We start from the raw sequence: 54,382 nt of genomic DNA, 5'->3' as shown, positions 1-54,382 counted from the left end.
GGGCAGGGGCCCTCGGGGGCGCCGACCGGCTCGGTGGGTGAAGGAGTTCACTCCCAGTCCCAGCGCAGGCCGAGCAGGCAGGGCGGCAGGTCGGCGGCCACCAGGTGCGCGCAGTGGTGGCCGTCGAGGGTCAGCTCCTCGGTCTCCAGCGGGGACTGGCCGGGGGTGCGCTGGCGGAAGCGGTCGCAGCGGACCGGCAGCGCCGCCCGGTCGAAGGTGACCTGCAGGACGTACTGGCCGGCGCCCGCGTTGAAACCGCGCACGTACTCGTGGCTGGGCCCGTTGGACGGCGCCTCGTCGAAGCCGTAGCCGAGCAGGTGGGTGTCGCCGGTGCGCATCCGGCGGTCCAGCAGCAGTTCGGCGACCAGCAGGTTCGCGGCGCCGTCGCGGCGGATCCGGCCCGGCCGGCAGTTCTCCTCGGCCCGGACCCGGACGCGTTCGATGTCGCAGCCCGGATCGCCCTGGTAGATGGCCAGGTACCGGTCCACGCCGTCGCGGTGCGCGCGCAGCACGTGCTGGGAGTCGCGGCGCAGCAGCCGCCGGTCCGCGCCGACCCGGAGCCGCTCGATGTGGGTGATGGTGTGCAGCCCGGTGTCGGGCGGCCCGGACAGCACGGCGAGCAGCCCGTCCACGGCCTCGGCCGGACTGATCAGGTCCCGGTACGGGCGCACCGGCGGGCCGGCCGGCACCGGCTCGGGGGTGCTGCGCCGGGGGCCGAGCAGCCGGGTCAGCGAGTGCTCGGGGAGCTCCAGCACCTCCTCCAGCGCCGCGACGGCGCGCAGCGACTCGGCCCGCTCCGGCCGGCGCAGCCCCTGCTGCCAGTAGCTGAGGCTGGTCACCCCGACCCGCACGCCGCGCTGCGCCAGCCGCTCGCGCAGCCGGTGCAGGGCGAGGCCCCGGGCGGCGATCGCGGCCCGCAGGGCGAGGTGGAACGGCCCGGTGCGCAGGGCGAGGGCCAGTTCGGACGGTGCGGACGGCTGCTGCATGGCCAGCTCCTCGATCGGCCGGGGATCGACCGTGAATATTCACACCTCCGGGCCGCCCTGTCACCGGCCCGGACGATATCCGCGCTGCCCAGGGCCGCCGCGTTCACACCGCAGCCGGGCCCGTTCACACCCCGACCGCCGTACCGGGAACGGCCGTTGACCTGCGGACCGGCCCGGCCGGATGCTCTTCCCGCGCCGTCCGGACGTCGCCCCCCACATCCACTCCTCGCCCCTGCCAGGAGGACAACCCCCATGCCACACCTCCCGATCCGGCTGCGTCGGACGGTCGCCGCACTCGCCCTGGGCGTCCTCGCCCCGGCGCTGAGCGCGGCCGCCGCCACCCCCGCCCTGGCCGCCACCGCCCCCACGGCCGACGCCCCCGGCCTCGCCCAGGCCCCCGCCCCCGCCCAGGCCCCCGCGCTGGCCGGCACCTCGCGGATCCTCAACCTCACCATGCAGGCCCAGCAGCAGACCAACTGGTGCTGGGCGGCCGGCGGCAACACCATCGCCACCTACTACGGCTACACCTACAGCCAGAACCAGTTCTGCAACCTGGCGTTCGGCCGCTCCGTCAACTCCAGCTGCCCCAACAGCCAGGCCAGCCTGGCCGAGGTGCAGAACGCGCTGTACCGGATCGGCATCAGCACCGGCTCGTACGTCAACGGGTACCTGCGCTACGCCACCGTGCAGGGCGAGATCGACGCCGGCCGGCCGGTCGAGACCCGGATCCAGTGGAGCTCCGGCGGCGGCCACATGAACGTCCTCTACGGCTACGACACCGGGAGCAACTGGCTGTACTGGGGCGACCCGTGGCCGTCCGACTACCGCTACAACTGGGGCGACTACAACTACTACGTGAGCAACGGCTCCTTCTCCTGGACCCACTCCCTGTACCGGATCGGCGCGTGAGGAGACCCGTCATGAGCAACCACCGCGTCCACGCCACCCGCACCGCGACCGCCCTCGCGGCCGTCGCCCTCGCGGCCGTCGCCCTCGCCGCCGTCGTCCTCGTTCCGGCGGCGCACGCCGCCGACACCCCCGCCGCGCTCGGCTCCGGTGAGCTGGCCGCCGCCCGCAGCGCTACCCAACAGCCCGCCGTGCTCGACAAGTTGGGGCACTTCTTCGCCCGCAAGGGGGTGCCGCCCACCCAGCAGCTCGGGATCAGCGCCGCCGACGAGGCCAGGGCGGCCGTCGCCGCCGCGCCCCGGCTCACCGGCGACACCGTGCCCGTCTACACCCTCTCCGCCGCCTTCGTCGCGGGCCGGGCCGGCACCCCGGTCGCCGAGGCCGGGTTCACCGCGACGGCGGCCGTCGCCGCGGACGGACAGCGGGCCTCGGTCTGGACCGCCGAGCAGAACGGCGGCTGGCGGGTGGTCAACATCGCCTCCGGCAGCGACGAGACCGACTACGCGGCCCGGGCCGCGGCGGACGGCGGCACCGCCTTCCGCGAGCCGCAGATCGACGCCTGGTACGAGGTCAAGGGCGGCCGCGTGCTGCCGCTCGACGAGGACGCCCGCCGCTCGGTCGGTGACCGCGGCACCACCGTCGCCGCGTACCAGCAGCTCGTCCACCAGCGCTACGGGGACAAGCTGCCCGGCTCCGGGTACGACGCCTCCGGCAAGGCGGGCGGCTTCGAGGCGGCGGCGGACAGCGCGGGCAGCGCGGGCAGCATGACCGCTCCGGTGGTCGGCGGTGCGGCGGTCGGGCTCACCGCGCTGGCCGGCACCGCGTTCGGCCTGCGGCGGCGCAAGGTCCGCGTCAAGCACTACTAGCGGGGAAACAGGGCCCGGGGCGGCCGCAGGTGCGGGACGTGGCCTGCGGTCGCTTCGGGCTGCTGTGCTCCAACGGCACGTAGCGGCACGGACTCTCCGACGGGCTCCGGCCGGCAGCAGCTCGGACCGCCGTTCCCCGGGCCCCTGAAAGGGCCACCGCGCAGCATGGACGGGGTTTTCAGGAGCTGCCCGCGAAGGTGCGGCGGTAGGCGAGGGGGGAGACGCCGATCGCGCTGTGCAGGTGCTGGCGGAGCGAGACGGGGTTGGCGAAGCCGACCCGGGTGGCGATCTGGTCGACGGTCAGGTCGGTGGCCTCCAGCAGGTGGCGGGCCAGGGCGACGCGCTGCTGGGTGAGCCAGCGGCCGGGGCTCTGGCCGGTCTCCTCCTGGAAGCGGCGGGCGAAGGTGCGGGTGCTCATGGCGGCGTGGGCGGCGAGTTCGGCCAGGGTGAGCGGGTGGTGGAGCCGGGTGAGGGCCCAGTCCCGGGTGGCGGAGGTGCCGGTGCTGCCGGTGCTGGGGACGGGCCGGTCGATGTACTGGGCCTGGCCGCCGTCGCGCCAGGGCGGGACGACGCAGATCCGGGCGGCGCGGTTGGCGACGGCGGAGCCGTGGTCGCGGCGCAGGACGTGCAGGAAGAGGTCGACGCCGGCGGCCGCGCCCGCCGAGGTGAGGACGTCCCCGTCGTCGACGAACAGCACGTCCGGGTCGAGCCGGACCCGCGGGAAGAGGGTGCGGAAGTGGTCGGCGAGGGCCCAGTGGGTGGTGGCGGGGCGGTCGTCGAGCAGGCCGGCGGCGGCCAGCACGTAGGCACCGGTGCAGATCGAGATCAGCCGGGTGCCGGGCCGGACCAGGGCGAGCGCGGCGGTCACGGCGGGGTCGGGCGCGGGGCTGGTGGGGACGGGCGCGAACGGCGGGACCACCACGGTGTCGGCCTCGGCGAGGGCCTCGGGCCCGTGGTCGGGAGTGAGGCCGAAGTCGGCGTCGGTGCGGACGGGCCGTCCGTCCACGGTGCAGGTGGACAGCCGGTAGAGCCCGTCGGTGCTGCCGAACACCCTTCGGGGGATGCCCAGTTCGAACGGGTACACGCCGTCCAGGGCGAGCACGGCGACCCGGTGCGGGGCGGGCCCGGAACCGGAACCGGACGGCGGGGCGGACGGCGGGGCGCACAGCGGGTCGGTGGCCATGGCGGACCTCCTGGCAGGATCCCATCGGACGGTGACCATCTTGCCACTCGCGGCGGGCCGTCCGCGCCCAGCAGGCTGGGGCCATGACGAACGACACGACGAACCAGGTGCCCACCATGCGCGCGATCAGCCAGGACGTCCTCGGCGGCCCCGAGGTGCTGCGGGTGGTGGAGCGCCCCCGCCCGGAGCCGGGCCCGAGCCAGGTGCTGGTCCGGGTGCGGGCGGCCGGCCTGAACCCGACCGACTGGAAGCACCGGCAGTCGGGCCTCTTCCTCGGGCAGCCCCCGTTCGTGCTGGGCTGGGACGCGGCCGGCACGGTCGAGGCGGTCGGCCTCGGCGTGACCCTGTTCGCGCCGGGCGACGAGGTGTTCGGCATGCTGCCCTACCCGCACGGGGTCGGCTCGCACGCCGAGTACGTGGTCGGCCCGGCCCGGGCCTTCGTCCGCCGCCCCGCCTCGGTCGACCCGGAACAGGCGGGCGCGCTGCCGCTGGCCGCGCTGACGGCCTGGCAGGCGCTGGTGGACACCGCGCAGGTGCGGGCCGGGGACCGGGTGCTGGTGCACGCCGCGGCCGGCGGGGTCGGGCACCTGGCGGTGCAGATCGCCAAGGCCCGCGGCGCGTACGTGATCGGCACCGCCAGCGCGGGCAAGCACGACTTCCTGCGCCGGATCGGGGTGGACGAGCCGGTCGACTACCGGTCGGTCGACTTCGCCGAGGCGGTGCGCGACGTGGACGTCGTGCTGGACACCATCGGCGGCGACTACCAGCTGCGCTCGCTGCGCACGCTGCGCCGGGGCGGGCTGCTGGTGTCGATCCTGCCGTTCCCGGCCGAGGGCCTGGCCGAGGAGGCGGCCCGGCTCGGGGTGCGGACCTCGCTGCTGCTGGTGGAGGCCGACCACGCGGGCATGACGGCGGTCGCCGACCTCGCCGAGCGCGGCCTGCTGCGGGCCGAGATCGCCGGGACGTTCCCGCTGGCCGACGCCGCGAAGGCGCACGAGGTGGGCGACGGCGGGCGGGTGGCCGGCAAGCTGGTGCTGCTGGCGGACTGATCCCGGCCGCAGCCCCGCCGCATCCCCGACCCGGCCCCGGCCCCGGCTCGGGCCCCGGTGCCGACTCCGGTCAGCGGGCGCCGAGTTCCTGGAGGTGCTGGAGCGACCGGAGGGCCTGGTCGAGCAGGTCGGCGAGGTCGTCCCGGCCGCCGTGGTCGGCCCAGTACAGCGAGGTCTCGGTGAGCGCGGCGGAGATCGCGGCGGCGGTGACCCGCAGTTCGAGGGTGCCGGCGTCCAGGCCGGTCCGCTCGGCGAGCAGGTCGAGCAGCATGCCGCGCGGCTGGCCGGACCCCTCCAGCATCCGGACCCGGACGGACGGGACCGAGGAGGCCAGCCGCATCCGCTCGTACAGTTCGGTGCGCTCCTCCTCGGCGAGCATCCGCCGGACCAGCCCGACCAGCACCTCGCGGGCCGAGGTCAGGAAGGGCTCGTCCTTCGGGCGGGCCCGGATCGCGTCGGCCATCAGCGGGTCGTACTCGTCGGTGAGCAGCAGGTCCTCCTTGACCGGGAAGTACCGGAAGAAGGTGGACGGGGAGACCTCCGCCGCGGCCGCGATCTGGTCGACGGTGGTGGCCTCCCAGCCCTGCTCGGTGAAGAGCCGCAGCGCCTCCCGGCGCAGGGTCTGGCGGGTCTTCAGCTTCTTGCGTTCGCGCAGCGACAGCGGAGCCGCGGCCAGCTCCTCCAGCGAACCCGGCGCACCGGCAGCACTCGGCGTCCCGGTCGCACCGGGGGCGGAGTCGGACGGTCGGGGCCGGGCGCTGCGCGGGGTGGTCATGCGGACGATTCTCCGGGATCGCCCGCCACCGCGGCCACCGGCCGCACCGGAGAGCCGGGGCCCGGGGCGGCGGGGGCCGGTTCGGAGTCGGGCGCGGGGCCCGCGCCGGGGGTCGCGGCCGGGTCGGTGCCGGGCATCCGGGCCGCGACCAGGACGGCGGAGAGCGCCGCGAGGATCCCGGCGACCAGCATCACCAGGGTCATGCCGTGCAGGTAGGCGCCGTGCGCGGACGCGGCCAGCGCCGGGTCGCCGATCCGCTCGGCGACCGCGTCGGCGGCGGTCACCGAGCCGCGGGCCAGGTGCGCGGCGGGTTCGGGCACGGCGCCGGTGTCGAGCCGGTCGCGGTACCCGGCGGCGAGCAGGGCGCCGAAGACGGCGATCCCGACCGCGCCGCCGACCTGGCGGAGCGTCTGGACCAGACCGGAGCCGACCCCGGCCCGGGCGGGCGGCAGCAGGAGCAGCGCGGAGGCGGTCGCGGTGATCAGCACCAGGCCGAGCCCGGCGCCGAACAGCGGCAGCCACAGCGCCGTCCAGCCGTAGCCGTCGTCGGCCGTGGTGCGGCTGCCGAGCAGCAGGGCCAGGGCGGTCAGCAGCAGTCCGGCGCTGATCACCCCGCGCGGGGCGAAGCGGCGCACCAGCGGTTCGCCGAGCCGGGAGGCGACCAGCAGGCCGCCCATCATCGGCATCAGGCGCAGCCCGCTGCCGAGCGCGTCGGTGCCCAGCACGCTCTGGAAGTAGGCGGGCAGCACGAAGAAGCCGCCGAGCAGGACGACCGAGACCAGGGTGACGGCGGTGCTGCACCAGCGGAACACCGGTTCGGCGAGCAGGCGCAGGTCCAGCATCGGGTGCTCGCGGCGGCCGCTGCGCCGCACCAGCCAGGTCAGTGCGAGCAGGGCGCCGACCAGCGCGCCGAGCACCCGGCCGTCGCCCCAGCCGAGGTCGCCGCCCTCGATGACGCCCCAGGTCAGCGCGGACAGGCCGCCGGCGGCGAGGAGCGCGGCGAGCGGGTCGATCCGGGGTGCGGACGGGTCGGCGGACTCGGGGAGCAGCAGCAGGCAGGCGACGGTGCCCAGCAGCACCAGCGGCACGTTGACCAGGAAGATCGAGCCCCACCAGTAGTGGCGCAGCAGCAGCCCGCCGACGATCGGGCCGAGCGGGACGCCGATCGCGGTCATGGTGGTCAGCAGGGCGGTGGCGCGGCGCTGTTCGGCGGGCGGGAAGACGGCGGGGACGACCGCCATCGACATCGGCATCACGAACGCGGCGGCCAGGCCCATCACCGCCCGGGCGGCGATCAGTTCGCCGGGGCCGGAGGCGAGGGTGCCGAGCAGCGAGGCCGCGCCGAACAGGCCGAGGCCGAGGACCAGGGTGCGGCGGCGGCCGAAGCGGTCGCCGAGCAGTCCGGCGGGCAGCAGCGCGGCGGCGAACACCACCGTGTAGGCGTCGACGATCCACTGCTGCTGTCCGGTGCCGGCCGCCAACTGCCGCGCCAGGTCGGGCAGGGCGACGTTCAGCACGGTGGTGTCGAAGCCGATGACGAGCACGCTGAGCGCGACCGCGACCAGGGCGATCCAGCGGCGCGGGTGGGGCGGGGCGGGGGACGGTGCTTGGGGCGCGGGCATGCGGAGCCTCCATCCGGTAGTTTCTCTCAAGTGAGAGTAACTATCAAAAGATGGTTACCGTCAAGCGAAGAGTCTCCTGCGGGATCCCCGCCTCTGTTGTTGACGCGTTGTTGATCCCCCGTTCTCCCGCGGGGCGCGCTGAACATGTCACTGTAGGTGGGGAGTTCCCTGACGGAGTGTCAGGAGACCTGTCGGCCGGCGGGAGGTTTGCCGATGGAGTACGGAGCGGCGCGGTTCTGGAGCGGCGTGGTCGGTGTGCTGGCCGCGCTGGCGGTCATAGCCGGGTACCTGATCGGCGGGGCCCGCCTGGTGTGGGCGGTCTCCGCGGTCGAGGTGCTGGCGGTGATGGCCTGGGTCGGGTACCGGTTCCGGGGGCGGGCCCACCAGCGGGCGGCAGGCGAAGGGCCCGACGCGGCGCACTGCGAGCGCTGTCGTCGGGCCCGGGAGCGGCTGGAGGCCAAGGCCCAGCCGGTTCGCCACTGAGGGGGGTCAGGTGGTGGCGGCGTACGCCACCAGCGAGACCCCCACGTACTGCACGATGAACGCGCCCAGGGTGAAGGCGTGGAAGACCTCGTGGAAGCCGAACCAGCGCGGTGACGGGTTCGGGCGCTTGAGGCCGTAGACCACGCCTCCGACGGTGTAGAGCACGCCGCCGACGACGATCAGCGTCACCACGGCGGGGCCGCCCTTGTGCAGGAAGTCCGGCAGGAAGAACACCGCCGCCCAGCCGAGGGCGACGTAGCACGGGGTGTAGAGCCAGCGCGGCGCGCCGACCCAGAACACCCGGAACGCGATCCCGGCCAGCGCGCCGCCCCAGACCAGCCAGAGCAGCACCTGCTGCCGCGCGCCGTCCAGCAGCAGCATGGTGAACGGGGTGTACGTCCCGGCGATGATCAGGAAGATGTTGGCGTGGTCGAGCCGGCGCAGCACCGCCTCGCCGCGCGGACCCCAGGTGAAGCGGTGGTAGACCGCGCTCACCCCGAACAGCATCCAGGCGCTCACCGAGTAGACGACGCAGGCGACCCGCGCCGCCGTCGAGTCGGCCAGGCAGATCAACACGATTCCGGCGGCCAGGGCGGCCGGGAACATCCCGGCGTGCAGCCAGCCACGCCACTTGGGCTTCACGAGCTCCAGTGCATCCGCGGTCATGGGCAGCATCTTACGGAACCGTAGGTTACTCGCACGTAGTGAAGTGGGCACCCTCACTTTTATCCTGAGTGTACAAATGGCGCCGCGTGATCAAGGTCTCCTCGGGGCAGGCGCGGGATGCCCGGAGCCCTCTGAATCGGACACTGTGGAGTAAAAATCTCGTCAATGCCGCCAATTCGACGAAGAAGCAGTGCCGAACCGGGTCTACCGTGTAACCACCCTCAACCCCCGCGATGCCGTCTCCTGGCCGAGATGGTGTGAAACGGAGCGATCGTGCCGCCTCAGATCTCCGCACTCGCCGAGTCCGCGCCCACCCGCCACCAGCGCCTGGTGGACTGGGTCAACGAGATTGCCGACCTCACCCAGCCGGACCGCGTGGTCTGGTGCGACGGCTCGGAGGAGGAGTACCACCGCCTCGCCGAGCAGCTGGTCGCCCAGGGCACCTTCACCAGGCTCGACCCGGCCAAGCGTCCCAACTCCTACTACGCGGCCTCCGACCCGTCCGACGTCGCCCGCGTCGAGGACCGCACCTTCATCTGCTCCGAGCGCGAGCAGGACGCCGGCCCGACCAACCACTGGAAGGCCCCCGCCGAGATGCGCGAGGTCTTCAGCGGTGAGGACGGCCTGTTCCGCGGCGCGATGCGCGGCCGCACCATGTACGTGGTGCCGTTCTCGATGGGCCCGGTCGGCTCCCCGCTGGCCGCGTACGGCGTCGAGGTCACCGACTCCGCGTACGTGGCCGTCTCGATGCGCGTGATGACCCGGATGGGGCAGGCCGTGCTCGACCAGCTGGGCGAGGACGGCGAGTTCGTCAAGGCCGTGCACACGGTCGGCGCCCCGCTCGCCGAGGGCCAGGACGACGTGCCGTGGCCGTGCAACGGCACCAAGTACATCTCGCACTTCCCGGAGACCCGGGAGATCTGGTCCTACGGCTCCGGCTACGGCGGCAACGCCCTGCTCGGCAAGAAGTGCTACGCGCTGCGGATCGCCTCCACCATGGCCCGCGACGAGGGCTGGCTGGCCGAGCACATGCTGATCCTCAAGCTCACCCCGCCGTCCGGCGAGGTCAAGTACGTCGCCGCCGCCTTCCCGTCCGCCTGCGGCAAGACCAACCTGGCGATGCTCCAGCCGACGATCCCCGGCTGGAAGGTCGAGACGATCGGCGACGACATCGCCTGGATGCGCTTCGGCGCCGACGGCCGGCTCCACGCGATCAACCCGGAGGCCGGGTTCTTCGGCGTCGCCCCCGGCACCGGCGAGGACACCAACGCCAACGCGATCAAGACCCTCTGGGGCAACACCGTCTTCACCAACGTCGCGCTCACCGACGACGGCGACGTGTGGTGGGAGGGCCTCACCGAGCAGCCGCCCGCGCACCTCACCGACTGGCGCGGCGACGACTGGACGCCCGCCTCCGGCACCCCCGCCGCCCACCCGAACGCGCGGTTCGCCGTCCCCGCCGCGCAGTGCCCGACCATCGCCCCCGAGTGGGAGGACCCGGCCGGCGTCCCGATCTCGGCGATCCTGTTCGGCGGCCGCCGGGCCACCGCCGTCCCGCTGGTCACCGAGTCCTTCGACTGGCAGCACGGCGTCTTCCTCGGCGCCAACATCGCCTCCGAGAAGACCGCCGCCGCCGAGGGCACCGTCGGCGAGCTGCGCCGCGACCCGTTCGCGATGCTGCCGTTCTGCGGCTACAACATGGGCGACTACTTCGCGCACTGGCTGAAGGTCGGCGCCGACGCGGACGCCGCCAAGCTGCCGAAGATCTACTACGTCAACTGGTTCCGGAAGGACGCCGGCGGCCGGTTCGTCTGGCCCGGCTACGGCGAGAACAGCCGCGTCCTGAAGTGGATCGTCGAGCGCCTGGAGGGCACCGCGGCGGGCGTCGAGACGCCGATCGGCGTGCTGCCCGGGGCCGACGGCTTCGACCTGGACGGGCTGGAGCTCTCCGAGGCCGACCGCGAGCTGCTGTTCACCGTCGACCGGGAGATCTGGAAGCAGGAGGCCGCGCTCGTCCCGGCCCACCTGGAGCTGTTCGGCACGCACACGCCGCCGGAGCTGTGGGAGGAGTACCGGGCGCTGGTCAAGCGGCTGGGCGACTGACCCGGCAGTGGCGAAACGTTCGCCCCGCGTCCCGGAAGGGGCGCGGGGCGTCGTCGTGCGTGGCCGCGGCGACGGCTACGGCTGCGCGTAGCCGGACAGGAAGTCGCCGATCCGGGTGACCGCGTCCGTGATGTCCTCCGGGCGGGGCAGCGTGACCAGCCGGAAGTGGTCCGGGTCGGGCCAGTTGAAGCCGGTGCCCTGGACGATCAGGATCCGCTGCGAGCGCAGCAGGTCCAGCACCATCTGCGCGTCGTCCTTGATCTTGTAGACCTGCGGGTCGAGCCGCGGGAAGGCGTACAGCGCGCCCTTCGGCTTCACGCAGGAGACGCCGGGGATCTCGTTCAGCAGCTTGTACGCGGCGTCCCGGGAGGCGAGCAGCCGGCCGCCGGGCAGGATCAGGTCCCGGATCGACTGCCGGCCGCCGAGCGCCGCGGCGACCGCGTGCTGGGCGGGCATGTTGGCGCACAGCCGCATCGAGGCCAGCACGTTGAGGCCCTCGATGTAGGAGCGGGCCCGGTGCCGGTCGCCGGAGAGCACCATCCAGCCGGAGCGGAAGCCCGCCACCCGGTAGGACTTGGACATGCCGTTGAAGGTGACGCAGAACAGGTCCGGCGCCAGGGTGGCCAGCGGGGTGTGCTCCACGCCGTCGTAGAGGATCTTGTCGTAGATCTCGTCCGCGTAGATCACCAGCTTGTGGCGGCGGGCGAGCTCGGCGATCCCCTCCAGCAGCTCGCGCGGGTACACCGCGCCGGTGGGGTTGTTGGGGTTGATCACCACGATCGCCCGGGTCCGGTCGGTGACCTTCGCGGCGATGTCGGCCAGGTCCGGGTACCACTCGGCCTGCTCGTCGCAGCGGTAGTGCACCGCCGTGCCGCCGGCCAGCGACACCGAGGCGGTCCACAGCGGGTAGTCGGGCGCCGGGACGAGCACCTCGTCGCCGTCGTCGAGCAGCGCGGTCATGGCGAGCTGGATCAGCTCGGACACGCCGTTGCCCAGGTAGACGTCCTCGACCGACAGCCCGTGCAGGCCGCGCTCCTCGTAGTGCATGACCACGGCGCGGCGCGCCGACAGCAGGCCCTTCGAATCGCCGTAGCCGTGCGCGGAGTTGAGGTTGCGGAGGATGTCCTGGAGGATCTCGGGCGGCGCCTCGAAGCCGAACGCGGCGGGGTTGCCGGTGTTCAGCTTCAGGATGCGGTGGCCCTGCTCCTCCAGCCGCATCGCCTCGTCGAGCACCGGACCGCGGATGTCGTAGCAGACATTGGCGAGCTTGCTGGACTGGATGACCTGCATACCCGCTTACTTTACGGCCGCGTTACGCCGATCACCGAGTGCTGTTCGCCACCTGGACACGGACGGGCGAACGGCCGCCGGACGGTAGGGTCGCGACCGGGCGGCGGGGCTCGTCGGACGGGCCCCGGGGGGAGGGCCGGATGGTCGGGGCAGTGGTCGGAGCCGTGCTGGGACTGCTCGCGGGCGCACCGCTGCGGGCGGCGGTGACGCGCTTCGCGGTGCCGGCCGGCGAACCGCCGCGCAACTGCCTGCCCACCCCGCTGGGCCGGTGCCTGCGGCACGGCGAGCTGCTCGGCCCGCCGCCGCTGGCGGTCGAGGCCGCCGCCGCGGCGCTCGGCGCGGCCCTGGGCGCCTGGGCGCCCGCCCGCTGGCTGCCCGTACTGGTCTGGCTGGCCCTGTTCGGCACCGTGCTGGGCTTCGTGGACGCCGCGGTGAAGCGGCTGCCGGACGCGCTCACCCTGCCGCTGTTCCTGGGCACCGCCGTGCTGGTGCCGCTCACCGACCACCACCCGGCGGTCTGGCGGCGCTGCGCGCTGGCGGCCGTCGGCCTCGGACTGTGCTACCTGCTGCTGGCGCTGCTGGGCCCGATGGGCCTGGGCGACGTCAAACTGGCGCCGAGCCTGGGCGCCGTCCTCGGCCTGGCGGGCTGGCGGACGGTGTACGCGGGCCTCCTCTACACCTGGCTGCTCGCCGCGCTCTGGGCGGTGGCGCTGCTGGTGCTGCGCCGGGCCGGGCGGCGCAGCGAGCTGGCGTTCGGCCCGGCGATGCTGCTGGGCACCCTGGCGGCGGCGCTGGCGGCGGCCGGGAGTTGACCGGACCGGGGCCCGACTCCCTCGCGGCGCAGGGGAAATGGGCGGGGCCCGCCGTACCCCAGCGGTACGGCGGGCCCCTGTGCGTGCACCTACCCCACCCTCAAGGAGCGGTGCACTGGTCCTCGGTGGTTACTGCATGTTGTGCGCGAAGGCGCCGACGTTGTTGGAGAAGTCGTTGCCGTTGTTGGCGTCCCAGTTGGTCGACCAGGTCATCGCGCCGCGGATGGTCGGCCACTTGGCCGGCGGGACGAAGGAGCCGCAGTGGTTGCCGGTGGCCAGGCAGTCCAGCGCGTTGTTCACCACGGTGGAGTTGACGTAGCCGCCGCCCGCCGCCTTGGTGGAGGCCGGGACGCCGATGCCGACCTGGTCCGGACGCAGACCGCCCTGGATGTGGGTGCAGACCTGCGCGGTGATGAAGTCGATGGTGCCCTGGGTGTAGACCTTGCCGTCGCAGCCGTTCATGCCGCCCGAGTTGTAGAACTGGGTGTTGACGACGGTCAGGATGTCCTTGGTGGCGAGCGCCAGCTGGAAGTACGCACCGGCGGTGGAGTACATGCCGATGGTCTCGGGCGCCATGGTCAGGATGAAGTTCGGGCCGACCTTGGCCGCCAGGGTGTGCAGCGCCTGCGCCATGTAGGTGGAGTTGACGCCGTTCTCCAGGTCGACGTCGATGCCGTCGAAGCCGTACTGCTGGATCAGCTTGTAGGCCGAGTCGGAGAACGCGGTGGCGGCGGCGGTGCTGCCGACCGAGATGGCGCCGTTCTGGCCGCCGATGGAGAGGACGACCTTCTTGCCGGCCGCGTGCTTGGCGGCGATGTCGGCCTTGAAGTCGGCGTCGGTGTAGCCGCCGAGCTTGGTGGCCAGCGCCGGGTCCAGGGTGAAGGAGATGCCGCCCTGGGTGGTGGTCGCGTCGGCGAAGGAGACCGCGATGATGTCGTACGCGGACTGCACGTCGCGCAGCTTCTGCACGGTCGAGCCGTTGTCGAAGTTCTGCCAGTAGCCGGTCAGGACGTGCTTCGGCAGGCTGCTGTTCGACGGCGGGTTGCTGGTGCTCGACGAGGCGGACGGCGAGGCGGAGGCCGACGGGGAGGCGCTCTGCGAGGGGGAGGCCGACGCGGAGGGCGAGGCGCTCTTGGACGGCGACGCGGAGGCCGACGGCGAGGCCGAGGTGGCGGAGGCCGACGGGGTCGGGGAGGCGGTGCCGCCCGGGCCGATCAGCTGGATGTCGTCCGCGTAGTAGGTGGGCTGGCCGTACCACCCGTGCACGTACAGGGTGACGCTGGTGGTGTTGGCGCCGGTGGTGAAGCTGGTGTTCAGCTGGTTCCAGGCACTCTGCGCGGACCAGGTGGACGGGTCGGTGCCGCCGGTGCCGCGGGCGCCCAGGTAGACGTACTGGCCCTGGACCCAGCCGTTCAGCGTGTAGGCCGTGTTGGGGAGGACCGAGACGGTCTGGGTGCACTCGGCGGTGTCGCCCGCGCCGGGGGTGGCGGCCAGCGCGCCGGTGCCCGAGTGCACCGGGGTGGAGACCGCGGCGGTGCTGCCGACGCAGGACCAGCCGGACAGGCCGGAGTCGAAGCCGCCGTTGTTGACCAGGTTGCCGACGGCGGCGTTCGCGCCGCCCGCGGTCAGCGCCAGGCCGGTGCCGGCCAGGGCGATCGCGGTGGCGGTGGCGAGGACCGCGGGCATCTTGTTGCGGCGCCGGTGGGACGGCTGCTGCAGGGTACGGGCCATGACAGGCTCCAGTGCGGGAGTGGGGGTGTGGGTGTGGGAGGCACGCTGGGAGACGTCGGGGTAGAGCCGCCGCGGTGGGGGTCGCGGCGGCTCCGCTGTGGGGGAGGGTCCGCTGTGGTGCTGACCACACGCTGGACTAGACCATTGGCAAGCGTCAAGACCCGGAATCCGGTTTAGGGGCCGTTTAAGGATTCGGATACCGTTCCGTAGCTTGTCCCGTGCGCGCACCGTGACAAGACCGGTACCAGCGGTTTTGCCCCGTGCAAACCGGGGCGGAGTAGGCTGCCGCAGGGATTTCGCACCCGGAGCAATCAGCACGGAGGGGCCGTTCACGATGGGTCTGCGCGATGTGGTGGAACGGACGCCGGGGCTGCGCACCCTGCTGGAGCGGGCCTACCGGCTCTACGGCCGCCGGGTCGAGGTGCACCTGGCCAACACCCCGCGCCACATCGGCGTGATCCTGGACGGCAACCGGCGCTGGGCGAAGGCCACCGGCGGCACCACCGCCTACGGGCACCAGCGCGGCGCCGACAAGATCAGCGAGTTCCTGGGCTGGTGCGAGGAGACCGAGGTCCGGGTGGTCACCCTCTGGATGCTCTCCACCGACAACCTGGCCCGCCCCGCCGAGGAGCTCGTCCCGCTGCTCGGCATCATCGAGGACACCGTGCAGGGCCTGGCCGGGGCCGGCCGCTGGAGGGTCCACCCGGTCGGCGCCCTCGACCTGCTGCCCGCCCGCACCGCCGGGGTGCTCAAGCAGGCCGCCCAGGACACCGAGCACGTGGACGGGCTGACCGTCAACGTGGCGATCGGCTACGGCGGCCGCCAGGAGATCGCCGACGCCGTCCGCTCGCTGCTGCAGGAGCACGCCGGCCGCGGCACCTCGATCGAGGAGCTCGCCGAGGTCCTCGACGTCGAGCACATCGCCGAGCACCTCTACACCAAGGGCCAGCCCGACCCGGACCTGGTGATCCGCACCTCCGGCGAGCAGCGGTTGTCCGGTTTCCTGCTCTGGCAGTCCGCGCACAGCGAGTTCTACTTCTGCGAGGCGTACTGGCCGGCCTTCCGGAAGGTCGACTTCCTCCGGGCGCTGCGCGACTACCAGCTCCGCAACCGGCGGATGGGGCGCTGACCGCGGGTCAGGCTCACCTACCCCTGGGGCGGGTGGGAAAACGTTCACCCGTAGTGATCCCGCCGTTCGCTCCGGCGCGAATGCGATGCCCCTCGCCTGGGAACACTCCCTTCAGACCGTCCCCCCGGCCAGCGGGGCCGCGGGGACCGGTGGGCCGCGGGTGACGTCGGGTCACCCGCTCTGGAGGGCTAGTGGTCAGTTCCAAGAGCCGCCGGACACCTGACCGGCGCACGTACGTCCTCGACACCAGCGTGCTCCTGGCCGACCCCCTCGCGATGACGCGGTTCGAGGAGCACGAAGTGGTCCTCCCGGTCGTCGTGGTGACGGAGTTGGAGGCCAAGCGCCACCATCCGGAGCTGGGCTACTTCGCCCGTCAGGCGCTGCGGATGCTGGACGACTACCGGATCCGGCACGGCCGGCTGGACGAACCGATCCCGGTCGGCGAGCTCGGCGGCACCATCCGGGTCGAGCTGAACCACTCGGACACCTCGATCCTCCCGGCCGGCTACCGGGTCGGCGGCGGCGAGGCGGACACCCGGATCCTCGCGGTCGCCCGCAACCTGCAGGCCGAGGGGTACGACGTCACCGTCGTCTCCAAGGACCTGCCGCTGCGGATCAAGGCGAGCTCGGTCGGCCTGCTGGCCGAGGAGTACCGGGCCGAGCTGGCGATCACCTCCGGCTGGACGGGCATGACCGAACTGCACGTCCCCGCCGACCAGGTGGACCAGCTGTTCGCCGGCCAGGAGCACGCCCTGCAGGTGGAGGGCGCCGAGCAGCTCCCGGTGCACACCGGCCTGGTGCTGCACTCCGAGCGCGGCCGGGCGCTGGGCCGGGTGGCCCCCGACGGCCGGGTGCAACTGGTGCGCGGCGACCGCGAGGCGTTCGGCCTGCGCGGCCGCAGCGCCGAGCAGCGGATCGCCCTCGACCTGCTGCTCGACCCGGAGATCGGCATCATCTCGATGGGCGGCCGGGCCGGCACCGGCAAGTCCGCGCTCGCCCTGTGCGCCGGACTCGAAGCCGTCCTGGAGCGCCGCCAGCACCGCAAGGTGATGGTGTTCCGCCCGCTGTACGCGGTCGGCGGCCAGGAGCTCGGCTACCTGCCCGGCAGCGAGGCCGAGAAGATGGGCCCCTGGGCGCAGGCGGTCTTCGACACCCTCTCCGCCGTCACCACGCCGGACGTGATCGAGGAGGTCATCTCCCGCGGGATGCTGGAGGTCCTGCCGCTCACCCACATCCGCGGCCGCTCGCTGCACGACGCCTTCGTGATCGTCGACGAGGCGCAGTCGCTGGAACGGAACGTCCTGCTCACGGTGCTCTCCCGGATCGGCCAGAACTCCCGGGTGGTGCTCACCCACGACGTCGCCCAGCGGGACAACCTGCGGGTCGGCCGGTACGACGGAGTGGTGGCCGTGGTCGAGAAGTTGAAGGGCCACCCGCTGTTCGCCCACATCACGCTCACGCGTTCGGAGCGCTCGCCGATCGCCGCACTGGTGACCGAGATGCTGGAGGACATCCAGCCCTAGGCATAACCGGACAGAACGTGGCAAAGGGGCCTGGCGCATAGCGTCAGGCCCCTGCGCTGTCAGTCGAACTGACGTCGGCTCGACCGCCCGCCGACCAAAGCCGCAGGTCGAAAAGTTTGTGAGATCCGCCACGGCACAGGGAATTGCGTAGACATACCCGCGTGCGGCATGGTGAGGGTTCTGTCAGGCCCCGCGTACGGCAATGCACGCCCGGCAACTCCGGTCGGCGGGCGGAAAACTGAACACCGCAGAGCCGTGCGCCGCTCGATCCAGTCGCAGTCCCGGGCATCCGTCCGGGAGGCGGTTGAGCCCGTGCCTCCCGTGACCAGCGTTCGACGGAGGCCAGTGCCAGGGGCAGATACGCGCCCGTACGGTCACAGGACGGGCGACGCTGGAAGGAAACCATGTGACTCGGATCTCGGTCCGGGGAGTCGCTGTCGTCTCCGCCACCGCGGTGACCGCCGTCGGTGCCGTGGTGGGCGCCGCCTCCGGCAGTGAGGGCAAGGCCGACGTCCAGCCGGTCGACGTCGCGAGCGCCACGCTGTTCGCCGACGCCCCCACCGGTGCGCAGGCCCAGAACGTCAGCGACGGCATCGGCCGTCAGGCCGACGCCCAGCAGGTCTCCGCCGACGCCGCCGCCAAGAAGGCCGCCGAGGAAGCCGCCCGGCAGAAGGCCGCGGCCGACGCCCAGGCCAAGGCCGACGCGGACAAGGCGGCCAAGGAGGCCGAGGAGAAGCGGGTCAAGGAAGAGGCCAGCCGCGCCGCCGCGCGCAGCGTGCTGGCCACCGTCAGCCCCGGCTCCGTCCAGGAGATGGCGCTGCGGATCGTCGGTGACACCAACCAGTTCCAGTGCTTCAGCCAGATCGTGAAGCGCGAGAGCGGTTGGGACTACACCGCCACCAACGCCTCCTCCGGCGCCTACGGCCTGGTCCAGGCGCTGCCCGGCTCCAAGATGGCCTCGGCCGGCGCCGACTGGCGGACCAACCCCGAGACCCAGATCAAGTGGGGCCTCAGCTACATGAACAGCCGCTACGGCAGCCCCTGCGGCGCCTGGTCGTTCTGGCAGGCCCACAACTGGTACTAGGCCCCTCCGGCCGGCACCGACAGGCCCCTCCGGCCGACCCGAGCAGTACGAAGGGCCCCTGATCCCGCCCGCGGGACCGGGGGCCTTCGCGCTGCCGCCGCGAGGCGGTGGCCACGGCGCGGGCCGCCCCGCCCCGGCGGCGCTGACCAGTGCACCGCGGGCGGTGACGGCTCGGTGCGGACGCGGGGGAACGGAGCGGGTCCTGGTTCCTCCGCTCCCGGCCGGTCCGCCTACAGAGGGTCCGTTCTGCTCTGACCCCTTCCCCGCACCGGTCCGGCGAAACCTCCGGGTAGCGGGTGATTTGCCGGATTCCGCCGGCGGTCGGCCGAGACACCCCCGAGACCCGGCCCCCCGGCGGCGGGTAGCGTTCCTCACCGACGGCCGCGCGACCCGCGGCCCAGAACGCACGACACGGGGGAGACCGGGCAGTGACGGAAGAGAACGGCGGTGGCCGCTGGCGCGGCGTCGCCAAGCTGGGAGCGGTCGCGGCCGGCCTGTTCGCCGCCGCCGAACGCCGCCGCCGCGCGGCCATCTCCGCCGAGGCGCACGTCCTCGCCACCGAGCAGGCCGTCGAGCTCGCCGCCGAACGGGCCGCCCTGCGCACCGCCGAACAGACGGCCCGTCAGCTCGCCGACCGGAACGCCCCGGCGGCCGGCGCGGCACCCGCACCACCGGAAGGAGGGGCCGTGCGCACCGACGACACCGTCCCCGCCCCGCGCACCCCGCAGCCCCCCGAGCACCAGCTCGGCAGCGCCCCGCTCGGCCGCCCCGCCAACCCGGTCGACGCCGTGCCCTGGACCCTGCGGGTCGCCGCCGAGTCCACCTGGCGGCTGCTGCTGATCGGCGTCGCCCTCTACGTGGTCTTCCGGGTCATCGACACGCTCAAGCTGGTCGCCTTCTCCGCGGTCGCCGCCCTGCTCATCTCCGCGCTGCTCGAACCCACCGTCTCCTGGCTGCGCCGGCACGGCGTCCCCCGGTCGCTGGCCGCCGCCGTCACCTTCCTGGCCGGCCTGGCCAGCATCGGCCTGGTCGGCTGGTTCGTGTTCTGGCAGGTCTCCAGCAACCTCGACCCGGTCACCAGCCAGGTCCAGGACGGCGTGCGGCAACTGCGCGACTGGCTGCTCAACGGCCCGTTCCACCTCACCCCGGACCAGCTCAACAACGTCACCAACCAGATCACCACCGCCATCGGCAAGAACTCCGAGGCGCTCACCTCGGCCGGCTTCACCGGCGTCACCATCGCCGTCGAACTGCTCACCGGCGTGGTGCTCACCGCGTTCACCACCTTCTTCCTGCTCTACGACGGCGCCCGGATCTGGAGCTGGGTGCTGCGCGGCCTGCCCCGGCACTCCCGCTACGCGATGGCCGGCGCCGGCCCCAAGGCGTGGGCCACCCTCACCGCGTACGTGCGCGGCACCGTCGCCGTCGCCTTCATCGACGCGCTCTGCATCGGCATCGGGCTCGGCATGGTCGGCGTGCCGATGGCGATCCCGCTCGCGGTGATCATCTTCCTGGGCGCGTTCGTGCCGCTGGTCGGCGCCCTGGTCACCGGCACCATCGCGGTGCTGATCGCGCTGGTGGCCACCGCCAGCGTCGGCAAGGCCCTGGTGGTGCTGGTCATCCTGATCGGCGTCCAGCAGCTGGAGGGCCACATCCTGCAGCCGCTCATCCTCGGCCGCGCCGTCCGGGTCCACCCGCTCGCCGTGGTGCTCGGCGTCGCCGCCGGCTCCATCATCGGCGGCATCCCCGGCGCGATCGTCGCCGTCCCGCTGATCGCCGTCACCAACACCGTCACCGGCCACCTGCGCCAGCGCAACGCGGCCGGGCAGGAGGTCTTCCAGGCCATCGAGGCCGCCCGGAAGCAGTAGCGCCCCCGCGCGAGCGGCCCGAGCGGCCCGAGCAGCACGGAAGGTCCGCCCCGGGAGAGAATCCCCTCCCGGGACGGACCTTCCGTGCAGCGGGTTCAGCGCGGCAGCTGCGCCTCCGCGTCCAGCACCGCGGCGACGGCCTGGACGGTCGCGGCGATCTTGACCGCGGCCTGGACCACCTCGCGGTCGACGCCCGCCTTGCGCAGCACGCCCTCGTGCGAGTCGAGGCACTGGCCGCAGCCGTTGATCGCCGAGACGGCGAAGGACCACAGCTCGAAGTCGACCTTGTCGACGCCCGGGTTGCCGATGATGTTCATCCGCAGGCCGGCCCGCATCGTCCCGTACTCCTTGTCGGAGAGCAGGTGCAGCGTCCGGTAGTAGACGTTGTTCATCGCCATGATCGCGGCCGCGCCCTTGGCCGCCTCGTAGGCCTCCGGCTTCAGGTTGGCCTTGGCCTCGGGCTCCAGCTCGCGCAGCACGATCGGGGAGCGGGTGGCCATCGCGCAGGCGAGGACGGTGCCCCAGAGCTGCTGCTCGGGCAGGTCGGAGTTGCCGATCACCGAGCCGAGGTTGAGCTTCAGGTCCTTGGCGTAGTCCGGCAGGGCGGCCTTGAGTTCGTCGAGCGCCATCGGGTCAGCCGGCCAGCAGGGACTGGGCGTCGAGGGTGTCCTCGCCCTTGTTCCAGTTGCACGGGCACAGCTCGTCGGTCTGCAGGGCGTCGAGGACCCGCAGCACCTCCTTGGGGTTCCGGCCGACGGAGCCGGCGGTCACCATGACGAACTGGATCTCGTTGTTCGGGTCGACGATGAACACCGCGCGCTGGGCGGTGCCGTCCGCGCCCTCGACGCCGCAGGCCCGCATCAGGTCGTGCTTGATGTCGGCGAGCATCGGGAACGGCAGGTCGCGCAGGTCCTTGTGGTCCTTGCGCCAGGCGTGGTGGACGTACTCGGAGTCGCCGGAGACGCCGAGGATCTGGGCGTCGCGGTCGGCGAACTCCTCGTTCAGCTTGCCGAACGCGGCGATCTCGGTCGGGCAGACGAAGGTGAAGTCCATCGGCCAGAAGAACACGACCCGCCACTTGCCCTCGTAGGACTTGTGGTTGATCTCGGCGAAGGCGCTCGCGGCGTCGAGGTCCACGCAGGCGTTGAGTTCGTACTCGGGGAACTTGTCGCCGATCGTCAGCACGTCGCATCTCCAGGGTTGGGACGAGGGGTGTCCGGATTGCGGACACTTCCCAGCCTTGCACATGGTTACTGATCAGTGAAATCGGTTCTCCCGGCGCCTCCGATAGGCAAGTCCGATCAGTGCGGCAGACTGGACGGAGCACCTCCGCCGGCAGGAAGCACCACCGTGAAACCCAGCACGCCCCGCACCCCCACCGTCTCCCAGTTGCGGGCCTTCGCCGCGGTCGCCGAGCACCGGCACTTCCGGGACGCCGCCGCCGCGATCGGCAGCAGCCAGTCCGCGCTCTCCGGCGCGGTCGCCGCGCTGGAGGAGTCGCTCGGCGCGCAACTGGTCGAGCGGACCACCCGCAAGGTGGTGATCACCCCGCTCGGGGAGCGGATCGCCGAGCACTCCCGGCGGGTGCTGTCCGCGCTGCACGCGCTCACCGAGGAGGCCGAGGCCGCCCGCCGCCCGTTCACCGGGCCGCTGCACCTCGGGGTGATCCCCACCGTCGCGCCCTACCTGCTGCCCGCCGTGCTGCGACTGGTCCGCGGCTCCTACCCCGACCTCGAACTGCACGTCCACGAGGAGCGCACCCCCTCGCTGCTGAACGGCCTCGGCGACGGGCGGCTCGACCTGCTGCTGCTCGCGCTGCCCGCCGGCGGGCCGCTCCCGGTGGCCGAGATCCCGCTGTTCGACGAGGACTTCGTGCTCCTCGTGCCGCCCGAGCACCACCTCGCCGGACGGGCCGACGTGCCCCGCGACGCCCTGCTCGACCTGGACGTGCTGCTGCTGGAGGAGGGGCACTGCCTGCGCGACCAGGCGCTCGACATCTGCCGCGAGGCCGGCGCCGAACCGGCCGGCGGCAGCACCCGGGCCGCCGGCCTCTCCACCCTGGTCCAACTGGTGGCCGGCGGCCTCGGCGCCACCCTGCTGCCCGCCACCGCCCTCGACGTCGAGACCGGACGCACCGACCGCCTCGCCGCCGTCCGCTTCGCCCACCCCGCCCCCGGCCGCCGGATCGGCCTCGCCCACCGCCCCGGCTCCGCCCGCACCGGCGAGTACGCCCGCTTCGCGGCGGCCCTGCGCGAGGCGCTGCGCGGGCTGCCGGTCCGCCTCGCCGCCTGACGGTCCGCCTCGCCGCCTGACGGCGGGGCCGGCCCGCCCGCCCGTGGACCTCACCGGAACGTGTGACGGCACCACCGGGCAGCCGGGTTGACGACGCGTCACGTTCACCTTCCGGCCGGGCGTGTGCGGGCCGGGCCGTGGGCATAACCCGCTCCGAGGGGGTGGTCCGGTGTACGTGTCGCGGATCAGGGTGTCCGGGGTGAAGTGCTTCAGCGGGGCGCGCGAGGTCGACCTGACCGTCCCGCCCGGCCCCGGCTGGACGGTGTTCGCGGGCCCGAACGGCAGCGGGAAGAGCACCCTGCTGCGGGTGCTCGCGATGGCGCTCGGCGCGCTGCCCGGCGGCCCCGCCGCCCAGTGGGGCGCCGACGGCTGGGCCCGGGCCGACCCGGCCCCGCGCTGGCGGGTCGGCGACCCGCCGGGCCCGCCGCGGGCCCACTACCCGCTGCCCGCCGCGGGCCGCCGCGTCCCGCTGGACGCCGAACTGTCCGCCGAGGTGCTGCCCTCCGGCTGGCGGGTCAGCGACCCCGAACGGCAGTACGTGGCCCGGGCCGGACTGGAACTCCCGCTGGACGAACTCGGCGACGGCACCGCCCGGTTGGTCCGCCTGCTCAGCCAGCTCGCCGCCGCCCCCGCCCCGGGCCCGGTCCTGCTGGACGACCTCGACCGCCACCTGCACCCGTCCTGGCAGCAGCGGATCGGCCCCTGGCTGACCGAGCGCTTCCCGCACGCCCAGTTCCTGGTCGCCACCCACAGCCCGTACGTCTGCCAGGCCGCCGACCCCGGCGCGCTGATCCGGCTCCCCGGCCCCGACGAGGACCGCGCCCCGTACCGGCTGGACGAGGAGATCCGGCAGCGGGTGCTGTACGGCAGCGGCGAGGACACCGCGCTGTCCGAACTGTTCGCCCTGCCCAGCGCCTACTCGCCCGCCGCCGAGGCCGAACGCCGGATGCTGGTGCGCCTGGAGCGCAAGATGTACGCCGGGCAGGCCACCGACGCCGAACTCGCCGAGTACCGCGAACTCGGCGCCAAGCTCAACAGCTCGCTCACCGCCCGGGTCGACGAGGTCACCGCCCGGCTGCTCGGCAGGGACGGGTGATCCCGCTCCAGCGGCCGCCGCTGCAACCCCGGCTGGCCGCCGAACTCGCCCGCGCCACCGAACGGATACGCACCGACGGCCCCAACACCGCCGGCGGCCGCGCCGCCTGGCGCCGCGCGGTGCGGCCCAAGGCCCAACTGCGGCTGATGCTGCGGCAGATGGCACCCGGCCTGGAGCGCTGCATGTACTGCGGCGACAACCTGGGCACCGACATCGACCACTTCGAACCGATCGCCCAGGCCCCGCTGCGCACCTTCGACTGGCAGAACCACCTGCTGGCCTGCGCGCACTGCAACAGCAACCGCAAGCGCGACCGCTTCCCGCGCGACCCCGCCACCGGCGACGGCCTGCTGGTCGACCCCTGCCGCGAGGACCCGGCCGACCACCTGCGGCTCTATCTGGACTCCGGCGCCTACGACCCGCTGACCGTCCGCGGCGCGGCCACCATCGAGGTGTTCGGCCTCAACGAACGCCCCGAACTGGTCCGCGGCCGCCGGATGATGTTCGCCGTGGTCAAGGCCCTGCTGCTGACCTGGCGGGCCGCCGCCACCTCCGCCGAGGCCGCCGAGTACGCCGCCGCCCTGCGCGAGATCCACCACGCCGACGTGCTGCGCACCGTCCTCGCCCTGCGCCGCCGCCGCCCGCTGGCCCTCGCCGTGCTCGGCCCGGACGTGCTGGACGCGCTCGACCGGCTGGCCGGCGCCGACCCCGGCCTGTCGGCCTGAAGGCGGCAACACGCTCCGCCCGCCCGGCCGTCGACCCCCTGCCCGCGCCGGAGCCGCGGCCCGGTTCAGACCGGCCGGCCCGGCCCGAGCCGCTGCTCGAACCAGACCACCTTGCCAGCGCCCAGCCGGGTCGCCCCCCAGCGGTCCGCGCACCGGGCCACTATCTGCAGCCCGCGCCCGCGCTCCTCGTCCGGCCCGGCCCGGCGGGTGCGGGGCAGCGCGGGGGAGTCGTCACCGACCTCGCAGCGCAGCAGCGAGGTGCGCACCAGCCGCAGCGTCACCGGCCGGGTGGCGTGCTGGATCGCGTTGGTGACCAGCTCGCTGACCATCAACTCGCAACTCTCCGCCAGGTGTTCGAGCCCCCACCGGCGCAGCGCGTGCCCGGCCAGCCGACGCGCCCGACCCGGTGTCTCGTGCCGCGGCTGCAGGTGCCAGTGCGCGACGTCCTCGGCCGGGATGCCGTCGAACGCGGCCGCCAGCAGCGCGATGTCGTCCGCCCGGTCGCCCGGCGGCAGGATCCGCAGCGCCTCCTGGCACAGCTGCTCCGGCGCGAGCCGGTTCCCGCCCGCGAGCCGGGCCCGCAGCAGCTCCAGGCCGGTGCCCAGCGGGCGGCGGCGGGTCTCCACCAGGCCGTCGGTGAACAGCAGCAGCGCCGAACCGGGCGGCGCGGGCAGCTCCACCGAGGAGAAGTCCACCCCGCCGACGCCGATCGGGGCGCCCGGCGGCAGCTCCAGCAGCTCGCTGACGCCGTCCGGGCCGATCAGCACCGGCGGCACGTGCCCGGCGTTGGCGATCCGCACCCGGCCCGCGATCGGGTCGTACACCGCGTACACGCAGGTCGCCAAGTGGTGCTCGCGGCCCAGCCGTTGGGCCTGCTCGTCGAGGTGGTACAGCACCTCGTGCGGCGGCAGGTCCAGGCCCGCCAGGGTCTGCGCGGAGGTGCGCAGCTGGCCCATCACGGCGGCCGAGGTCAGCGAGTGGCCCATCACGTCGCCGGTGATCAGCGCGACCCGGTTGCCCGGCAGCGGGATCGAGTCGTACCAGTCGCCGCCGACCTGCGCGCCGCGCTCGCCCGGCAGGTAGCGGTGCGCCAGCCGGACGCCGTGCGGCTGCGGCAGGTGCGCGGGCAGCATCGAGCGCTGCAGCTCGTCGGCGATCTCCCACTCGCGGGTGTAGCGCAGCGCGGTGTCCACCGCCAGGCCGCCGTGGGTGGCCAGGTGCGCGGCGGTCGCCGTGTCGGCCGGGTCGAAGTCCGCCGGGGTGCCGTCCGCGCCCGGGCGGCGCACCAGCAGCAGCATGCCGAGCGCGGCCTGCCGCCCGTGCAGCGGCAGCGCCAGCAGCGCCGTCCCGGCCGGGAGCCGGCCCAGCGCCCGGGCGCCGAGCAGTTCGGCGGCCAGGCCGCCGCGAGCGGCCCGCCCGGCGTCCAGCACGGTCGGCCCGTTCGGGGAGCGGCAGGCCAGGGCGCGTTCCAGGGCGCTGCCGGGCAGCACCGGTCGCACCCCGGCGCGGCGGCCCAGCCGGGTGCCGCAGGTGTGGCGCACCGACAGCGCCCGCGGCGGGCCCGGGTCGCGCTCGACGTCCGGCAGCGGGTCGCGGACCAGCACCACCAGGGCGTCCGCCACCGCCGGGACCAGCACCCGGCCCAGGTTGCGCAGGGTGGCGGTCAGGTCGAGCGAGCTGTTGATCCGCCGGGCCGCCCGGTCCAGCGCGGCCAGCCGCTCCGCCAGCCGTTCGGGCCCGGCGGAGGGCACTTCGCCGGAGGGCACCCCGCCGGAGGCACCCTCGCCGGGCGGCGGGTGCCGCTGGACGGGTACGGCGGGGGACTGCCCCGCCAAGGGCTCCAGGTGGTCGCGCACGGGCTGCCCGATCTGTACAGGTGTGGTATCGGGGAAGGGTACTGATGCCGCGTCAGCCGGTGCGCCGACAGCGCAGGTACAGCTGGGTCTCCGGCGGCTGCGTGGACCCGGCGGGCGCGTACGACCGGCTGTCCGTCGACTCCACCGCGAACCCGGCGCCGGTCAGCAGCCCGGCCAGCTCCTCGCGCAGGTACCCGCTGACCCGGATCTCCTGCTCCAGGAACGGCAGCGGCGCGTCGTCCAGGTCGGCCTCGACCATGCCCAGCGCCAACAGGCCGCCCGGGCGCAGCAGTTCGCGGATCCGGCCGAGCGTCTCGGCGATCTCGGCGCGGGGCAGCATCAGCAGCGAGAAGAACGCCGCCGCGGCGTCCAGCGAGCCGTGCCCGGCCGGGCCCAACTCCGGTGCGCCCCAACGGGACCCGGCGCTCTCCAGACCGAGGTCGAGGACGTCCATCCGGTGGAACGCGGCCGCCGGGACGGCCGCCCGGGCCTGCGCCAGCATGCCCTCCGACAGGTCGACGCCGGTCACCCGCAGCCCGCCGTCGGCCAGTTGGCGGGCGGTCGGCTCGCCGGCCCCGCAGCCCACGTCCAGCACCCGGGCGCCGGCGGGGAGTTCGGCCAGCAGCCAATCACCGCACGCGAGCTGCCCGGCCCTGGCCGGAAACACCTCCTGGTAGCGGCCCCCGATCGCGTCGAACACGGCGGCCTGGCGGGCCCGTTCGGCCCGGCGCGCAGCCGCCGCGGACGCCCGGCCGGCGTCGGCGGAGGCAGTGTGCTGTTCGTCCGTCACGATGATCTGGGCACCTCTCCCGCGTGCGTCCTGCCCTGCCCGTCGTGGCCCGCGCTCCACTCCCGACCCTGGCCTTCGAGGATAAACGCGATCACCGCACCGTGGAGTCCGTTTCCGGCCAACTCGTGCGCCGTTGGGCGCTTATCGCCCGCCGGCGGAAGCACACCGGGGCCCGCGACGGAGCGCGCCGCGGCCCCGCGCGCCGCACGGCGCGACCGCGCCGGGCCCGCGACCTGTGCCGACGCGCCCTCCCGTACCCGGTCGACGTCCTGGCCGCAGGCGTTTATCGAACGTCAATCGCCGGATGTCAGAGTCCTCTCAGCGCCGGGGAAGCGTCAAGGTGTTCCCGCAGCCGGGGGGCTGCGGGGACGCCGACGCTCCCGGGGGAAGGCTTCCGGCCGGGGGGACCAGGGGGGTACCGCGGGGGGAACGGAAGCCTACGGCGCGACGGGGGGAACAGGGGGAGGGGAAGGCTCGGTGTGCCGAGAAGCGATGAGGTCCTGCACCGGCCGGGCCTCGGGCACACCGAGCCGGGTGAACACCGTGAGCGCCTCCTGGAGACAGGCCAGCCCGCGCGAGGGCTGTCCCAGCTCCAGGAGCGCCTCGCCCAGCGCCGCGTTCGCCATGCCCTGGCAGTACGCGGCCTCGATCTCCCGGGCGATCGACAACGACTCCTCGGCCGCCTCCGCCGCCGCCGCGAACTGACCGTCCGCGAGCAGGCAGGCCGCCAACCGGGCCAGCGAGTAGCCCTCCCAGATCGGGTGCTGCTGCTGCCGGTACAGCTGGTGCGCCTCCCGCAGGTGCACCGCCGCCTCGCCGGGCGAACCGGTCGCGCGCAGCACCACGCCCAACTGGTAGAGCGTGTCCGCCAGGCACGGCACGTTCCCGGACGCCCGGGCCGCCGCCACCGCCGCGCGGGCGGCTTCCACGGCCTCGGCGTGCCGGTCCAGGCCGACGTAGGCGCGGGCCATGTTGCCCAGCAGGCGGGCCTCGCTGATCGGGGAGTCGAAGTGCCGGGCCGCCTCCTGCGCCTGCTGGTAGAAGGACAGGGCCTCGGCGGGCCGGCCGGCCAGGGTGAGCGTGATGGCCAGGCCGTTGGCGGTGGTCAACCGGAGCACGGTGGCCCGATCGACGGGTTGCAGGGCCAGGCTGAGGGCCAACGACTCCTCGGACGCGGCGAGCTCGGAGGCGGTCCGGTGGATCTGGCCGAGCGCGTGGTGCACACAGGCCAGGGTCTCCGGGGCCCGCAGGGCCACCGGGCTCACCGCGGCGGCTCGGAGCATGGTGAGGAACCGCGGGGCGAGCGTCGGGTCCTCGCTCACGAACGTCAGGTTCTGCAGGATGTCCACGGTGGGTTGCAACAGGTCGAGCGGGGCGTCGGCGGCGGCCTCGACGGCACCCAGCAGGACGCCGATCTCGGTCCGGAGCCAGTTGCGGGCCGCGTGGTCGTCGACGAACGACTGGCCGCTCGAATCGGCCCGGTGCAGCGGCTCGATGGCCAGGTCGTCCGGCTCGATCACCTGCCGGGCGTTGTGCATGGTGGCGTGCAGCAGGTCCAGCAGCCGCAGCAGTGCCGCCTGCTGCTGCTCGACGTCCCCCAGTTTGGCGTTCTGCCGCTGCGCGTACAGGCGCAGCAGGTCGTGGTAGCGGTAGCGGCCGGGGGTGAAGCACTCCAGCATGTTGGCCTCGACCAGGGCCTCCGCCAGGTCCTCGGCCTCCTGCTCGGGGGCGCCGAGCAGCGCGGCGACGGCCGACAGCGGCAGGTCGGGGGAGTCGACCAGGGCGAGCAGCCGGAACGCCCTGGCCTCCTCCGGCCGGAGCTGGGCGTAACCGAGCCCCAGGGTGGTCTCCACGGCGAGGTTGCCGAGCTGGAGCTCCTGGAGCCGGTTGCGCTGGTCCGCTAACCGCCGGGCCAGGTCGGAGACGCTCCAGCGCGGCCGGCTGGCCAGCCGGGCGGCGGCGATCCGGACCGCCAGCGGCAGGAACCCGCAGGAGGTCACCACCTGCAGCGCGGCCTCCGGCTCGGCGCCGACCCGCTCGGCGCCGACGATCGCCGAGAACAGCGCGAGCGCCTCGTCCGGGGTCAGCTCCTCGATGTCGACCAGGTGCGCGCCGGGCAGTTCGGCCAGCCGGGAGCGGCTGGTCACCATCACCGCGTTGCCGGAGACGCCGGGGATCAGCGGGCGCAACTGCCCGGCGTCGCGGGCGTTGTCGAGCAGGATCAGCATCCGCTTGTCGGCCAGCAGCGAGCGGTACAGCGCGGCGCGCTGGTCCAGCGAGTCGGGGGTGTCGGAGGAGCCGAGCGCGTGCAGGAAGTCGCCGAGCACCACGGCCGGGTCGGCGGGGGAGGCGCCCGCGCCGCGCAGGTCCACGTACAGCTGCCCGTCCGGGAAGTCCGGCCGCAGCGAGTGCGCCACGTGCACCGCGAGGGTGGTCTTGCCGACGCCGCCGATGCCGGCCAGCGAGGTCACCACGACGGCTTGGCCGGAACCCGCCCTCAGCACGTCCCGGAGTTCACCCACCATCTTGCTGCGACCGCTGAAGTCCGAGACGTCGGCGGGGAGTTGGGCGGGCGGAACGAAGGCGGCCGGTTCCTCGGCGGCCTTCGGCGGGGCGGCCGAGGGCGCCAGCAGCTCCGGGTCGCCGGCCAGGATCCGGGCGTGCATCGCGGACAGCCCGCCGCCCGGCTCCACGCCCAGCTCGTCGATCAGCAGCTTGCGGGTGTCCGCGTACACGCCCAGCGACTCGGCCTGCCGACCGCTGCGGTACAGCGCCAGCATCAGCAGCTCGCGCAGCCGTTCGCGCAGCGGGTGCGCGGCGGACAGCGAGTTCAACTCGGCCACCACGTCCGCGTGCAGGCCGATCTCCAGGGCCAGCGCGCAGCGCTCCTCGGCCACCGCGAGCTGCCGCTCGGCCAGTCGGCCGCGCTGGGTCTCGGCGTACGGCCCGGGCACGCCGGGCAGCGGACGGCCGCGCCACAGGTCGAGCGCGGCGACCAGGGTGTCGTGGGCGGGGCGCAGGCCGCCGTCGGTCCGGGCGGCGGACGCCTCGGCGACCCGCTGCTCGAAGACCGTCGCGTCCAGGGCGTCGGCCGGGATCCGCAGCGCGTAGCCGTCGGTCATCGAGACCAGGACCTCGGAGGGCTTGCGGGCGGCGCGGTTGGGCTCCAGCACCGAGCGCAGCCGGGAGACGTAGGTGCGCAGCGCGGCCACCGCCTGCGGCGGGGTGCGCTCCCCCCAGATGCCGTCCACCAGGTCGTCGGTGGTCACCGGGCGGCCCTCGCTGAGCAACAGGGCGACCAGGACGGCCTGTTGCTGCGGTGAGCCGAGCGCCAGCGGCACACCGCCGCGCCAAGCCTGGACAGGCCCGAGCACTTGGAAACGCAACGCCTCGGCGGAGCGCGTGTCCTGATGCTCCATGTCCTCCCCTGTGGCCGATGAACCGTCTCTTCCCCCGCACAGCCCCCGGTCGTGTGGGGGCGACAGCTTATGAGGAAGCGCGCAAACGTCCACCAAGTGGATGCGCGGTGCGACGTTTATAAGACATTTAGCGGTCCCTACGATACTGTCCGCGCGCCCGACGACAGTCGCCCGGGTGATCGAACCCTCTCAGCTGAAAGGCGGCCCGCCCCATGGCCGACGAGACCACCACCGCCGTTCCCGAGGCCGAGCCGGCCGCGGCCCCGGTCGAGCACACCGCCGAAGCCGCCGACCCGAACGCGATCGAGCACGCCCTCGACGTGCTGGCCGCGGGACAGCCCACCGCGCCCGCCGTCGAGAAGATCGAGCCCGGTGACGACGAGACCTTCGAGCCGCTCGGCACCGTCCTCAACTGCCCGTGAACCGCCCCCGCGCGACCAGAACGAGCCCCGACCCTCACCGGCCGGGGCTCGTCCCGTTCCCACGCGCCGCCGCCGCTACTGCGCCGAGCGCACCCGCAGGCTGGTGATCAGCGGGCCGTCGGTGACCTCGGCGAAGAAGTCGTTGCCCTTGTCGTCCACCACGATGAACGCCGGGAAGTCCTCGACCTCGATCCGCCAGACCGCCTCCATGCCGAGCTCGGGGTACTCCAGCACCTCGACCTTCTTGATGCAGTCCTGCGCGAGCCGGGCCGCCGGGCCGCCGATCGAGCCCAGGTAGAAGCCGCCGTGCTCGTTGCACGCCTTGGTGACCTGCTTGGAGCGGTTGCCCTTGGCCAGCATCACCATCGAGCCGCCCGCCGCCTGGAACTGGTCGACGTAGGAGTCCATCCGGCCGGCCGTGGTCGGGCCGAACGAGCCGGACGCGAAGCCCTCGGGGGTCTTCGCCGGGCCCGCGTAGTACACCGGGTGGTCCTTCAGGTACTGCGGCATGCCCTGGCCGGCGTCGAGGCGCTCCTTGATCTTGGCGTGCGCGATGTCGCGGGCCACCACCAGCGTGCCGGTCAGCGAGAGCCGGGTCTTCACCGGGTACTTGGACAGCTCGGCGCGGACCTCGGACATCGGGCGGTTCAGGTCGATCCGCACCACGTCGTCGTTCAGGTGCTCGTCGGTGGTCTCCGGCAGGTACTTCGCCGGGTCGGTCTCCAGCTGCTCCAGGAACACGCCCTCGGCGGTGATCTTGCCGAGCGCCTGGCGGTCCGCCGAGCAGGACACCGCCATCGCGACCGGCAGCGAGGCGCCGTGCCGCGGCAGCCGGATGACGCGCACGTCGTGGCAGAAGTACTTGCCGCCGAACTGGGCGCCGATGCCGATCTTCTGGGTCAGCTCGAAGACCTTCTGCTCCAGCTCCAGGTCGCGGAAGCCGTGCCCGGTCCTCGCGTCGCCGCCGGTGGGCAGGTTGTCCAGGTAGTGCGCGGAGGCGTACTTGGCGGTCTTCAGGGCGAACTCGGCGCTGGTGCCGCCGACCACGATCGCCAGGTGGTACGGCGGGCAGGCCGCGGTGCCCAGCGAACGGATCTTCTGCTCCAGGAAGTTGAGCATCGACGCCTCGTTGAGGATCGCCTTGGTCTCCTGGTACAGGTACGACTTGTTGGCGGAGCCGCCGCCCTTCGCCATGAACAGGAACTTGTAGGCGTCCCCGTCGGTGGCGTACAGCTCGATCTGGGCCGGCAGGTTGTTGCCGGTGTTCTTCTCGTCCCACATGGTCACCGGGGCCATCTGGGAGTAGCGCAGGTTCAGCTTGGTGTACGCGTCGAACACGCCGCGGGCGATCGCCGACTCGTCCTCGCCGGAGGTCAGCACGTGCTGGCCGCGCTTGCCCATCACGATCGCGGTGCCGGTGTCCTGGCACATCGGCAGGATGCCGCCGGCCGAGATGTTGACGTTCTTCAGCAGGTCCAGCGCCACGAACCGGTCGTTCGGGCTGGCCTCCGGGTCGTCCAGGATCCGGCGCAGCTGCGCCAGGTGCGCCGGGCGCAGGTAGTGCGAGATGTCGTGCATCGCCTCGGCCGTCAGCAGCCGCAGCGCCTCCGGTTCGACCTGCAGGAAGGTGCGACCGCCGGCCTCGAAGGTCGAGACCCCCTCGGAGGTGAGCTTGCGGTACGGAGTGCTGTCCGTGCCGAGCGGGAGCAGGTCGCGGTAGGCGAACTCTGGGGCCATGGGGTGATCCTTCGGTTCTTTCGGCTTCGTCGACGAGGCACCCTCCAGGTTAGGCGCACCCGCCGCGGCCACCGAGCCCAGGTCCTCCTGCGTGACCGGGGTCACGCCCATTGCCTCGAACCGGCGTTCGGAGCGGGGGCGGGCTCACTAGACTTGTGACGTGGACAACTCTCCCGAGCAGGACCCGCAGGGCGCGCTGCCCGCCCAGCTGCCGAAGAACGAGCCCGCACCGGCCCCCGCCCAGGCCCCCGGCACCGACCTGGCGGCCGAGTTGAAGGCCGCCGACGCCGACCGCGAGCGCGTCGCCGACCTGCTCCGCGACGCGTACGCCGAGGGCCGGCTCACCGCCGACGAGCACGCCGAACGCATCGAGGCGGCCTACGGCGCCCGCACCTTCGGCGAGTTGGAGCCCCTCACCCGCGACCTGCCCAGTCACCCCGGGCCGATCCGGCACAACCTCACCAAGGCCCCGCTGGCGGCCCCGGCCCCCGCCGCGCAGCCCTCGCTGCCCCCGGCCCGGGCCGAGGCGCCCACCATGGTCGCGGTGTTCGGCGGCGCCGCCCGCAAGGGCCGCTGGCGGGTCGGCTCGCACCTCAAGGCGGTCGCCGTGTTCGGCGGCATCGAGATCGACCTCACCGACGCGGTCTTCGAGTCCCCCGAGGTGGTCATCGAGGTGGTCTCGGTGTTCGGCGGCGTCGAGATCCGCGTCCCGGAGAACGTCAGCCTGCACGGCGGCGGCGCGGGCGTGTTCGGCGGCTTCGAGGTGCGCGAGCAGACCTCCGCCGACCCGTACGCCCCGGTGGTCCGGGTCAAGGGCGCCGCGGTGTTCGGCGGCGTCGAGGCCAAGCCGCGGCGCGGCAAGAAGCTCAAGGAGTGGGTCCGCCGGCAGCTCGACGGCTGACCTGCGCGGTTGCGGACGAGGCGTCAACTCGCCGTGCGGCACTCGTCATTGCCCCGAGTGCAGGGTGTGGCCGGTTGCGTGCGGTGTGCATGAATCCCGGATCGGTGGGGTAGTTCCAATCGCACATCGTTCCTGAACGGCTGTGACCCCTCGGGTCGGCGACGGTGCCACGGCGGGGGAGCACGGGGCAGTCGGGCAGGAGGCGACCGACGTCCCCGAGCCTTGAGCCTGGTCAGGAGTTACCGTGCTGCATCCGATCGAGTCCAGCGCCACCGCCGCCCGCCGCCCGGCGGCCCAGCCGGACGTGGACGACAACCCCTGGCACACCTCGGCCGCCTGCCGCAGCGACGAGGCCGGGCTGTTCTTCGCCCCCTCCAAGGAGCCGACGGCCGCCCGCCTCGCCCGCGAGGAACAGGCCAAGCGCGTCTGCGCCCGCTGCCCGGTCCTGCTCGAATGTCGCGAGCACGCCCTCGCCCAGCCCGAGCCCTACGGCGTCTGGGGCGGCCTCACCGCCGCCGAACGCCGCGTCGTCCTCGCCCGCCGCCGCCGCCGGGAAGCCGAGATCCGCGTCCCGGCCCGCATAGCCGGCTGAAAGCCCGCGAGCGCACGAAAGCGGGAAGCGCACCGACGGGGGCGCGAGGAACTGCGCGGCCAACCGAGCACGCACAGCCAGATCGCGAAGCAGGACGAGAGCTCGCACTGTCCCGCGACCACGCTGACGTGCTCCTCTCGCCGCGCGCAGTTCCTTGCGCCCCCGGTCGCGGGCTAGTTCGCCCGGTCGAAGTCGATCGCGCTGTACGCCCGCAGCTTGGCGAGCTTGTGCGTGGAGTCGATCCGCCGGATCGTCCCGCTCTTGGAGCGCATGACCAGCGACGAGGTGGTGGCGGTCTCCTGGCGGTAGTGCACGCCGCGCAGCAGTTCGCCGTCGGTGATGCCGGTCGCGACGAAGAACACGTTCTCGCCGCTGACCAGGTCGTCCGTGGTCAGGACGCGGTCCAGGTCGTGCCCGGCGTCCAGCGCCTTCTGCCGCTCCGCCGCGTCCTTGGGCCACAGCCGGCCCTGGATGACGCCGCCCATGCACTTCATCGCGCAGGCGGCGATGATGCCCTCGGGGGTGCCGCCGACGCCCATCAGCAGGTCGACGCCGGTCTCCTCGCGGGCGGCCATGATCGCGCCGGCCACGTCGCCGTCCGAGATGAACTTGATCCGGGCGCCGGCCTCGCGGATCTCCCGGACCAGGTCCTCGTGCCGGGGCCGGTCCAGCACGACGACGGTGACGTCCTCGACCGCGGAGCCCTTCGCCTTGGCGACCCGGCGGATGTTGACCGCGGGCGGGGCGGTGATGTCGACGTAGTCGGCGGCCTCGGGGCCGCAGACCAGCTTGTCCATGTAGAAGACCGCGCTGGGGTCGAACATGGTGCCGCGGTCGGCGACCGCGAGCACCGCGACGGCGTTGTTCATGCCCTTGGCGGTCAGGGTGGTGCCGTCCACCGGGTCGACGGCGACGTCGCACTCGGCGCCGGTGCCGTCACCGACCCGCTCGCCGTTGTAGAGCATCGGGGCCTCGTCCTTCTCGCCCTCGCCGATGACGACGATGCCGTTCATCGAGACGGTGGAGACGAGGGTGCGCATCGCCTTCACGGCCGCGCCGTCGGCGCCGTTCTTGTCGCCCCGGCCGACCCAGCGGCCGGCCGCCATCGCGGCGGCCTCGGTGACCCGGACCAGTTCGAGGGCGAGGTTGCGGTCGGGCGCTTCCGGAGCGACCTCCAGAGCGGAGGGGAGGTGGTGCGGGTACTGCGTGGTCATCGTCGTTACCTCTCTGTACGCGACGGCCAGACAGCGCCGGGACGCGCTGCGTCACCGGTGCTGCGTTGAGGGTGCTGCGATCGTATCGGCAGGTGGAACGGGTGTCTGTGGCGCCCGCCTCGCCCGCCCCTTACCGGCACCGACCGGCACACCGGTGCGCGGCGCCCGCGTAAGCGCCGCCTACCATGGGCGGGTGGCAGGCAACAGCAGCAAGAGGGGCCGTCAGACGGTACGGGACATGGTCCTGTCGATGGCGGCGGTCGGCGTCGTGGTGGTGGTCGCGTACTTCTCGATCCCCAGCGCGGACGGCAAGGGCGGCGTGCACGCGGTGCCGTACCAGGTCGAGCTCGCCTCGGCGAAGCGGGCCGCGCCGTACCCGCTGCTCGGGCCCGAGCCGCTCCCGGCGGGCTGGACGGCCACCTCGGTGACCTACGGCAAGAACGACGACAGCCGCGCCGCCTGGCACCTGGGCCTGAACACCGCCTCCGGCCAGTACGCGGCGGTCGAGCAGGCCGACGGCAAGTCCGAGGACGTGGTGCGGCGCAACGTCCCGGGCGGGAAGCCGGACGGCACCGCGACGGTGGCCGGCCAGGAGTGGCAGCGGGTGCAGGGCGACCACTACCGGGCGCTGGTCCGCCCGGCGGGCGACGGGGGCACCACGGTGCTCACCGGCACCGCCTCGTACGAGGAGCTCGCGCAGCTCGCCGAGAGCCTGAAGTAGGCCCCTGGAGCGGGCCCCTGGAACGGCCCCGGCGCGGCGCGCGCCGACGCACGGAGAAGGGCCCCGCCGGGAACGGCGGGGGCCTTCGCGCTCACGCGGGGCGTCCGGGGATCAGACGGTGGTGACGACCTCGTCGTAGGCCAGGCGCGGGCTGCGCGGGAACCAGGCGTCCTCGCCCGGCTTGCCGATGTTGACCACGGCCAGCACCGAGTGCTCGCCGTTGCCGAAGAACTCCTTGTTGATGCCCTCGGCGTCGTAGCCGGTCATCGGGCCGGCGGCCAGGCCGGCGGCGCGGACGCCGATGATGAAGTAGGCGGCCTGCAGGGCGCCGTTCAGGGTGGCGGAGGCCTCGCGGACCGGGCGCTCGGAGAAGAACATGTCCTTCGCCTGCGGGAAGTGCGGCAGCTGGGTGGGGAGCTCCTCGTGGAACTCGTTGTCGGCGGCCAGGATGGCGACCAGCGGGGCGCCGGAGGTCTTGGCCTTGTTGCCGTCGGCCATGTGCTGCACGAGGCGGGCGCGGCCCTCCTCGGAACGGACCAGGACGATGCGCAGCGGCTGCTGGTTGAAGGCGGTCGGGCCGAACTTCACCAGGTCGTAGATCGCCTGGACCTGCTCGTCGCTGACGGGCTCGTCCGAGAAGGTGTTGGCGGTGCGGGCCTCACGGAAGAGCAGGTCCTGGGCGGCGGCGTCGAGTGCCAGGGTCATGGTCTGTGTCCTACCTCAAAGCTGGGGACCGGGGTCGGTTCGGCGGCGGGGGCCGCACGACCTGGTCCAACTTCGGTGAAACTTAAACCATTCCCTGACGCTGCGTGATGTACATCACAACAGCCGCCCGGGTCACTCCTCGACGGGCTCCTCGGCCGCCATCGCCGCGTCCAGCCGGGCCCGGGCGCCGTCCAGCCAGCGCTGGCAGACCTTCGCCAGCTCCTCGCCGCGCTCCCAGAGCGCCAGCGACTCCTCCAGCGTCGTCCCGCCGGTCTCCAACTGCCGCACCACCTGCAGCAGTTCGTCCCGCGCCTGCTCGTAGCCGAGCGACTCCCGCGGGCCCGCCCCGTGCTGCCCCTGCTGATCTGCCATGCCGCCAGGGTAGGCGCCGGCCCCGACAAACCCGTTGCGCCCCGCCCCGGGCCGCGCCCTACCCTGCGGTCCATGAGCACCCCACGACCCGCGACCACCGCCCGCCCGGCCGTCCCCGCGGACGCGGAGGAGCTGGTGGAACTCCGCTCGCTGATGTTCGAGGCCATGCACGGGGAGGCCCGCGCCGGCTCCTGGCGGCGCCCCGCCGCCGACCTGCTGGTGCGCCGACTCGCCGAGCCGGAGCGCCGGTTGCAGGCGTACGTGGTCGACGACCCGGAGCGGCCCGGGCGGCTGCTCAGCTGCGCCGTCGGCACCCTGGAGCAGCGGCTGCCCGCCCCCGGCCACCCCGACGGCCTGTTCGGCTTCGTCTTCAACGTCTGCACCCGCCCCGAGCGGCGCGGCCACGGCCACGCCCGGGCCTGCCTGGCGGCCCTGCTCGGCTGGTTCGACGCGCGCGGCGCCACCCGGGTCGACCTGCACGCCACCGAGGACGGCCAGGCGCTCTACCGCAGCCTCGGCTTCCGGGGGCACTCCACGCCGCTCTCCCGGCAGCGCCCGCCCGCCGGCTGACCCGCGGCCCGGGCCGCCCCCGCCGCCCCCGCAGCCCGCGCCGCCCGCCGGACCGGCGGCGCGTCCTGCGCCAGCGTGCGCCGCAGGTTCAGCCGGGCCCGGTACGTCAGCGTCTTCACCGCGCCCACCCGCAGCCCGATCCGGTCGGCGATCTCCACCGAGCTCAGCCCGTCCCAGTACCGCAGCCGCAGCACCGACCGCTGGCGCTCGTTCAGCACCGACAGCGCCGCGCCCACCCGCTCCGCCTCGGCCGCCGCGATCACCGATTCCTCCACCCGCACCCCCGAATCGTGGTCGGCGACCGCCGCCACCGCCGACTCCCGGCGGGTGGAACGGCGTTTCTCGTGGTCCAGCAGCACATTGCGGGCGATGGTGAACATCCACGCGCCGAGATCCGTGCCGGTCCAGTGGAAACCGCGAATTCCCGCCATCGCGCGGACGAAAGTGTCCTGGGCCAGGTCCTCGGCCAGCGGCCGGCTGCCGGTGCGGCGCAGCAGGAACGCCAGCAGCGCGCCGTGGTAGCACCGGTAGATGTCCGCCCAGGCGTCGCGGTTCCCGGACTTGGCGGCCTCGATCAGCGCGGGCGTCACCGCCGGTCTGCCCGACGGGGTGACGTCCATGCCAAAACCTCCGGAAAGTGCCGGAAAAGGGAAGGCCCGTCACACTATGACCCGGTCCGACCCGGTGCAAGCAGTTCACGGGAAAGCAACGTGAATTCCGGTGAATTCCCGGGCGGAGGGGGCTCGCGGGCAATTCCGCGAGCCGGTACCGGATTGTCGACGGACGGTCAGTCCCCGCTCGGGCCCCCGGTCTCGGCCCGCACCCCGAACGACCCGCCCGCCACCCGGGCCCGCAGCGCCTCCCCGTCCGCGACCTCCCCCGGGTCGGTCAGCACCGTGCCGTCCGCCTTCTGCAGCACCGCGTACCCGCGCCGCAGGGTGGCCAGCGGCGACAGCGCCTCCACCCGGGCCAGCGCGTGCCCCAGGTCGGTCTGCGCGTGGTCCAGCCGGTGCCCGAGCACCCGCCGGGCCCGCTCCAGCAGCGCCTCCACCTCGGCGCCGCGGGCCGCCACCGCCTCGCCCGGCGCCGCCAGCGCCGGACGGCTGCGCACCGCCGCCAGGCCCGCCGACTCCCGCTCCACCCGGTGCAGCACGGTCCGCCGCGCCTGGTCCCGCAACTGCCGGACCCGGGTCAGCTCCTCGCCCACGTCCGGCACCACCCGCTTCGCCGCGTCGGTCGGCGTGGACGCCCGGAAGTCCGCGACGAAGTCGAGCAGCGGCTGGTCCGGCTCGTGCCCGATCGCGCTCACCACCGGCGTCCGGGCCGCCGCGACCGTCCGCACCAACTCCTCGTCGGAGAACGGCAGCAGGTCCTCCACGCTGCCGCCGCCGCGGGCCACCACGATCACCTCGACCTCCGGCAGCGCGTCCAGCTCCCGCACCGCCGCGCACACCTGCCCCACCGCCTGCGGGCCCTGCACCGGCACGTTGCGCACCTCGAAGCGCACCGCGGGCCAGCGCCGCCGGGCGTTCTCCAGCACGTCCCGCTCGGCCGCCGAACCGCGGCCGGTCACCAGGCCCACGCAGCCCGGCAGGAACGGCAGCCGCTTCTTCCGGGCGTCCTCGAACAGGCCCTCGGCGAACAGCCGACGCTTCAACTGCTCCAGCCTGGCCAGCAGTTCGCCCAGCCCGACCAGCCGCAGCTCGGACGCCCGGAGCGACAGCGTGCCGCGCGCCGCGTACCACTCCGGCTTCGCCCGGACGATCACCCGGGCCCCCTCCTGCACCGCGTCCGCGACCTGCTCGAACACCTGCCGGAAACAGGTCACCGTCAACGAGACGTCCCGCTCCGGGTCACGCAGCGTCAGGAACACCATCCCCGCCCCCGGCCGCCGGTTCAACTGCGCGATCTGCCCCTCCACCCACACCTCGCCCAGCCGATCGACCCACCCCCCGATCAACGCCGACACCTTCCCCACCGGCAGGGGCGCTTCCGGACTGCTCGCATTGGCCATCCCCCGAGGCTAGCCCCAGAGCGAGACAGACCGGGGGTGCGGTTTCACGCCCCGCGCCCCCGTCCGCGCTGCGCGAACAGCACCACCAGCCCCACCCCCAGCCATACCGCCCCCACCACCTGCGCGGTGTGCGAGGCCTCCACCAGCACCGCGACCAGCACCGCGACGCCCAGCAGCGGCACCACCCCGTGCCGCAGCCAGTCGCGGGAGCCGCCGCGCACCACGTACCAGCCCACCACCGAGGCGTGCAGCAGCACGAACGCGGTGAGCGCGCCGACGTTGACCACCGAGGTGAGCTGGTCCAGGCCGTCGTCCCGGCTGGCCGCCCAGACCGCCGCCACCAGGGTGATCACCGCCGCGGTCAGCAGTGCCCGCCGGGGCACCGCCGTCCGCTCCTCGACGACGCCCAGCGCCCGCGGCAGCCGCCCCTCCCGCCCCATCGCGAACACCAGCCGCCCGGCGGCGGCCTGCCCGGCCAGCGCCGCGAACGCCGCCCCGATCGCCTTGGAGGCGGCGATCAGCACGTGCATCCAGTGCCCGATCGAGGCTTCCACGGTGTCGTAGAAGGCGGAGCCCTGGGCCTCCGGGTCGGCGGCCAACTGCTGCGGGGAGGTCGGTTCCAGCACCGCCGCCAGGTAGGTCTGCGCGACGAACAGCAGGCCGGCCAGCGCCAGGCACCACAGCACCGCCCGGGCCACCGCCGCGGACGCGCCGACCGCCTCCTCGACGAACGAGGCGATCGCGTCGAAGCCGAGGTAGGAGAGCACCGCCACCGACACCGCCGACAGCACCGCCGTCAACGAGAACGCGCCGACTCCCCCGAACGGGGAGCCCCAGTCGCGCGCCGCCCCGTCCCGGACCAGCACCACCACCGCGGCGACCACGAACACCGCCAGCACCACGACCTCCATCGCCAGCACCGCGAACCCCACCACCGCGGCCGTCCGCACCCCGGCCAGGTTCAGCGCGGTGGTGACCAGCACCGCCAGCACCGTCCACACCCAGCGCGAGACGTCCGGCACCAGCGAGTTCAGCGCGATCCCGGAGAACAGGTACGCCACCGCCGGGATCAGCAGGTAGTCGAGCATCGCCATCCACCCGGCGACGAACCCCGGCCCCTCGCCCAGCCCGGCCCGCGCGTACGCGAACACCGACCCGGCCCGCGGCACCGCCCGCACCATCTCGGCGTACGACAGCGCGGTGAACCCCATCGCCACCGTCGCCACCAGGTACACCGCCGCCACCGCGCCGTGGCTCTTCGCGTCCAGCACGCCGAACACGCCGACCGGCGCCATCGGGGCGATGAACAGCAGCCCGTACACCATCAGATCCCGCACCCCGAGGGTGCGCCGCAGCTCAGCCGTGCTCGCCTGTGTGCTCACCCTCGCCATTCCACCGGCCCGCACCCGCCCGGGCGGCGGCGACGCGCGTCCGGGCCCGCGGGACTCGCCCGTACGATGGAGCCATGTCGACCACCGCTCAGCGCCGTGTCCTGCTCGCCGCCCCCCGGGGCTACTGCGCGGGCGTCGACCGCGCCGTGATCGCCGTGGAGAAGGCCCTGGAGCAGTACGGGGCGCCGATCTACGTCCGCAAGCAGATCGTCCACAACAAGTACGTCGTGCAGACCCTGGAGAAGCGGGGCGCGGTCTTCGTCGACGAGACGGAGGAGGTGCCCGAGGGCTCGATCGTGGTCTTCTCGGCGCACGGCGTCGCCCCGTCCGTGCACGACGAGGCCGAGGCCGGCAAGCTCGCCACCATCGACGCCACCTGCCCGCTGGTCACCAAGGTGCACAAGGAGGCCCGCCGGTTCGCCGACGAGGACTACGACATCCTGCTGATCGGCCACGAGGGCCACGAGGAGGTCGTCGGCACCATGGGCGAGGCCCCCGAGCGGATCCACCTGGTGGACGGCGCCGAGGACGTCGCGAACGTGAAGGTGCGCGACGAGTCCAAGCTGGTCTGGCTCTCCCAGACCACCCTCTCGGTGGACGAGACCATGGAGACCGTCGGCGCCCTCAAGCAGCGCTTCCCGCTGCTGGTCTCCCCGCCCAGCGACGACATCTGCTACGCCACCCAGAACCGCCAGGTCGCGGTCAAGCAGCTCGCCCCCGAGGCCGACCTGCTGATCGTGGTCGGCTCCAAGAACTCCTCCAACTCGGTCCGGCTGGTCGAGGTCGGCCTGGAGTACGGCGCCAAGGCCGCCCACCTGGTCGACTTCGCCGACGAGATCGACCCGGCCTGGCTGGAGGGCGTCACCACGGTCGGCCTGACCAGCGGCGCCTCGGTGCCGGAGATCCTGGTCGACGGCGTGCTCGAACTGCTCGCCGGGCACGGCTTCGAGGACGTCCGGATCGTCAAGACCGCCGAGGAGCACCTCACCTTCTCGCTCCCCAAGGAGCTCCGCCGCGACCTGCGCGCCGAAGCCGCCGGCAAGGTCTGACCCGCACCCGCGAGCCCCTCCGGGTGCCCGGTCCCGTCCACCGGGACCGGGCACCGTCCGTCCGAACGGGCTGCGGCGGTCCCCGTCCCCCCGTACGTTGGTGCGAGGGCCGGCGGGCAGCGGACGCCCCCGGCGGTACGGGAGGCGACGGCAGTGACGACGGTCTTCGGCGTGGACATCGGCGGCTCGGGCATCAAGGGCGCACCGGTCGACCTGGACAAGGGCGTGCTCGCCCGGGAGCGCCACAAGGTGCTCACCCCGCACCCCTCGGAACCGGACGCGGTGATCGACGCGGTCTGCGAGGTCGTCCGGTACTTCGACCACCGCGGGCCGGTCGGCCTGACCTTCCCCGGCGTCGTCGTCGACGGGCACACCAGGACCGCCGCCAACGTCGACAAGGGCTGGGTCGGCCTGGACGCCGAGGCCCGGTTCAGCGCGGCCCTCGGCCTGCCCGCCACCGTGGTCAACGACGCCGACGCGGCCGGCATCGCCGAGGTCACCCACGGCGCCGGGCACGGCCGACCCGGCGTCGTCCTGCTGCTCACCTTCGGCACCGGCATCGGCAGCGCCCTGTTCTCCGACGGCGTCCTCGTCCCCAACACCGAGCTCGGCCACCTCGAACTGCGCGGCAAGGACGCCGAACGGCGCGCCTCCTCCGCCGCCAAGGAGCGCCACGACCTCAGCTGGCCGCAGTGGGCCGAGCGGGTCGACGAGTACCTCGACCTGGTCGAGATGCTGTTCTCCCCGCAGCTGGTCATCATCGGCGGCGGCGTCAGCCGCAAGCACGAGAAGTTCCTGCCGCTGCTCAAGGACCGCCGCGCCGAGGTCGTCCCGGCCGAACTGCGCAACGACGCGGGCATCGTCGGCGCGGCGATGGCGGCCGCCAAGCGGCCCACCGTGCCCGCCGCCCAGCCACCGGTCGGCGACTGACCGGCCGGCGCGCGTCCCGGCCGGTGCGCGTTCCGGCCGGGACGCGTTCCGGCCGGGACGCGGGCCTACCGGGCCCGGCGCCGCCGGCGCTGGGCCACGTAACGCGCGGTGACGATCGCGGCCGCCAGGGCGGTGCCGGCGAACAGCCAGCCCGCCCGCAGCGCCAGCCCGCCGGCCAGCGCCACCACCTCGCCGGTGACGCCCTGCCCGGGGCCCGGCTGCAGCAGCACCAGCGCCGCCGCGAAGGCGATCGGCCCGCAGATCGGCGCCGCCGGGAGGTCCGAGTACCGCACCCGCACGGCCAGCTGGAAGCACACCACCAGATAGCCGAGCCCGAACAGCACCCCGAGCCCGCCGAACAGCAGCCGGTCCACCCCGGCGAACGCCAGCGAACCCGCCGCCGCCGCGACCCCGGTGCCCACCGCCGTCAGCCGGGCCGGCCGCCCGCTCCCGCCGCGCCGCTGCCGGGCCGCCAGCAGCCGCTGCACCGCGCGCTTCAACACCTGCGGACCGGTCCGGGCGCCGGACGCCGACCGCAACCGCGACTCGGGGGGCCCGCTCTGCCCCGGAACGGCGGCCTCGCCGGCGCCGCGCCCGGGCGGTCGCCTTCTCGGCCCTGGCGGCTGGGTACGGATGCTCTGCTCCACCCGACCAACGTACGGTCTGATCATCGGCACCGTGTGTAATGGCCCCCGGCCAATTGTCCGTGTCCGGCCGGTGCGCGCCCCCGTCGTGCTCCCGGGTGCCCACCGCGCCGGGGACCCGCCCCCGCGCGCCCCGTAGACTGGGGGATCGGCCCGCACCGGGCCACCTCGACGCCCTCCAAGCCCCGGGACACCACTCTCCATGTCGCTCACGATCGGAATCGTCGGCCTGCCGAACGTCGGCAAGTCGACCCTGTTCAACGCCCTGACCAAGAACGACGTGCTGGCGGCCAACTACCCGTTCGCCACCATCGAGCCGAACGTCGGCGTCGTCGGCGTCCCCGACCCGCGGCTGGAGAAGCTCGCCGAGATCTTCGGCTCGCAGCGCGTCCTCCCAGCCACCGTCGACTTCGTCGACATCGCCGGCATCGTCCGCGGCGCCAGCGAGGGCGAGGGCCTGGGCAACAAGTTCCTCGCCAACATCCGCGAGGCCAACGCGATCTGCCAGGTGGTCCGGGCCTTCACCGACCCCGACGTGGTCCACGTCGACGGCAAGGTCTCGCCCAAGGACGACATCGAGACCATCCACACCGAGCTGATCCTCGCCGACCTGCAGACCATCGAGAAGGCGCTGCCCCGGCTCCAGAAGGAAGCCCGGCTCAAGAAGGACACCGCGCCGGTGCTCGCCGCCGCCGAGGCCGCCCAGGCCGTCCTGGAGACCGGCAAGACCCTCTTCGAGGCCGGCTTCGACACCACCGCCGTCCGCGACCTGCACCTGATGACCTCGAAGCCGTTCCTCTACGTCTTCAACGTCGACGAGGACGCCCTCTCCGACGAGGACTTCAAGAACGCCCAGCGCGCCCTGGTCGCCCCCGCCGAGGCCATCTTCCTCAACGCCAAGATCGAGTCCGAGCTGATCGAACTCGACGACGACGAGGCCCTCGAACTCCTCCAGTCCATGGGCCAGGACGAGCCCGGCCTCGCCACCCTCGCCCGGGTCGGCTTCGCCACCCTCGGCCTGCAGACCTACCTCACCGCCGGCCCCAAGGAAACCCGCGCCTGGACCATCAAGCAGGGCGCCACCGCCCCCGAGGCCGCCGGTGTCATCCACACCGACTTCCAGAAGGGCTTCATCAAGGCCGAGGTCACCTCCTTCGACGACCTCGTCGCCGCCGGCTCCCTCACCGAGGCCCGCGCCAAGGGCAAGGCCCGCATCGAGGGCAAGGACTACGTCATGCAGGACGGCGACGTCGTCGAGTTCCGCTTCAACGTCTGACCCGCCGCACCCCGAAGGGGCCGCCCCCGCCGGGCCGGCCCCTTCGCCGCGTCCGGACGCGGAAAACCCCGGGACCGGGCGGGCCGGCCCGGGTGATCATGGCGGGCATGGAGACCCGCTTCCTCGCCATCGGCGAACTCACCGCCACCCCGTCCGTCGCCGTCGTCATCGACGTGATGCGCGCCTTCACCACCGCCGCCTGGGCCTTCGGGCAGGGGGCCGAACGGATCGTGCTCGCCGAATCGCTCGACGCGGCGCTGGAGTTGAAGGGGCGTCACCCGCACTGGGTGGCGCTCAAGGACGGGGCGCCCGCGCCCGGCTTCGACGCCGTCAACTCGCCCGGCCGGATCCGCGGCACCGACCTCGCGGGCCGCACCGTCGTGCAGAAGACCACCGCCGGAACGGTCGGCGCGCTCGCCGTCCGGGGCGCCGAGCTGGTGCTCTGCGCGAGCTTCGCGGTGGCCGGCGCCACCGCCCGCGCCCTGCGCGGCCGCCCCGACGTCACCTTCGTGGTCACCGGCGAGGAGGGCCGCGCCGAGGAGGACCTCGCCTGCGCCCAGTACATCGCCCAACGCGCCACCGGCCCCGCCCCGGACCCCGCCCCCTACCTCCGCCGCGCCGCCGACTCCACCGCCGCCGCGGAACTGGCCGGGGGCATCCGCGAGGGCGTCCACGAGGACGACGTGCGGCTCTGCCTGGAGCTCGACCGCTTCGACTTCACGATGGCCGCCGCCCCGGAGGACGGACTCACGGTGCTCCGCCCGTACGGGGAACGAGTCGGCTGAGGTCGATCGCGACGGGGAACGGCGTGGGGCGGGAGAGGCCACCTCGGAAGATGCCGGCCGGGACGTAGCTGCGGGTGGGTACGTCGAGTTCGTAGACGTGTGCCACGGCGGCCCCGGCCTCGTCCTCGATCAGCCAGTAGTGAGGGATGCCGGCTTCCGCGTACTTGCGGAACTTCATCGTGCGGTCGCGGTGGGCGGATTCGGGTGAGACGACCTCCACGACGAGCAGGACGTTCTCCGGATCGTGCCAGGTGCGGTCCGGATCGAACGGCACGGTGACGACCAGGAGGTCGGGCTCGGGCCGGGTCCGGGAGTCCAAGCGGATGGTCATCTCGCGTTCGACCTCGATGCCGACAGGTGCCTGGGCATCGAGGGCGTTGGTGAGTGCGGTGACGACACGGCTGTGCCACGACCGCTGCGGGGACATCATGAAGACGAGCGCTCCGTCGATCAGTTCCGTGTGTCGCGGCGCCTCGGGCAGGCGGTCGAGATCCTCCGCGAACCAGCCTTCCGCGCGCGGCGGGCGCATCCAGTCGGGCAGTGAGGTCATGCCCTCAGAGTAGCTGGTAGACACTGTCTGCTCATGACTGGTAGACAGTGTCTATGGAGAGTGGAGCGGAGCGTCCCCTGCGGGAGCGCCTGGTGGACGCCGGGGTCGAGTTGGTGCTGGCGGAGGGGTCGGGGGCGGTTGGGCTGCGGGAGACCGCGCGGCGGGCCGGGGTGTCGCACGGGGCGCCGCGGCGGTACTTCGCGACGCACCGGGAGTTGTTGTCGGCGGTGGCGCGGCGGGGGTTCGAGGAGTTGGCGGGGCGGTTCGCGGCGGTGCGCGAGCCGGACCCGCGGGCGCGGGTGGCCGGGCTGGCCCGGGTGTACCTGGGGTACGCCGCCGAGCGGCGCGGGATGTTCGAGCTGATGTTCCGGCACGACCTGCTGGACGGCGACGGGGCGGAGCCGGCCGGGCCCCGGTTGCGGGAGGCGACGGTGCCGCTGTTCGGGGAACTGGCGCGGCTGGTGGGGGAGTGCACGGGCGACGCGGAGCGGGCGCCGGTGGCGACGGCCGCGCTGTGGGCGAACCTGCACGGGATGGCGCAGTTGCAGGGGTGGGGGAGCACGGGGCTGGTGCTGGGGGAGGGCCGCGAGGAAGAGTTGCTGGCGGCGGTGCTGACGTCGCACCTCGGGCCCGAGCAGTGAGCCGCGCGGTGGGCCGTGGAGCAGGCCGCGGCGCGAGCCGCCTCGCGCTGCCGGTGAGCGCCGGGGCCGCCATGCTGGTGGCCCTGGACGGCACGGTGCTGCTGATGGCGCAGCCCGGCATGCAGCGCGAACTCGACTCCACCACCGGTCAGTTGCAGTGGACGAGCACCGGCTACCTGGTCGCCGTCGCGGCCCTGCTGGTGCTCGCCGGGCGGCTCGGTGACCGGTACGGCCACCGCCGGACGCTGCTGGCGGGCGTGCTGGGCTTCGGCGCGGCCTCGGCGGGCATCGCGCTCGCCCCGACCCTCGGCTGGGTGGTCGGCCTGCGGGTCGTCCAGGGCGTGTTCGGCGCGCTGCTGCAGCCCGGCACGCTCGCGCTGCTGCGGCTGTGCTGCCCGCCGGAGCGGCTCGGCCGGGCGATCGCGGTCCGGACGGGGGCGATCGCGGTCGCGGCGGGCGCGGGCCCGCTGCTCGGCGGGCTGCTGGTGGACGCGTTCGGCTGGCGTGCGGTGTTCTGGATCAACGTTCCGGCGGCCGTCCTGATCGCCGCCATGACGCTCGCCCTGCGCCCCGGGTACCCCGGGCGGCCGGGCGCGGACGGGCAGCGGCTCGATCTGGCGGGCGCGGCCCTGCTGGCGGCGGCCCTGGCGGTCCTGGTGCACGCGCTGTCCCGGGTGCCGGAGCGCGGCTGGGGCGGGACGTCGGCCGAACTGGCGGGCACCACGGGGCTGTTCGCGGTGCTGGTGGCGCACGAGCGGCGGGCCGCGAACCCGGTGGTGCCGCGTCCGGTGGCGGCGTCCCGGCCGGTGGCGGCCTCGCTGGTCCTGCTGCTGACGGCCTCGGCGGGGCTGTTCGGCACCCTGTTCAGCACCACCTTCCGGCTCCAGGACGCCCTGCACGTGAGCCCGTCGGGGGCGGCGCTGCGGATGCTGCCGCTGACCGCGCTGATGGTGCTGGGCGCCCCGGCGGCCGAGCGGGCGCTGCGCGTCCAGGGGCCCCGGCGGACGGCGCTGGCGGGGGTGGTGCTGCTGGTCGCGGGCATCGCGGGGCTGGCCGGCCCGGGCGGCGGGGGCGGGTCGGTGCCCGTCACGGCGGTGGCGGCGGCGCTGCTGGGGACGGGTTTCGCGGCGGTGATGGTGACGGCGACCGGCACCGTGGTGGGCGACGCCCCGGCCGGGTACGCGGGCACGGTCGGCGGCCTGAAGCAGACCGCGATGAACACCGGTCCGACCCTGGGCATCGCGGCCGCCGCGGGAGCGGGCGCGCACGGCGCCCTGCCCGTGCTGGCCGCGCTCGCCGCCCTCGGCCTGCTGCCCGCCGCGGCACTGCCCGGCACCGGGGCCGCCGCGCACCGCGAACCCGCCGTCGGCGGGGCGTGACACCCTGGGCGGACGACGGGACGACGGGACGACGGGACGACGGGGGCGCCCGCGCGGGCGTCCGGCCGTCCCGCTGATCGCCTGCGTTCCACCGACCGACCGCCGACCGCCAGGGAGCACCCGCATGGACTTCGTCGAGTCGACCGTCGAGGCGGACGGCGAACGCCTGGCCTGCACCGTGGTCGAGCCGGACGCCCCGACGGCGTCGGCCCCCGCCCGACCGCTCACGGCGCTGCTGATGCACGGCGCGGGCAGCGGGGACCGGCACCGCTGCCTGCCGTTGGCAAGGGAGCTGGCGGCCGCCGGGTGCCGCGCGGTGGTGTTCGACTTCGCCGGGCACGGCGCGAGCAGCGGGGCCCTCGGGGAGCTCTCGCTGGCCCGCCGGGCCCGGCAGGCCCGGGCGGTGCTGGACCGCTGCGCCCCGACCGGGCCGCTGCTGCTGGTCGGCTTCTCGATGAGCGGCCAGACCGTCGCCGATCTGCTGCGGATGCCCGAACTCGCGGTCCGCACCGAGTCGGTGGCCCTCTGTGCACCCGCCGCCTACGCCCGTGAGGTCAGCGAACTCCCTTTCGCCAAGCAGGAGTTCACCAACCGCCTGCGCCAGGAGGGGAGTTGGCGCAGCAGTACGGCCTTCGAGACGCTGGCGGCCTTCGGCGGCCGGGCGGTGCTGGTGCTGCCGGCGGCGGACGGCGTGATCCCGGCCGGGGTGACGGAGGCGCTGGACGCCGCCCTGCGCACCCGTCCGGCGGCGGCGTACGCCAGGCTGACCCTGCCGGGCGCCGACCACCTGCTCGGCCGCTGGCTGGGCGAGCACCCGGAGGAGTGCGAGCGGGTGGCGGCGGCGCTGCTGGAGGGCGTCGACCGAGGGCCGAAGTCAGCGTGAACTGATCTTCAGATCAAGGGAGTTGGACGACCAGGGCGCCGTCCTCGGCGCGGCTGACGAAGACGCCGGAGAGATCGTTCACGTGGTGGTCGGGGTGGTGGACGGCGGCGCGCGGGCCGATGCCGAGCACCGGCATGCCGGCGGCCCGGGCGGCGGCGATGCCCGCCTCGGAGTCCTCCAGGACCAGGCACTCGGTGGGGGCGACGCCCAGTTGGGCGGCGGCCTTGAGGAAGCCCTCCGGGTCGGGCTTGCTGGCGCCGACCTGCTCGGCGGTGATCATCAGCGGCGGCAGCGGAACGCCGGCGGCGGCCATCCGGACCCGGGTGAGCCGGTCGTCGGCGGAGGTCACCAGGGCGTGCGGCAACCCGGCCAGCGAGGCCACCAGCCGTGCCGCGCCCGGGACTGCGACCACGCCGTCGGTGTCGGAGGACTCCTCGTCGAGCATCACCGCGTTCTCGGCGAGGTTCTGCTCCACCGGGCGGTCGGGCAGCAGCAGGCCCATGGTCAGGTGGCCCTGCCGCCCGTGCGCGACCCGCATCACCTCGTCACCGTCCAGGCCGTTGCGCTCGGCCCAGCGGCGCCAGCAGCGCTCGACCACGGCGTCGGAGTTGACCAGGGTGCCGTCCATGTCGAGCAGGACGGCTCGGACCGGCGGGGTGAGGACGGGCATCGGGGCTCCTCGGGAGTCCTCGTACGGGTGTTTGTTCCTCAAGCGTACAAAACCTCCGGCGCCGCAGCCGCCCAACCCACCGCAGCCGCCCAGCCCACCGGGGGTCGCCCGTCCCGCCGGCCGAGCCGCGCAGCCCACGGCCGGGGCCGGGGTCGGGGCCGCTCAGTCCACCAGGTGCGCGTTGACCGCCCGGGCCTCCGCGGCGAGCTCCGGCAGTTCCACCACCTCGACGCCCGCGGCCTCCAGCAGCGCGGTGCCTCGGCAGGTCTCGACGAACAGCGCGGGCTCCCGCCAGGCCACCACCACCCGCGGCACCCCGGCCGCGATGACCAGTTCGGCGCAGGGGTGCGGGCGGGAGGCGCGCTGCCCGCACGGCTCCAGGGTCGAGTAGACGGTGGCGGTGCGCAGCCGCGAATCACCGGCCGGCAGCTTGCCGAGCGCGGCCTCCTCGGCGTGGTTCACGGCGTCCACCTCGCGGCTGTACCCCTCGGCCAGCACCTCGCCGTCCGCACCGACGACCACCGCGCCGACCGAGAAGGCGGTCGTGGACGGCGGGCAGTGCCGGGACAGCTCGATCGCGCGGCGCAGCCACCGCAGATCGCGCTCGCGCTCACGGGTGCTCATCGGGGGACTCCTTCGGGGCGTACCGCAGCAGGACGACGTCCCCCACCGTACGTGCCTCCAGCAGCCGCATCCGCCGGGCCGGGCCGCCGGGGTACGCGGCGGGGGAGAGGAAGCGGGGCGCGTCGGCCTGGCCGACCAGCAGCGGGGCGACGGCCAGCTGCAGTTCGTCGGCCAGGCCCTCGGCCAGGAAGCGGGTGTGCACGCCGCCGCCGCCCTCGACCATCAGCCGGTCCACCCCGCGCGCGCCCAGGTCGTCCAGCACCGCGCCCAGCGGCACCTCCGCGCCCAGTGCGACCACCTCGGTGCCGGGGGCCCCGGCCAGCGCGGCGCGCAGCGCGGGGGCGGTGGTGTCGGTGGTGTAGACGACCTTGGCGCCGCCGGTGTGCCAGAACTTCAGCCCCGGGTCCAGTCGGCCGCTCGCGCTCAGGGTGACCTTCAGCGGGTACGCGGGGCGTCCGGCAGCCACCCGTCCGGCCCGCCGTTCGGCCGAGTCGACCAGCAGCCGGGGGTTGTCGGCGCGCAGCGTCCCGCCGCCGACCAGGATCGCGTCGCTGTCGGCGCGCAGCGCGTCGACCCGGTCGAAGTCCTCGGCGTTGGAGAGCAGCAGCCGCTCGGGCGAGGCGTCGTCGAGGTGGCCGTCGAGCGACACCGCGGCGCTCAGCAGGACGTGGGGGCGGGGCACGGCGGGGCTCCAGCTTCGGCGGGCGGCGGGGGTTTCCACCGTACGCCGGGTCCCCACGTCAACGGCCGCGGCCGCCCGGGCGGCTCAGGACGGCCGGGGCGGCACCGGCAGCGGCAGGGCGGGCAGCCCGTTGATGCTGACGGCGACGTTCTCCTTGCCCTCGCAGTACTCGCTGAACCGGTCCTCGCCCTTGCGGTCGAAGAAGTCGGCGAGCAGCGTCCGGTCCTCCTTGTAGTCCATGAACGGGACGGCGAACCCGCAGGAGTCGCTGACCCGTTCGGCCCGGACCAGGATGATCGCGCGCAGCGCGGTGCCGTCCGCGGCCGGGTCGAAGTGGGCGAGCAGCTCGGCGAACCGCGGGTCGTCGCGGAACACCGGCTCGCCGTGCCCGTGCACCCGCAGCACGGCGGGCGGGCCCTCGAAGGCGCACCACATCAGGATGATCCGGCCGTTCTCCCGCAGGTGGGCGATGGTCTCGGCGTGCGAGCCGCCGAAGTCCAGGTAGGCGACGGTCAGTTCGTCGATCACGACGAGGGTCCCGGCGCGGCCCTTGGGCGACAGGTTGAGGAGTCCGTCGGCGGCCAGCGGGGCGGTGCCGACGAAGTAGACGGGCTGCTTCTCGATGAACGCGCGCAGCCTGGCGTCGATGCGCTCATAGGTCTTTCCCATGCGGACGATTCTGCTCCCCCCGGGTGCCGGTGGCGAGGTGATCGCGCATCAGTCTTGCGATGTGAGACAAGTTTGTCCGAACAGTGGAACACTTTCCTATGCTGGAGGAGCCACGAGGAGCCGCCTTCGAGGGAGAGGGAGTCCCGCCATGCCCGCCTACACCCACGGCCACCACAACGCCGTCCTGCGCTCGCACCGCAGCCGCACCGCCGCCAACTCCGCCGCCTACCTGCTGTCCGAACTGCGCCCCGGCCAGCGGGTGTTGGACGTCGGCTGCGGCCCCGGCACGATCACCGCCGACCTGGCCGAACTGGTCGGGCCCGACGGCCGGGTGGTCGGCATCGAGCCGGTCGCCGGGGTGCTGGCCGAGGCGTCCGCGCTGGCCGCCGAACGCGGGCTGGCCAACCTGTCCTACGAGGTCGCCGACGTCTACCGACTGCCCTACGCCGACGCCTCGTTCGACGTGGTGCACGCCCACCAGGTGCTGCAGCACCTGCCCGACCCGGTCGCCGCGCTGCGCGAGATGCGCCGGGTCGCCGCCCCCGGCGGGGTGATCGCGGTCCGCGACTCGGACTACGCCGCGATGACCTGGTACCCCGAACTGCCCGAGCTGGACGAGTGGTTGGGCCTGTACCGGCAGGTCGCCCGGGCCAACGGCGGCGAACCCGACGCGGGCCGCCGCCTGCTGGCCTGGGCCCGGGCGGCCGGGCTGGCCGACGCCACGGGCACCAACCTGCTTCCCTCGTCCAGCAGTTGGACCTTCGCCACCGACGCCGAGCGCGGCTGGTGGTCGGAGAGCTGGGCCGAGCGCACCACCCGCACCAAGCTGGCCGAGACCGCCCGGGCCGAGGGCCTGGCCACCCCCGCCGATCTGGAGCGGATCGCCGCCGGCTGGGCCCGCTGGGGGGCCGACCCGGATGCCTGGTTCGCCGTGCTGCACGGCGAACTGCTGGTTCGCGTAAGCTAGTTGGGCACGCCCCCGGATTAACGAGATGTTGACCGGACGCGTACCGCCCGGTAGCACGCACCGTCCAGCCTGGTGGTCGGACGGGCGGTCCGACCCGCCCCCCACCGGGTCGGACCGCTACCGTGTGGACATGGACCGCGAGCAGCGTCCCGCCGCCCACCGGGTGATGCGCCAGGACGACAACGGCAACCGCTTCCTGCTCGCCCGCGGCCTCGACCGGGCCGAAGCCGAGGCGCTGGCCGCCGAGTTCGAGGCCCGCGGGCACAAGCAGCTCTACTGGGTCGAGCCCGAGGACCCCGCCGGACCCGCCGAGCCCGCCTGATCCCCCGCCGCCCGCCCCCGCCCGCGTACCGTGGCCCCCGGCACGGCCGCCGCCGTCCGGACGGACGGACGGACGGCCCGACCCGGCGGCCCGGACCGACGGCACGGATGCGGAGGAGGCCCGGTGGGCGTCGAGATCGAGCGCAAGTTCCTCGTCCCGGACGGCGCGCCCGTCCCCGACGGGCCGGAATCCGAAATCCGCCAGGGCTACCTGGTGACCGACCCCGGCGGCGCCGAGGCCCGGATCAGGCGGCGGGACGGGGCGTGCACGCTGACCGTCAAGCGCGGCACCGGGCTGGTCCGCGGCGAGTGGGAGACCCCGTTGGACGCCGGGCAGTTCGCCGCCCTGTGGCCCGCCACCGAGCACGCCCGGATCGACAAGACCCGCCGCACCGTCCCGCTCGGCCCGCACGAGGCCGTGGTCGACACCTACCGCGGCCGGCTGGCCGGACTGCGCACCGCCGAGGTCGAGTTCGCCGACCCCGGCCGGGCCGCCGCGTTCGTCCCGCCGCCCTGGTTCGGCCCCGAGGTCACCGGCCGCCCCGAGTACGGGAACCGGGAGCTGGCGACCGCCGCCGGGCCGCCCCGCCCCTGACGTAGGGTCGGCCGCGAGGCACGACGAGCACGAGGACGGCGATGGCAGAGCTGATCGACACGGTGGCGTGGGTCCGGCTGGAGGGCGGCAGGATCCTGTGCGCCCGCCCCCGGGGCAAGGACGTGTTCTACATCCCCGGCGGCAAGCGCGAGGGCGCCGAGACCGACCTGCAGACCCTGGTCCGCGAGGTCGCCGAGGAACTCACCGTCGCCATCCGCCCCGACACCGTCACCCACGTCGGCACCTACCACGCCGAGGCGCACGCCCAGGCCCCCGGCACCACCGTCCGGATGGCCTGCTACGCCGCCGAGTACACCGGCACCCTCGCCGCCAGCAGCGAGATCGAGGAGGTCGACTGGTTCTCCTACGCCGACCGCGACCGCGTCCCCCCGGTCGACCAGGTCCTCTTCGACGACCTGCACCGCGACGGCCTCCTGCCCTAGCCCCGAACGGCCCCGGCGGCCTCCCGCGATCCCCCGCGGACTGCCGCCCCGCGCCGTCCCCCGCACGCCGGAACGCCCGTTCTGTACGCCAATCGGACAGACGACCCGTATGCCGGGATAGCGGCGCGATTCCCTGGGTATGGCAGAGTTCGGCAGCATTCGTCACGATCCGTGAGCCCGCGGCGGCACGGCGTGGCGGCGGCCCGCGCCCCGGCGACCCGCCGGGGGCGTCCCAGTGGCGGCGGGAGGCCCCGTAGGTGGCGAAGCCGGGTGGCGGCGGGGGAGAGCGCGAGGCGTCCGGCCTGCCCGCGCGCGGTGCGCGGCACCCGGGTGATCGCCCCGGGGGTGCCGGCCGGGAGGCGGCCCGGGCCCGGTTGCGCC

The 54,382-nt window shown here is 73.9% G+C and carries 54 protein-coding genes; 29 read left to right on the top strand and 25 right to left on the bottom strand.

Annotated features, from left to right (window positions below; all coding sequences use genetic code 11):
* Positions 1-47 precede the first annotated feature (47 nt).
* Positions 48-986: a hypothetical protein gene (locus ABD345_RS20545; RefSeq protein WP_344553846.1), complete on the bottom strand. Its 939-nt coding sequence runs from the start codon at positions 984-986 to the stop codon at positions 48-50.
* A 252-nt stretch (positions 987-1,238) separates the two neighbouring features.
* On the opposite strand from ABD345_RS20545, the gene ABD345_RS20540 reads away from it, so the two are divergent.
* A complete protein-coding gene (locus tag ABD345_RS20540) occupies positions 1,239-1,895 on the top strand; it encodes a papain-like cysteine protease family protein (protein WP_344553845.1) in 657 nt (218 codons plus the stop codon).
* Positions 1,896-1,906: 11 nt separating this feature from the next.
* Positions 1,907-2,758, top strand: a complete 852-nt coding sequence (locus tag ABD345_RS20535) for a hypothetical protein (protein WP_344553844.1) — start codon at positions 1,907-1,909, stop codon at positions 2,756-2,758.
* A 178-nt stretch (positions 2,759-2,936) separates the two neighbouring features.
* Here ABD345_RS20535 and ABD345_RS20530 read toward each other — a convergent pair whose 3' ends face one another.
* A complete protein-coding gene (locus ABD345_RS20530) occupies positions 2,937-3,941 on the bottom strand; it encodes a GlxA family transcriptional regulator (RefSeq protein ID WP_344553842.1) in 1,005 nt (334 codons plus the stop codon).
* A gap of 83 nt (positions 3,942-4,024) precedes the next feature.
* Between ABD345_RS20530 and ABD345_RS20525 the strand changes: the two genes are divergently transcribed.
* Positions 4,025-4,990 (top strand): NADP-dependent oxidoreductase, encoded by a 966-nt coding sequence (locus ABD345_RS20525; RefSeq protein ID WP_344553841.1) that lies wholly within the window; start codon positions 4,025-4,027, stop codon positions 4,988-4,990.
* A gap of 70 nt (positions 4,991-5,060) precedes the next feature.
* On the opposite strand, the gene ABD345_RS20520 is transcribed toward ABD345_RS20525, so the two are convergent.
* Both ABD345_RS20520 and ABD345_RS20515 read right to left on the bottom strand, forming a co-directional pair.
* Positions 5,061-5,765, bottom strand: a complete 705-nt coding sequence (locus ABD345_RS20520) for a TetR family transcriptional regulator (RefSeq protein ID WP_344553839.1) — start codon at positions 5,763-5,765, stop codon at positions 5,061-5,063.
* Positions 5,762-7,387 carry an MFS transporter gene (locus ABD345_RS20515; RefSeq protein ID WP_344553837.1) on the bottom strand — a complete coding sequence of 542 codons (1,626 nt, stop codon included), beginning with the start codon at positions 7,385-7,387 and terminating at the stop codon, positions 5,762-5,764. The genes ABD345_RS20520 and ABD345_RS20515 overlap by 4 nt, the downstream gene beginning before the upstream one ends.
* 213 nt (positions 7,388-7,600) lie before the next feature.
* On the opposite strand from ABD345_RS20515, the gene ABD345_RS20510 reads away from it, so the two are divergent.
* Complete coding sequence (locus ABD345_RS20510; RefSeq protein WP_344553836.1) at positions 7,601-7,870, top strand: hypothetical protein; 270 nt, start codon at positions 7,601-7,603, stop codon at positions 7,868-7,870.
* 6 nt (positions 7,871-7,876) lie between these two features.
* Here the strand turns inward: ABD345_RS20510 and trhA are convergent, their stop codons facing one another.
* Complete coding sequence (gene trhA / locus ABD345_RS20505; RefSeq protein ID WP_380274473.1) at positions 7,877-8,545, bottom strand: PAQR family membrane homeostasis protein TrhA; 669 nt, start codon at positions 8,543-8,545, stop codon at positions 7,877-7,879.
* 264 nt (positions 8,546-8,809) lie between these two features.
* Here trhA and ABD345_RS20500 point away from each other — a divergent pair, with 264 nt between their 5' ends.
* Entirely contained in the window at positions 8,810-10,639 is a 1,830-nt protein-coding gene (locus ABD345_RS20500) for a phosphoenolpyruvate carboxykinase (GTP) (protein ID WP_344553833.1), read from the top strand.
* Positions 10,640-10,714: 75 nt separating this feature from the next.
* On the opposite strand, the gene ABD345_RS20495 is transcribed toward ABD345_RS20500, so the two are convergent.
* Positions 10,715-11,929, bottom strand: coding sequence for a pyridoxal phosphate-dependent aminotransferase (locus ABD345_RS20495; RefSeq protein ID WP_344553832.1), 1,215 nt, complete (start codon positions 11,927-11,929; stop codon positions 10,715-10,717).
* A 140-nt stretch (positions 11,930-12,069) separates the two neighbouring features.
* Here ABD345_RS20495 and ABD345_RS20490 point away from each other — a divergent pair, with 140 nt between their 5' ends.
* On the top strand, positions 12,070-12,741 hold the full coding sequence (locus ABD345_RS20490; RefSeq protein WP_344553831.1) for a prepilin peptidase: 672 nt from the start codon (positions 12,070-12,072) through the stop codon (positions 12,739-12,741).
* A 129-nt stretch (positions 12,742-12,870) separates the two neighbouring features.
* Here ABD345_RS20490 and ABD345_RS20485 read toward each other — a convergent pair whose 3' ends face one another.
* Complete coding sequence (locus ABD345_RS20485) at positions 12,871-14,472, bottom strand: chitinase (RefSeq protein ID WP_344553830.1); 1,602 nt, start codon at positions 14,470-14,472, stop codon at positions 12,871-12,873.
* A gap of 334 nt (positions 14,473-14,806) precedes the next feature.
* On the opposite strand from ABD345_RS20485, the gene ABD345_RS20480 reads away from it, so the two are divergent.
* The 4 genes from ABD345_RS20480 to ABD345_RS20465 all read left to right on the top strand — a co-directional run bounded on the left by ABD345_RS20480 (position 14,807) and on the right by ABD345_RS20465 (position 20,076).
* On the top strand, positions 14,807-15,601 hold the full coding sequence (locus tag ABD345_RS20480) for an isoprenyl transferase (protein ID WP_344553829.1): 795 nt from the start codon (positions 14,807-14,809) through the stop codon (positions 15,599-15,601).
* A gap of 191 nt (positions 15,602-15,792) precedes the next feature.
* Positions 15,793-17,124: an RNA 5'-3' helicase PhoH2 gene (gene phoH2, locus ABD345_RS20475; protein WP_344553827.1), complete on the top strand. Its 1,332-nt coding sequence runs from the start codon at positions 15,793-15,795 to the stop codon at positions 17,122-17,124.
* Between the two features lie 406 nt (positions 17,125-17,530).
* On the top strand, positions 17,531-18,208 hold the full coding sequence (locus tag ABD345_RS20470; RefSeq protein ID WP_344553826.1) for an aggregation-promoting factor C-terminal-like domain-containing protein: 678 nt from the start codon (positions 17,531-17,533) through the stop codon (positions 18,206-18,208).
* 428 nt (positions 18,209-18,636) lie between these two features.
* Entirely contained in the window at positions 18,637-20,076 is a 1,440-nt protein-coding gene (locus ABD345_RS20465; protein WP_344553824.1) for an AI-2E family transporter, read from the top strand.
* 95 nt (positions 20,077-20,171) lie between these two features.
* Here the strand turns inward: ABD345_RS20465 and ABD345_RS20460 are convergent, their stop codons facing one another.
* Together ABD345_RS20460 and ABD345_RS20455 are read right to left on the bottom strand one after the other, a co-directional pair.
* Complete coding sequence (locus ABD345_RS20460; RefSeq protein WP_344553823.1) at positions 20,172-20,705, bottom strand: alkyl hydroperoxide reductase; 534 nt, start codon at positions 20,703-20,705, stop codon at positions 20,172-20,174.
* A 4-nt stretch (positions 20,706-20,709) separates the two neighbouring features.
* Entirely contained in the window at positions 20,710-21,261 is a 552-nt protein-coding gene (locus ABD345_RS20455) for a peroxiredoxin (protein WP_030460559.1), read from the bottom strand.
* Between the two features lie 165 nt (positions 21,262-21,426).
* Here ABD345_RS20455 and ABD345_RS20450 point away from each other — a divergent pair, with 165 nt between their 5' ends.
* From ABD345_RS20450 to ABD345_RS20440, 3 genes are all read left to right on the top strand, one after another.
* Positions 21,427-22,368 (top strand): LysR substrate-binding domain-containing protein, encoded by a 942-nt coding sequence (locus ABD345_RS20450; RefSeq protein WP_344553822.1) that lies wholly within the window; start codon positions 21,427-21,429, stop codon positions 22,366-22,368.
* Positions 22,369-22,489: 121 nt separating this feature from the next.
* Positions 22,490-23,464: an AAA family ATPase gene (locus ABD345_RS20445; protein WP_344553821.1), complete on the top strand. Its 975-nt coding sequence runs from the start codon at positions 22,490-22,492 to the stop codon at positions 23,462-23,464.
* The gene (locus tag ABD345_RS20440) at positions 23,461-24,189 is read left to right on the top strand and encodes an HNH endonuclease (RefSeq protein WP_344553820.1); all 729 of its coding nucleotides are present in this window, start codon (positions 23,461-23,463) and stop codon (positions 24,187-24,189) included. The genes ABD345_RS20445 and ABD345_RS20440 overlap by 4 nt, the downstream gene beginning before the upstream one ends.
* Before the next feature lie 65 nt (positions 24,190-24,254).
* Here ABD345_RS20440 and ABD345_RS20435 read toward each other — a convergent pair whose 3' ends face one another.
* The 3 genes from ABD345_RS20435 to ABD345_RS20425 form a co-directional block, all read right to left on the bottom strand.
* A complete protein-coding gene (locus ABD345_RS20435; RefSeq protein WP_344553819.1) occupies positions 24,255-26,045 on the bottom strand; it encodes an ATP-binding SpoIIE family protein phosphatase in 1,791 nt (596 codons plus the stop codon).
* Positions 26,046-26,097: 52 nt separating this feature from the next.
* A complete protein-coding gene (locus ABD345_RS20430; RefSeq protein ID WP_344553818.1) occupies positions 26,098-26,835 on the bottom strand; it encodes a class I SAM-dependent methyltransferase in 738 nt (245 codons plus the stop codon).
* Positions 26,836-27,272: 437 nt separating this feature from the next.
* Complete coding sequence (locus ABD345_RS20425; protein ID WP_344553817.1) at positions 27,273-30,254, bottom strand: AfsR/SARP family transcriptional regulator; 2,982 nt, start codon at positions 30,252-30,254, stop codon at positions 27,273-27,275.
* Between the two features lie 212 nt (positions 30,255-30,466).
* On the opposite strand from ABD345_RS20425, the gene ABD345_RS20420 reads away from it, so the two are divergent.
* The gene (locus ABD345_RS20420; protein WP_344553816.1) at positions 30,467-30,676 is read left to right on the top strand and encodes a hypothetical protein; all 210 of its coding nucleotides are present in this window, start codon (positions 30,467-30,469) and stop codon (positions 30,674-30,676) included.
* A gap of 75 nt (positions 30,677-30,751) precedes the next feature.
* Here the strand turns inward: ABD345_RS20420 and ABD345_RS20415 are convergent, their stop codons facing one another.
* Entirely contained in the window at positions 30,752-32,413 is a 1,662-nt protein-coding gene (locus ABD345_RS20415) for a fumarate hydratase (protein WP_344553815.1), read from the bottom strand.
* A gap of 160 nt (positions 32,414-32,573) precedes the next feature.
* On the opposite strand from ABD345_RS20415, the gene ABD345_RS20410 reads away from it, so the two are divergent.
* Both ABD345_RS20410 and ABD345_RS20405 read left to right on the top strand, forming a co-directional pair.
* Positions 32,574-33,314 carry a DUF1707 SHOCT-like domain-containing protein gene (locus tag ABD345_RS20410; protein WP_344553813.1) on the top strand — a complete coding sequence of 247 codons (741 nt, stop codon included), beginning with the start codon at positions 32,574-32,576 and terminating at the stop codon, positions 33,312-33,314.
* A gap of 244 nt (positions 33,315-33,558) precedes the next feature.
* On the top strand, positions 33,559-33,906 hold the full coding sequence (locus ABD345_RS20405; RefSeq protein WP_425556853.1) for a WhiB family transcriptional regulator: 348 nt from the start codon (positions 33,559-33,561) through the stop codon (positions 33,904-33,906).
* Positions 33,907-34,079: 173 nt separating this feature from the next.
* Here the strand turns inward: ABD345_RS20405 and glpX are convergent, their stop codons facing one another.
* Positions 34,080-35,120, bottom strand: coding sequence for a class II fructose-bisphosphatase (gene glpX, locus ABD345_RS20400; RefSeq protein WP_344553812.1), 1,041 nt, complete (start codon positions 35,118-35,120; stop codon positions 34,080-34,082).
* Positions 35,121-35,313: 193 nt separating this feature from the next.
* Here glpX and ABD345_RS20395 point away from each other — a divergent pair, with 193 nt between their 5' ends.
* Positions 35,314-35,841, top strand: coding sequence for a DUF4245 domain-containing protein (locus tag ABD345_RS20395; protein ID WP_344553811.1), 528 nt, complete (start codon positions 35,314-35,316; stop codon positions 35,839-35,841).
* Positions 35,842-35,952: 111 nt separating this feature from the next.
* On the opposite strand, the gene ABD345_RS20390 is transcribed toward ABD345_RS20395, so the two are convergent.
* Positions 35,953-36,546 carry a malonic semialdehyde reductase gene (locus tag ABD345_RS20390; RefSeq protein ID WP_344553809.1) on the bottom strand — a complete coding sequence of 198 codons (594 nt, stop codon included), beginning with the start codon at positions 36,544-36,546 and terminating at the stop codon, positions 35,953-35,955.
* Positions 36,547-36,678: 132 nt separating this feature from the next.
* The gene (locus ABD345_RS20385; protein ID WP_344553808.1) at positions 36,679-36,918 is read right to left on the bottom strand and encodes an exodeoxyribonuclease VII small subunit; all 240 of its coding nucleotides are present in this window, start codon (positions 36,916-36,918) and stop codon (positions 36,679-36,681) included.
* Between the two features lie 72 nt (positions 36,919-36,990).
* Here ABD345_RS20385 and ABD345_RS20380 point away from each other — a divergent pair, with 72 nt between their 5' ends.
* Positions 36,991-37,488 carry a GNAT family N-acetyltransferase gene (locus tag ABD345_RS20380; protein WP_344553807.1) on the top strand — a complete coding sequence of 166 codons (498 nt, stop codon included), beginning with the start codon at positions 36,991-36,993 and terminating at the stop codon, positions 37,486-37,488.
* Here the strand turns inward: ABD345_RS20380 and ABD345_RS20375 are convergent.
* The 3 genes from ABD345_RS20375 to ABD345_RS20365 all read right to left on the bottom strand — a co-directional run bounded on the left by ABD345_RS20375 (position 37,422) and on the right by ABD345_RS20365 (position 40,893).
* Positions 37,422-38,108, bottom strand: coding sequence for an RNA polymerase sigma factor (locus ABD345_RS20375; RefSeq protein ID WP_344553806.1), 687 nt, complete (start codon positions 38,106-38,108; stop codon positions 37,422-37,424). The genes ABD345_RS20380 and ABD345_RS20375 overlap by 67 nt on opposite strands.
* 167 nt (positions 38,109-38,275) lie before the next feature.
* Complete coding sequence (gene xseA, locus ABD345_RS20370; protein WP_344553805.1) at positions 38,276-39,502, bottom strand: exodeoxyribonuclease VII large subunit; 1,227 nt, start codon at positions 39,500-39,502, stop codon at positions 38,276-38,278.
* A 44-nt stretch (positions 39,503-39,546) separates the two neighbouring features.
* Positions 39,547-40,893, bottom strand: a complete 1,347-nt coding sequence (locus tag ABD345_RS20365; protein WP_344553804.1) for an APC family permease — start codon at positions 40,891-40,893, stop codon at positions 39,547-39,549.
* 74 nt (positions 40,894-40,967) lie between these two features.
* Here ABD345_RS20365 and ABD345_RS20360 point away from each other — a divergent pair, with 74 nt between their 5' ends.
* Together ABD345_RS20360 and ppgK are read left to right on the top strand one after the other, a co-directional pair.
* A complete protein-coding gene (locus ABD345_RS20360; protein ID WP_344553803.1) occupies positions 40,968-41,942 on the top strand; it encodes a 4-hydroxy-3-methylbut-2-enyl diphosphate reductase in 975 nt (324 codons plus the stop codon).
* Positions 41,943-42,095: 153 nt separating this feature from the next.
* Positions 42,096-42,872, top strand: coding sequence for a polyphosphate--glucose phosphotransferase (ppgK, locus tag ABD345_RS20355; protein WP_344553802.1), 777 nt, complete (start codon positions 42,096-42,098; stop codon positions 42,870-42,872).
* 65 nt (positions 42,873-42,937) lie between these two features.
* Here the strand turns inward: ppgK and ABD345_RS20350 are convergent, their stop codons facing one another.
* Positions 42,938-43,375, bottom strand: a complete 438-nt coding sequence (locus tag ABD345_RS20350) for a DUF6542 domain-containing protein (protein ID WP_344553801.1) — start codon at positions 43,373-43,375, stop codon at positions 42,938-42,940.
* Positions 43,376-43,718: 343 nt separating this feature from the next.
* Between ABD345_RS20350 and ychF the strand changes: the two genes are divergently transcribed.
* A complete protein-coding gene (gene ychF, locus ABD345_RS20345; RefSeq protein WP_344553800.1) occupies positions 43,719-44,792 on the top strand; it encodes a redox-regulated ATPase YchF in 1,074 nt (357 codons plus the stop codon).
* Between the two features lie 107 nt (positions 44,793-44,899).
* Positions 44,900-45,577, top strand: coding sequence for a 2-phosphosulfolactate phosphatase (locus tag ABD345_RS20340; protein WP_344553799.1), 678 nt, complete (start codon positions 44,900-44,902; stop codon positions 45,575-45,577).
* On the opposite strand, the gene ABD345_RS20335 is transcribed toward ABD345_RS20340, so the two are convergent.
* Positions 45,540-46,127, bottom strand: coding sequence for a Uma2 family endonuclease (locus ABD345_RS20335; RefSeq protein ID WP_344553797.1), 588 nt, complete (start codon positions 46,125-46,127; stop codon positions 45,540-45,542). The genes ABD345_RS20340 and ABD345_RS20335 overlap by 38 nt on opposite strands.
* A 53-nt stretch (positions 46,128-46,180) precedes the next feature.
* On the opposite strand from ABD345_RS20335, the gene ABD345_RS20330 reads away from it, so the two are divergent.
* The 3 genes from ABD345_RS20330 (at position 46,181) to ABD345_RS20320 (ending at position 49,030) form a co-directional block, all read left to right on the top strand.
* A complete protein-coding gene (locus ABD345_RS20330) occupies positions 46,181-46,768 on the top strand; it encodes a TetR/AcrR family transcriptional regulator (RefSeq protein WP_344553796.1) in 588 nt (195 codons plus the stop codon).
* Positions 46,769-46,839: 71 nt separating this feature from the next.
* The gene (locus ABD345_RS20325) at positions 46,840-48,147 is read left to right on the top strand and encodes an MFS transporter (protein WP_344553921.1); all 1,308 of its coding nucleotides are present in this window, start codon (positions 46,840-46,842) and stop codon (positions 48,145-48,147) included.
* Between the two features lie 124 nt (positions 48,148-48,271).
* On the top strand, positions 48,272-49,030 hold the full coding sequence (locus tag ABD345_RS20320) for an alpha/beta hydrolase (protein WP_344553795.1): 759 nt from the start codon (positions 48,272-48,274) through the stop codon (positions 49,028-49,030).
* Positions 49,031-49,043: 13 nt separating this feature from the next.
* On the opposite strand, the gene ABD345_RS20315 is transcribed toward ABD345_RS20320, so the two are convergent.
* The 4 genes from ABD345_RS20315 to ABD345_RS20300 form a co-directional block, all read right to left on the bottom strand.
* Positions 49,044-49,700, bottom strand: coding sequence for an HAD-IA family hydrolase (locus tag ABD345_RS20315; protein WP_344553794.1), 657 nt, complete (start codon positions 49,698-49,700; stop codon positions 49,044-49,046).
* Positions 49,701-49,862: 162 nt separating this feature from the next.
* Positions 49,863-50,324 (bottom strand): deaminase, encoded by a 462-nt coding sequence (locus tag ABD345_RS20310; RefSeq protein ID WP_344553793.1) that lies wholly within the window; start codon positions 50,322-50,324, stop codon positions 49,863-49,865.
* Positions 50,311-51,006: a RibD family protein gene (locus ABD345_RS20305; protein ID WP_344553792.1), complete on the bottom strand. Its 696-nt coding sequence runs from the start codon at positions 51,004-51,006 to the stop codon at positions 50,311-50,313. Before ABD345_RS20305 ends, ABD345_RS20310 begins: the two co-directional genes overlap by 14 nt.
* A gap of 84 nt (positions 51,007-51,090) precedes the next feature.
* Positions 51,091-51,675: a pyridoxamine 5'-phosphate oxidase family protein gene (locus ABD345_RS20300; RefSeq protein ID WP_344553790.1), complete on the bottom strand. Its 585-nt coding sequence runs from the start codon at positions 51,673-51,675 to the stop codon at positions 51,091-51,093.
* A gap of 148 nt (positions 51,676-51,823) precedes the next feature.
* Between ABD345_RS20300 and ABD345_RS20295 the strand changes: the two genes are divergently transcribed.
* The 4 genes from ABD345_RS20295 (at position 51,824) to ABD345_RS20280 (ending at position 54,001) form a co-directional block, all read left to right on the top strand.
* A complete protein-coding gene (locus ABD345_RS20295; RefSeq protein ID WP_344553789.1) occupies positions 51,824-52,642 on the top strand; it encodes a methyltransferase domain-containing protein in 819 nt (272 codons plus the stop codon).
* A 130-nt stretch (positions 52,643-52,772) separates the two neighbouring features.
* Positions 52,773-52,964 carry an SPOR domain-containing protein gene (locus ABD345_RS20290; RefSeq protein ID WP_344553788.1) on the top strand — a complete coding sequence of 64 codons (192 nt, stop codon included), beginning with the start codon at positions 52,773-52,775 and terminating at the stop codon, positions 52,962-52,964.
* Between the two features lie 123 nt (positions 52,965-53,087).
* Positions 53,088-53,558, top strand: coding sequence for a CYTH domain-containing protein (locus ABD345_RS20285; protein ID WP_344553787.1), 471 nt, complete (start codon positions 53,088-53,090; stop codon positions 53,556-53,558).
* 41 nt (positions 53,559-53,599) lie between these two features.
* A complete protein-coding gene (locus ABD345_RS20280; protein ID WP_344553786.1) occupies positions 53,600-54,001 on the top strand; it encodes an NUDIX hydrolase in 402 nt (133 codons plus the stop codon).
* Positions 54,002-54,382: the final 381 nt, after the last annotated feature.

Source organism: Kitasatospora saccharophila (assembly GCF_039529925.1).
Lineage (GTDB): Bacteria > Actinomycetota > Actinomycetes > Streptomycetales > Streptomycetaceae > Kitasatospora > Kitasatospora saccharophila.
This window is presented reverse-complemented; position numbering and strand designations above follow the sequence as displayed.

Excerpts from the sequence above, each read along its gene's own strand:
- ABD345_RS20545 (WP_344553846.1), bottom strand. The coding sequence starts at position 986 with ATGCAGCAGCCGTCCGCACCGTCCGAACTGGCCCTCGCCCTGCGCACC.
- ABD345_RS20540 (WP_344553845.1), top strand. The coding sequence starts at position 1,239 with ATGCCACACCTCCCGATCCGGCTGCGTCGGACGGTCGCCGCACTCGCC.
- ABD345_RS20535 (WP_344553844.1), top strand. The coding sequence starts at position 1,907 with ATGAGCAACCACCGCGTCCACGCCACCCGCACCGCGACCGCCCTCGCG.
- ABD345_RS20530 (WP_344553842.1), bottom strand. The coding sequence starts at position 3,941 with ATGGCCACCGACCCGCTGTGCGCCCCGCCGTCCGCCCCGCCGTCCGGT.
- ABD345_RS20525 (WP_344553841.1), top strand. The coding sequence starts at position 4,025 with ATGACGAACGACACGACGAACCAGGTGCCCACCATGCGCGCGATCAGC.
- ABD345_RS20520 (WP_344553839.1), bottom strand. The coding sequence starts at position 5,765 with ATGACCACCCCGCGCAGCGCCCGGCCCCGACCGTCCGACTCCGCCCCC.
- ABD345_RS20515 (WP_344553837.1), bottom strand. The coding sequence starts at position 7,387 with ATGCCCGCGCCCCAAGCACCGTCCCCCGCCCCGCCCCACCCGCGCCGC.
- ABD345_RS20510 (WP_344553836.1), top strand. The coding sequence starts at position 7,601 with ATGGAGTACGGAGCGGCGCGGTTCTGGAGCGGCGTGGTCGGTGTGCTG.
- trhA (WP_380274473.1), bottom strand. The coding sequence starts at position 8,545 with ATGCTGCCCATGACCGCGGATGCACTGGAGCTCGTGAAGCCCAAGTGG.
- ABD345_RS20495 (WP_344553832.1), bottom strand. The coding sequence starts at position 11,929 with ATGCAGGTCATCCAGTCCAGCAAGCTCGCCAATGTCTGCTACGACATC.
- ABD345_RS20490 (WP_344553831.1), top strand. The coding sequence starts at position 12,070 with ATGGTCGGGGCAGTGGTCGGAGCCGTGCTGGGACTGCTCGCGGGCGCA.
- ABD345_RS20485 (WP_344553830.1), bottom strand. The coding sequence starts at position 14,472 with ATGGCCCGTACCCTGCAGCAGCCGTCCCACCGGCGCCGCAACAAGATG.
- ABD345_RS20480 (WP_344553829.1), top strand. The coding sequence starts at position 14,807 with ATGGGTCTGCGCGATGTGGTGGAACGGACGCCGGGGCTGCGCACCCTG.
- ABD345_RS20460 (WP_344553823.1), bottom strand. The coding sequence starts at position 20,705 with ATGGCGCTCGACGAACTCAAGGCCGCCCTGCCGGACTACGCCAAGGAC.
- ABD345_RS20425 (WP_344553817.1), bottom strand. The coding sequence starts at position 30,254 with ATGGAGCATCAGGACACGCGCTCCGCCGAGGCGTTGCGTTTCCAAGTG.
- ABD345_RS20420 (WP_344553816.1), top strand. The coding sequence starts at position 30,467 with ATGGCCGACGAGACCACCACCGCCGTTCCCGAGGCCGAGCCGGCCGCG.
- ABD345_RS20415 (WP_344553815.1), bottom strand. The coding sequence starts at position 32,413 with ATGGCCCCAGAGTTCGCCTACCGCGACCTGCTCCCGCTCGGCACGGAC.
- glpX (WP_344553812.1), bottom strand. The coding sequence starts at position 35,120 with ATGACCACGCAGTACCCGCACCACCTCCCCTCCGCTCTGGAGGTCGCT.
- ABD345_RS20390 (WP_344553809.1), bottom strand. The coding sequence starts at position 36,546 with ATGACCCTGGCACTCGACGCCGCCGCCCAGGACCTGCTCTTCCGTGAG.
- ABD345_RS20385 (WP_344553808.1), bottom strand. The coding sequence starts at position 36,918 with ATGGCAGATCAGCAGGGGCAGCACGGGGCGGGCCCGCGGGAGTCGCTC.
- ABD345_RS20380 (WP_344553807.1), top strand. The coding sequence starts at position 36,991 with ATGAGCACCCCACGACCCGCGACCACCGCCCGCCCGGCCGTCCCCGCG.
- ABD345_RS20375 (WP_344553806.1), bottom strand. The coding sequence starts at position 38,108 with ATGGACGTCACCCCGTCGGGCAGACCGGCGGTGACGCCCGCGCTGATC.
- xseA (WP_344553805.1), bottom strand. The coding sequence starts at position 39,502 with ATGGCCAATGCGAGCAGTCCGGAAGCGCCCCTGCCGGTGGGGAAGGTG.
- ABD345_RS20365 (WP_344553804.1), bottom strand. The coding sequence starts at position 40,893 with ATGGCGAGGGTGAGCACACAGGCGAGCACGGCTGAGCTGCGGCGCACC.
- ABD345_RS20360 (WP_344553803.1), top strand. The coding sequence starts at position 40,968 with ATGTCGACCACCGCTCAGCGCCGTGTCCTGCTCGCCGCCCCCCGGGGC.
- ychF (WP_344553800.1), top strand. The coding sequence starts at position 43,719 with ATGTCGCTCACGATCGGAATCGTCGGCCTGCCGAACGTCGGCAAGTCG.
- ABD345_RS20340 (WP_344553799.1), top strand. The coding sequence starts at position 44,900 with ATGGAGACCCGCTTCCTCGCCATCGGCGAACTCACCGCCACCCCGTCC.
- ABD345_RS20335 (WP_344553797.1), bottom strand. The coding sequence starts at position 46,127 with ATGACCTCACTGCCCGACTGGATGCGCCCGCCGCGCGCGGAAGGCTGG.
- ABD345_RS20330 (WP_344553796.1), top strand. The coding sequence starts at position 46,181 with ATGGAGAGTGGAGCGGAGCGTCCCCTGCGGGAGCGCCTGGTGGACGCC.
- ABD345_RS20325 (WP_344553921.1), top strand. The coding sequence starts at position 46,840 with ATGCTGGTGGCCCTGGACGGCACGGTGCTGCTGATGGCGCAGCCCGGC.
- ABD345_RS20320 (WP_344553795.1), top strand. The coding sequence starts at position 48,272 with ATGGACTTCGTCGAGTCGACCGTCGAGGCGGACGGCGAACGCCTGGCC.
- ABD345_RS20315 (WP_344553794.1), bottom strand. The coding sequence starts at position 49,700 with ATGCCCGTCCTCACCCCGCCGGTCCGAGCCGTCCTGCTCGACATGGAC.
- ABD345_RS20310 (WP_344553793.1), bottom strand. The coding sequence starts at position 50,324 with ATGAGCACCCGTGAGCGCGAGCGCGATCTGCGGTGGCTGCGCCGCGCG.
- ABD345_RS20300 (WP_344553790.1), bottom strand. The coding sequence starts at position 51,675 with ATGGGAAAGACCTATGAGCGCATCGACGCCAGGCTGCGCGCGTTCATC.
- ABD345_RS20295 (WP_344553789.1), top strand. The coding sequence starts at position 51,824 with ATGCCCGCCTACACCCACGGCCACCACAACGCCGTCCTGCGCTCGCAC.
- ABD345_RS20290 (WP_344553788.1), top strand. The coding sequence starts at position 52,773 with ATGGACCGCGAGCAGCGTCCCGCCGCCCACCGGGTGATGCGCCAGGAC.
- ABD345_RS20280 (WP_344553786.1), top strand. The coding sequence starts at position 53,600 with ATGGCAGAGCTGATCGACACGGTGGCGTGGGTCCGGCTGGAGGGCGGC.